Annotated in this window: 33 protein-coding genes (2 of these 33 cut by a window edge); 21 read left to right on the top strand and 12 right to left on the bottom strand. The window is 39.1% G+C overall.

Features of this window, described 5'->3' with window-relative positions:
• Window positions 1–950, bottom strand: the 5' portion of a protein-coding gene (locus tag BM289_RS17075) for a tetratricopeptide repeat protein (RefSeq protein WP_091495748.1). It extends 763 nt beyond the left edge of the window; only the first 950 of its 1713 coding nucleotides appear in the window; the start codon lies at window positions 948–950; its stop codon lies off the left edge, out of view.
• Window positions 951–2368: 1418 nt separating this feature from the next.
• On the opposite strand from BM289_RS17075, the gene BM289_RS17085 reads away from it, so the two are divergent.
• The gene (locus BM289_RS17085; protein ID WP_091495751.1) at window positions 2369–3343 is read left to right on the top strand and encodes a ribonucleotide-diphosphate reductase subunit beta; all 975 of its coding nucleotides are present in this window, start codon (window positions 2369–2371) and stop codon (window positions 3341–3343) included.
• An 18-nt stretch (window positions 3344–3361) separates the two neighbouring features.
• A complete protein-coding gene (locus BM289_RS17090; protein ID WP_091495753.1) occupies window positions 3362–5056 on the top strand; it encodes a ribonucleoside-diphosphate reductase subunit alpha in 1695 nt (564 codons plus the stop codon).
• A 177-nt stretch (window positions 5057–5233) separates the two neighbouring features.
• On the opposite strand, the gene BM289_RS17095 is transcribed toward BM289_RS17090, so the two are convergent.
• On the bottom strand, window positions 5234–5806 hold the full coding sequence (locus BM289_RS17095) for a Crp/Fnr family transcriptional regulator (RefSeq protein ID WP_208610260.1): 573 nt from the start codon (window positions 5804–5806) through the stop codon (window positions 5234–5236).
• Window position 5807: 1 nt separating this feature from the next.
• Entirely contained in the window at window positions 5808–6470 is a 663-nt protein-coding gene (ribB, locus tag BM289_RS17100) for a 3,4-dihydroxy-2-butanone-4-phosphate synthase (protein WP_091495755.1), read from the bottom strand.
• Window positions 6471–6656: 186 nt separating this feature from the next.
• On the opposite strand from ribB, the gene BM289_RS17105 reads away from it, so the two are divergent.
• Entirely contained in the window at window positions 6657–8258 is a 1602-nt protein-coding gene (locus BM289_RS17105) for a Na+/H+ antiporter (protein WP_091495757.1), read from the top strand.
• 159 nt (window positions 8259–8417) lie between these two features.
• Here BM289_RS17105 and BM289_RS17110 read toward each other — a convergent pair whose 3' ends face one another.
• Window positions 8418–8861, bottom strand: a complete 444-nt coding sequence (locus tag BM289_RS17110) for a PaaI family thioesterase (RefSeq protein WP_091495759.1) — start codon at window positions 8859–8861, stop codon at window positions 8418–8420.
• A gap of 132 nt (window positions 8862–8993) precedes the next feature.
• Between BM289_RS17110 and BM289_RS17115 the strand changes: the two genes are divergently transcribed.
• Window positions 8994–9407, top strand: coding sequence for a winged helix-turn-helix transcriptional regulator (locus tag BM289_RS17115; protein WP_091495829.1), 414 nt, complete (start codon window positions 8994–8996; stop codon window positions 9405–9407).
• A 305-nt stretch (window positions 9408–9712) separates the two neighbouring features.
• Here BM289_RS17115 and BM289_RS17120 read toward each other — a convergent pair whose 3' ends face one another.
• Window positions 9713–11485, bottom strand: a complete 1773-nt coding sequence (locus tag BM289_RS17120; RefSeq protein ID WP_091495761.1) for a MutS-related protein — start codon at window positions 11483–11485, stop codon at window positions 9713–9715.
• Window positions 11486–11547: 62 nt separating this feature from the next.
• Entirely contained in the window at window positions 11548–12381 is an 834-nt protein-coding gene (locus tag BM289_RS17125) for a universal stress protein (RefSeq protein ID WP_091495763.1), read from the bottom strand.
• 181 nt (window positions 12382–12562) lie between these two features.
• Here BM289_RS17125 and mnmE point away from each other — a divergent pair, with 181 nt between their 5' ends.
• Window positions 12563–13963 carry a tRNA uridine-5-carboxymethylaminomethyl(34) synthesis GTPase MnmE gene (gene mnmE / locus BM289_RS17130; protein ID WP_091495765.1) on the top strand — a complete coding sequence of 467 codons (1401 nt, stop codon included), beginning with the start codon at window positions 12563–12565 and terminating at the stop codon, window positions 13961–13963.
• Between the two features lie 482 nt (window positions 13964–14445).
• Here mnmE and BM289_RS17135 read toward each other — a convergent pair whose 3' ends face one another.
• Entirely contained in the window at window positions 14446–14949 is a 504-nt protein-coding gene (locus BM289_RS17135) for a transposase (RefSeq protein ID WP_091495767.1), read from the bottom strand.
• A gap of 1 nt (window position 14950) precedes the next feature.
• Window positions 14951–15418, bottom strand: a complete 468-nt coding sequence (locus BM289_RS17140; RefSeq protein WP_091495769.1) for a MarR family winged helix-turn-helix transcriptional regulator — start codon at window positions 15416–15418, stop codon at window positions 14951–14953.
• Window positions 15419–15885: 467 nt separating this feature from the next.
• On the opposite strand from BM289_RS17140, the gene BM289_RS17145 reads away from it, so the two are divergent.
• The 15 genes from BM289_RS17145 to BM289_RS17215 all read left to right on the top strand — a co-directional run bounded on the left by BM289_RS17145 (window position 15886) and on the right by BM289_RS17215 (window position 45664).
• On the top strand, window positions 15886–18978 hold the full coding sequence (locus BM289_RS17145) for a SusC/RagA family TonB-linked outer membrane protein (RefSeq protein ID WP_394332984.1): 3093 nt from the start codon (window positions 15886–15888) through the stop codon (window positions 18976–18978).
• A gap of 66 nt (window positions 18979–19044) precedes the next feature.
• The gene (locus BM289_RS17150; RefSeq protein WP_244165401.1) at window positions 19045–20580 is read left to right on the top strand and encodes a RagB/SusD family nutrient uptake outer membrane protein; all 1536 of its coding nucleotides are present in this window, start codon (window positions 19045–19047) and stop codon (window positions 20578–20580) included.
• A 56-nt stretch (window positions 20581–20636) separates the two neighbouring features.
• Window positions 20637–21833, top strand: coding sequence for a glycan-binding surface protein (locus BM289_RS17155; protein ID WP_143102096.1), 1197 nt, complete (start codon window positions 20637–20639; stop codon window positions 21831–21833).
• A gap of 80 nt (window positions 21834–21913) precedes the next feature.
• The gene (locus tag BM289_RS17160; protein ID WP_091495775.1) at window positions 21914–23377 is read left to right on the top strand and encodes a cellulase family glycosylhydrolase; all 1464 of its coding nucleotides are present in this window, start codon (window positions 21914–21916) and stop codon (window positions 23375–23377) included.
• Between the two features lie 146 nt (window positions 23378–23523).
• A complete protein-coding gene (locus tag BM289_RS17165) occupies window positions 23524–26364 on the top strand; it encodes an RICIN domain-containing protein (RefSeq protein WP_091495777.1) in 2841 nt (946 codons plus the stop codon).
• Between the two features lie 181 nt (window positions 26365–26545).
• Window positions 26546–28198 (top strand): alpha-L-fucosidase, encoded by a 1653-nt coding sequence (locus BM289_RS17170; RefSeq protein WP_091495779.1) that lies wholly within the window; start codon window positions 26546–26548, stop codon window positions 28196–28198.
• A gap of 58 nt (window positions 28199–28256) precedes the next feature.
• Window positions 28257–31394, top strand: a complete 3138-nt coding sequence (locus tag BM289_RS17175; RefSeq protein ID WP_091495781.1) for a glycoside hydrolase family 2 TIM barrel-domain containing protein — start codon at window positions 28257–28259, stop codon at window positions 31392–31394.
• 46 nt (window positions 31395–31440) lie between these two features.
• Window positions 31441–33873 (top strand): glycoside hydrolase family 2 TIM barrel-domain containing protein, encoded by a 2433-nt coding sequence (locus tag BM289_RS17180; RefSeq protein ID WP_091495783.1) that lies wholly within the window; start codon window positions 31441–31443, stop codon window positions 33871–33873.
• Between the two features lie 10 nt (window positions 33874–33883).
• On the top strand, window positions 33884–35776 hold the full coding sequence (locus BM289_RS17185) for a glycoside hydrolase family 97 protein (RefSeq protein WP_091495785.1): 1893 nt from the start codon (window positions 33884–33886) through the stop codon (window positions 35774–35776).
• Between the two features lie 20 nt (window positions 35777–35796).
• Window positions 35797–36729, top strand: a complete 933-nt coding sequence (locus tag BM289_RS17190) for an alpha/beta hydrolase (RefSeq protein ID WP_244165402.1) — start codon at window positions 35797–35799, stop codon at window positions 36727–36729.
• Between the two features lie 305 nt (window positions 36730–37034).
• On the top strand, window positions 37035–39050 hold the full coding sequence (locus BM289_RS17195) for a glycoside hydrolase family 97 protein (protein WP_244165403.1): 2016 nt from the start codon (window positions 37035–37037) through the stop codon (window positions 39048–39050).
• An 87-nt stretch (window positions 39051–39137) separates the two neighbouring features.
• Window positions 39138–41342 (top strand): glycoside hydrolase family 3 C-terminal domain-containing protein, encoded by a 2205-nt coding sequence (locus tag BM289_RS17200; protein WP_091495787.1) that lies wholly within the window; start codon window positions 39138–39140, stop codon window positions 41340–41342.
• Window positions 41343–41363: 21 nt separating this feature from the next.
• Entirely contained in the window at window positions 41364–42938 is a 1575-nt protein-coding gene (locus BM289_RS17205; protein ID WP_091495789.1) for a glycoside hydrolase family 43 protein, read from the top strand.
• 3 nt (window positions 42939–42941) lie between these two features.
• Window positions 42942–44741, top strand: a complete 1800-nt coding sequence (locus BM289_RS17210; RefSeq protein WP_244165404.1) for a glycoside hydrolase family 2 protein — start codon at window positions 42942–42944, stop codon at window positions 44739–44741.
• Window positions 44738–45664: an alpha/beta hydrolase gene (locus tag BM289_RS17215; RefSeq protein ID WP_208610261.1), complete on the top strand. Its 927-nt coding sequence runs from the start codon at window positions 44738–44740 to the stop codon at window positions 45662–45664. The genes BM289_RS17210 and BM289_RS17215 overlap by 4 nt, the downstream gene beginning before the upstream one ends.
• A 116-nt stretch (window positions 45665–45780) precedes the next feature.
• On the opposite strand, the gene BM289_RS17220 is transcribed toward BM289_RS17215, so the two are convergent.
• From BM289_RS17220 to BM289_RS17235, 4 genes are all read right to left on the bottom strand, one after another.
• On the bottom strand, window positions 45781–49806 hold the full coding sequence (locus BM289_RS17220) for a hybrid sensor histidine kinase/response regulator (RefSeq protein ID WP_394332983.1): 4026 nt from the start codon (window positions 49804–49806) through the stop codon (window positions 45781–45783).
• A 138-nt stretch (window positions 49807–49944) separates the two neighbouring features.
• The gene (locus tag BM289_RS17225; RefSeq protein ID WP_091495791.1) at window positions 49945–51894 is read right to left on the bottom strand and encodes a sialate O-acetylesterase; all 1950 of its coding nucleotides are present in this window, start codon (window positions 51892–51894) and stop codon (window positions 49945–49947) included.
• An 85-nt stretch (window positions 51895–51979) separates the two neighbouring features.
• Window positions 51980–53962: a beta-galactosidase gene (locus BM289_RS17230; protein ID WP_244165406.1), complete on the bottom strand. Its 1983-nt coding sequence runs from the start codon at window positions 53960–53962 to the stop codon at window positions 51980–51982.
• Between the two features lie 184 nt (window positions 53963–54146).
• A complete protein-coding gene (locus BM289_RS17235) occupies window positions 54147–57008 on the bottom strand; it encodes a glycoside hydrolase family 31 protein (RefSeq protein ID WP_091495795.1) in 2862 nt (953 codons plus the stop codon).
• A gap of 495 nt (window positions 57009–57503) precedes the next feature.
• Between BM289_RS17235 and BM289_RS17240 the strand changes: the two genes are divergently transcribed.
• Window positions 57504–57671: part of a glycoside hydrolase family 97 N-terminal domain-containing protein coding region (locus BM289_RS17240; protein WP_208610262.1), annotated on the top strand (this coding region is incomplete at its 3' end). The annotated region continues 676 nt past the right edge of the window; the window shows 168 of its 844 annotated nt.

Consider the following 57671-nt stretch of genomic DNA (forward strand, 5'->3'; position numbering starts at 1 on the left):
AGTTTCAATTTGATGATCTGTAGTTCCGATTTTTTAAAATACGATTTCGAAATAGCGATACTTTCAGCCTTATTTAAAAATACAAAAGCTTCTTCCAGCTGTTTGTCTTTTACCAAAACTTCGGCCAATAAAATTGAAGCATACATAGTATTCTGATCACTTTTATTCTGTTCCGAAATTTGAATATCTTCTTTTAATAATGCAATGGCTTTTTTATAATCGCCTTTTTTCTGACTGATTAAAGCTAAATCGCCAAGTGCTTTGGCGTATCTTACATCGTCGTGAATTTTTTTGGAAAGCTTTGCCGTTTCGTTCAAATAAAAAGAGGCCATTTTATGATTTCCAATATTGAAATAGTTCATTCCAATGGAGTTCATAATAGAAGCATGGTCGGAGGTGTTTTTTGCAGCTGTTTTTTCAGCAAGTCTTAAATAGTGTAATGATTTATTATAATCACCAAAAGTGTATAATATCCATCCAATTCTTTTATAAGTTTCTGCGGCAGTTATAATTTGGTTCGCAGCTACTGGCTCTATTTTCTCCATTAATTGCAACAAAAAAGGAGTAAGCTTGATATAATCTCTGTAATAGTATAAGTAATTAATGTAATTAAGTTTTGACCAGATTTCTAAAGAAACATTTTTCGATGACTTGGCTTTCTGAATAGCATTGATGTAATAAGAATCTGAAGTTTTGTTAAGCGAATTATGAGCATTACTAAATCCGTTTGCCAATAAACCTAGATAAATAACCTCGTATTTTGGATGGTGATTTAAAGGCTGTAGATAATTTCTTAAAGAAGTTGTATCTCTACCGAAATTCTTTTCTTGTTTAAGTATAGATTCAATATCGCGGAGATAATTTTTAGAGGAATTAATTTGTAGTTCTTGGGCATTTATAAGGAATGCATGAAGGAATAAAACAACAAAATATATTTTTTTGGCAGACATTAAATTTGTTTTGGCAGATGATTTTATAACAGTAAAATTAGTGAAAAAATAATGTCTTCTTGGGAGTAAGACTCTTGGCGATATTTGTAAAGTGTTGTTCTATTATGTTTTAGCCTGTAAAATGTCCCCAATTTGTCCCCCGGTTAAAGCGCATATTTTAATCGTTAAATTGTAATTTTGATTTGATTTTTTTTGCTGGCAAGTTAAATTATTCATCAGGGAATTTTTCAGGTATTAATACCCTATTTCTATTAAAGTTTTTGATAAAAGTAATCGGAAGCTTTTTTTCTCAAATAAATATAGTCTATGATTAAAAGCTACTCATTTAAAATATAAAAACGCCTTTTTTTGTTAATCTGTTCACTGCAAAACGGTCAGTAATAGGCTGTGGCAGTTGGAGGAAATTATTCCGGAGCGTCTGGATTTTTAAGTTTTAGGGTTAGAGAGGTATCCTGCATTACAGCACAAAACAACAGAGGCAGTTTGTATAGAGGCATACAGCAGTCTTTTGTTATTGATATAGATTTAGGGATTGATAGTCCAGAAATAGACTTATCATTTGTAGTTTATCCAATCCAGCCACAAATTTTCTGATCCTAAAGCTCCGGAAAATCTTAATAGAGATTTTCGTTATTCGTTATTTTGAATATCTGATACTGTTATAGCAAATAATAAAATGGTAATCATCTTTGTGATTTTCCAGATGTGTTTTATTTTCTTAAAAATTTTAAGGAAAATAAAACAGTTAAAAAAATTAGTTTCCCAAAACTAACTAACTACCCCCAATGTTAAAAGTCTGCTTTCAAAGCAGACTATTTTGGTTTTGTATTTTGCCTTTTCTACTTACAACTTCCACAGCGAATTTTTCTTTTCTCAGACGTTTTCAGACGAAAAATTACTTTTGATGTTTCTTGTAGTTAAAAAGATTCTTGTAAAGTTATTAATTATAATTCTGAGGCCTATTTAGAAAAGGTTTATTATGTAATAAGCTGTAATAAAAAATGTTATAAAAAAATCCAGCACCTTGCTATTTAGAATTATTATTAATAGGAGATGTTTTTTTATTTCAAGATAGAGGATTGATTTTCTGTTTTTATAATTGACCTGTTGATAACTGTTTTTGATTTTGCACCCCTAAAAATGACTTTTTAATGTTGATAACTTAACATTGATTTTAGGGAAACAGCTAGTTCATTGACAATTACACGAGATTGTTTTACTGTTGATAAAATTTACAAAACCACGATTTTTGGCTGTTTCAAAACTGTTGATAATTGATAGGATTTTTAACATCAAAAACTGGACAAGAGAAGAACTGTGGACTAAATTTGTAAATATAGAAAGTACGCTAATACCACCTACAAATCGAGCGGATGATTTTCTATGTTTCATTTTTGTCACTTAAAACTCTATATATTATGTCAATTTTCGATAAAAGAATCAATTATAAACCTTTTGAATATCCTGAGGTTCTGCAATTTACCGAGGCTATTAATAAAGCGTACTGGGTACACACCGAAGTAGACTTTACAGCCGATACACAAGATTTTCATGCGCATTTAAATGGAGCCGAAAAAACCGCAATCAAAAACAGTTTATTAGCAATCGCACAGATTGAGGTAGCCGTAAAAAGTTTTTGGGGTAATATATATGAGCATTTTCCAAAACCAGAATTCAACGGATTAGGAACAACTTTCGCGGAATGTGAATTTAGACATTCTGAAGCTTATTCTCGTTTGCTGGAAGTTTTAGGGTATAATGATGAATTTGAAAAGTTATTAGATGTTCCTGTAGTTCGCAGACGTGTAGATTATCTTTCGAATGTTCTAAAAGACACTAAATCTCAGGACAACAGAAAATATATGGTTTCGCTGATTTTGTTCAGTATTCTAATTGAAAATGTTTCATTGTTCAGCCAGTTTGCTATTTTATTGTCTTTTACAAGATTCAAAGGATATATGAAAAATGTAAGCAACATTATTGCATGGACTTCAATCGACGAGCAGATTCATGCTAATGGCGGAATTTACATCATTAACAAAATCCGTGAAGAGTTCCCGGAATATTTTGATGCAGAAACTTTAGAATTAATCCGTAAAACGGTGAGAGAATCAATTGATGTTGAAGCGGCTATTCTGGATTGGATTTTTGAAGATGGAGCAATCGAAACTATCAACAAAGAAGAGTTGGTAAACTTTATGAAATTTAGAGTTGACGAAAGTCTAAGACAAATCAATATAGAAACAATTTTTAATGTATCGCCGCAAGATTACGCTGCGATGGCTTGGTTTGAAGAAGAGGTTTTTGCAAACAGTTTAGATGATTTCTTTGCAAAACGTCCAGTAGAATATACGAAACACGATAAAAGCATTACAGCAAACGATCTTTTCTAATACAAGCCCATAATACTTATGAATACAATAGACACAAACCCAGTAAATAATTTTGAACCACAGAACGGTAGTAAGATGTGGTGGAAAAATTCAGAAAGCGAACAAATTTTAAATCGTGGTTATCTTCTAAAAGGTGAAACAGTCGAAGGTGCAATTGACAGAATCTGTACTGCCGCTGCTAGAAGATTATACAAACCAGAATTAAAAGAATCTTTTGTTGAAATGATCGAAAGAGGGTGGATGAGTATAAGTTCTCCAGTTTGGGCAAATATGGGAACAGAAAGAGGTCTGCCAATTTCTTGTTTTAATGTTCACGTTCCAGATAAAATTGAAGGAATCACACATAAACTGGGTGAGGTAATCATGCAGACTAAAATTGGTGGCGGAACTTCTGGTTATTTTGGTGAATTGCGTGAACGCGGAAGTGCTGTAACAGATAACGGAAAGAGTAGTGGAGCAGTAAGTTTTATGAAACTTTTTGATACGGCTATGGATACAATCTCTCAAGGAGGTGTTCGTCGTGGTGCATTTGCAGCTTATTTGGATGTAGATCATCCGGATATTGAAGAGTTTTTAAAGATTAAAAGTATTGGAAACCCAATTCAGAACTTGTTTACAGGAATTTGCGTGCCAGATTATTGGATGCAGGAAATGATTGATGGTGATGCAGAAAAAAGACAAGTTTGGGCAAAGGTTTTAGAGAGTCGTCAGCAAAAAGGATTGCCTTATATCTTTTTTAGTGACAACGTAAATAAAAATAAACCACAAGTTTATAAAGACCAGAATTTAAGAATCAACGCTAGTAATTTATGCAGTGAGATTATGCTTCCGTCAACTCATGACGAATCATTTATCTGCTGTCTTTCTTCTATGAATTTAGAGTTATACGAAGAATGGAAAGATACTGAAGCCGTAAAATTGGCTATCTTTTTCTTAGATGCTGTGCTACAGGAATTCATCGAAAAAACAGAAGGAAACTATTATCTTTCTGCAGCCAATAAATTTGCCAAAAGACATCGTGCATTAGGTTTAGGTGTTTTAGGATGGCACTCTTACTTGCAAAAAAATATGATTCCGTTTGAAGGAATGGAAGCTAAAATGAAAACGACTGAAATTTTCAAACATATCAGTGATAAAGCGGATAAAGCAAGTCAGGAATTGGCTAGAATTTACGGTGAACCAGAATTGTTAAAAGGGTATGGAAGACGTAATACAACCACAATGGCAATTGCACCAACAACTTCATCATCTGCAATTTTAGGACAAACTTCGCCAGGAATTGAACCTTTCAGCAGTAATTATTACAAAGCCGGATTGAGTAAAGGGAACTTTATGCGTAAAAATAAATACCTAAAAAAACTGCTTGAAGAAAAAGGCTTAGATAATGAAGAAGTCTGGAGAGGAATTATGCTAAATGGAGGAAGCGTACAGCATATGTCGGAGCTAACAAAAGAAGAAAAAGATGTCTTTAAAACATTTAAAGAAATCAGTCAGTTGGAAATTGTACAGCAAGCAGGGATCCGTCAGAAATTTGTTGATCAGGGGCAAAGTTTGAACCTTAATATTCCAGCAGAATTGGCTATTAAAGATGTAAACCGTTTAATGATCGAAGCTTGGCAGCAAGGTGTTAAAAGTTTGTATTACCAAAGAAGCCAAAGTGTTTCTAAAGAATTGGTTACAAGCCTTGTTTCTTGCAGCAGTTGTGAATCATGAAAAAACAGAAGCCGAATCTTATTTTAGATTCGGCTTTTTTATTGTTTTAGAGTTTCACGCAGATTTAAACAGATTTGAGCAGATTTTTTGTAATCAGACAGTTTTGTCATTTCGACGAAGGAGGTTCTAGCTATAGAGAATTGGCGAAGCACATCTTCTACATTCAAAATAAAAAAACTAAGTCTTAGACTTCAATCGACTCAAAGTTTCCTGAGAAATATTAATATAAGAAGCTACAATTTTATTAGGAAGCCGTTTCACAATTGTCGGATTAATTTTCAAAAGTTGATTGTATCTCTCCAAAGCATCCATAGTTGTAAATGACATTAATCGATTAGCATTGTTTACATAAGCTTTCTCCAGATAATTGCTGTAAAATTCACGCCATTGTGGAATGATTTTCATTAAATAATTAAAATCTTCATGTGTAATTGCCAGTAATTCTGATTTCTCAATTACCTGAATATTTTCTTGAGCGGGATTTTTGGTTATAAAACTCACCAAAGCCGTTGCAAACTGATTTTCAAAAGCGATGTATCGGGTAACATCTTTTCCTTCTTCATTAATAAAAAAGATTCTTACACAGCCTTTTCCAACAAAAAATGTCTGCTGGCTAATTTGTCCTTGAGCAAGCAACAGTTCTTTTTTGGTTTTCTTTAAAGGTTTAAAATAAGAAAGAATCGTATTTAAATCATCCTCAGAAACGTCAATGTTTTTTTTGATGTAATTACTAAGCTGTTCGTATATCATTTTAGTTGTAATCTCGCACGAATTTACGGTAATAGACAATATCTTCAATCGACAGAACTATTAAATCGTAACGCTGAGCAAAACTAATTATTTCATCCAGTTTTGCCATTGTTCCATCTTCATTCATTAATTCGCATAGAACTGCTTCCGGTTTTAAATTAGCGAGTTTCATTAAATCTACACTTCCTTCGGTATGGCCGTTTCGTTCTAAAACGCCATTATTTTGGGCTCTTAAAGGAAAAATATGTCCCGGTCTTGCTAAATCTTCAGGTTTAGCATTCGAAGCAATTGCAGTTTTAATCGTGGTAATTCGATCTGTGGCAGAAACTCCCGTTGTAACTCCGTTTTTAGCTTCAATGCTAATCGTAAAAGGAGTTTGAAAACTGCTGGTGTTTTCTTTTACCATATACGGAAGTTTCAATTGATCGGCTTTTTCATTGGTTAGACACAAACAGACAATACCACTGCATTCCCGTATCATAAGAGCCATGTCGGCAACATTCATATATTCTGCTGAAAAAATCAAATCGCCTTCATTTTCACGGTTTTCATCGTCAATTAAAAGAATTCCTTTCCCGTTTCTAAGTTGTTCCAAAGCGTTTTCAACACGTTTTTGGCATGTGATTCCAAATTGTACCAATGGATTTATTTCTGTACTTATCATTTTGTATATTATGTAATGGATTTGAAAAATAGAATTTCAAATGTACAGCTGTCCAGAATGCAAAAGTTTGATGTAAGTCAATAAATTGAAGTTTCTTTTTTTAATGATATTTTAATTTGGTTCACAAAAATCTTAATTTAGCCATCACAAATTATCATCCCAAACAAATAAATACCCGCAGTAAAAATGGAGAATATCACAGTAATTATAATGTTGCTTTTTGGTGTAGCATTTTTAAGTCTAGTTAGTAAAAGATATAATTTTCCAATACCAATTGTTTTAGTGCTTTGTGGTGTAATTATCAGCGCTGTTCCCGGACTTCCAGTTATTGCATTAAATCCCGAAATTGTTTTTATTATTTTCCTGCCGCCACTTTTATATCATGCCGCATGGCATACCAGCTGGTCGGATTTTAAACAATCAATTCGCCCAATCACTTTAGCGGCTGTTGGACTGGTATTTTTTACTACAGGATTAGTTGCTGTTGTGGCGCATTGGCTTATAGATGATATTTCTTGGCCGTTAGCCTTCTTACTTGGCGCTATTGTTTCGCCTCCAGATGCGGTTTCGGCAACAGCGATTACAAAAGGACTTGGATTAAACCCAAGGTTGATTGCCATTTTAGAAGGCGAAAGTTTGGTAAATGATGCCAGTGGTCTTGTGGCTTATAAATACGCTCTGACAGCTATTACGGCTGGAAATTTTGTTTTATGGGAAGCAGGATTAAACTTTGTTTTAATGTCGATTTTAGGTATTGCAATAGGATTGGCTATTGGTTTTATAATGTACTACATTCATAAAAGATTTGTTTGCGATGACATCATCGAAGTGACACTTACTTTGTTGACACCATTTTCTGCTTATCTGCTTGCAGAGCATTTTCATGGATCTGGAGTTTTGGCAGTTGTTACTACGGGACTTTTCCTAGCAGCAAGATCTGGAACTATTTTTTCTCATGAGAGCCGAATCATGACCAATACAATCTGGGACGTTTTAAATAATATTCTGAACGGTTTAATCTTCATTTTAATCGGATTGCAGTTAAGACAGATTATGGAAGGAATAGGCAGTTATTCTGGCAGTTCTTTGATTATATGGGGAGCGGTAATTAGTGTGGTTGTAATTGTTGTTCGCTTTTTATGGGTAGTTCCAGCTACAATTTTACCAAGAATGTTCAGCAAACGAATACGAGCCAAAGAAGAATTTGATTACCGAAACATGATTGTTTTTGGTTGGTCGGGAATGCGTGGTGTGGTTTCTATGGCCGCTGCTTTGGCGCTTCCGTTAATGTTGAATAAAACAGAAGAATTTCCGCTTCGTAATCTAATTATTTATCTGGTCTTTTGTGTGATATTGTCCACTTTAGTTATTCAGGGTCTTACACTTCCTTGGCTGATTAAAAAGCTTAAAATCGAACGTTATTCAATTCTGGCTGAAGAATATGATATTCGTAACAAAATAGTTTCAGAAACGATTGCGCATATCGAAGATAATTTTTCTTTGTTGGATGATGAATTGCTTCATAACATTAAAAGTAAATACGAAGTAAAGTTTAACCGACTGCAAAAGACGGAACTTCCTGCAAACTTTTTTGGAAACGGAAAAGTACTAGGTGGACAAATTTTCAACGAATTTACCAGAGTACAAATTGATCTTTTGAATGTGGAACGTAACAATTTGGAAAGTATGCATAAAAAAGGTTCTGTAAACGAAGAAATTTTCAGAAAAATTGAGAAAGAACTGGATTTAGAAGAAACCCGCTTGTGGATGGAAATGTACGAAGAATAAATATTTAAAATTCCAATAAATTAAATTCCAAATTCCAAGTTAAACTATATAGAAGTACGTGCAGTTTGTCATTCTGAGGAACGAAGAATCTTCGCAAGTAACTCCACAAAGTGAAAAAAGCTCATTCAAAGTTTCAAACTTTGAATGAGCTTTTTTAAATTAAACAGGAATCTTAACATCACTTAACGCTAAGTTTGCACTTGCCTGAGCCATAATTTTAGAAGTATTTTTATTGGTTACTTCTGCTTTTATATTGATAATTGTTTTTCCCAATTTCGCCAAAGTAGTTTTTAAGATAACAGTTTGTGATTCAAATGCCGGATTGAAATAATCGATGTAAAGATTGATTGTTGGGTAGAACTTTTCAAGACCTAAAACCATAAAATTAACGCCAATACAATCGTCTATAATTGCAGCTGTAACGCCACCATGGAGCATTCCGACCGGATTTGTCATTTCTTTTCTGACTTCAAATTCGAATTCAACATTTTCTTTTTCAACAGCAATCACTTTTCCGTTAAGCCAATGCGCAAAAGGAGAGGGACTTCCTGTAAAATGTTTTCCAATATAACTTTGGAGAAATTCTAGTCTTTTATTGTCCATTTTTATTGATTTTTAAGTATTAAAACTATATAATTTGGTTCTCTTGATAGTATTGAATAAATTTGCTTGCATTTTGCAAGTGCAAAGATATTGATTGCTTGCGAATTGCAAGTTGTTTTTAAAAATATTTTTATGGCGAGTTCAAAAAAGAGATCAGAATGTCCGATAAGTACTTCTTTAGAAATATGGGGAGATAAATGGTCGTTGCTGATTATTAGGGATTTGATGTTCAAAAAACAATGTACTTATGGTGATTTCTTAAAATCACAAGAAAAGATTGCTACCAATATTCTGGCCAGCAGGCTTTTGGTTTTAGAAGAAAATAATATAATCGTAAAACTGGAACATCCGGAAAGTAAAGCGAAAGTATTATATCAATTGACTGAAAAAGGAATTGAATTATTTCCTGTTTTAGTCGAAATCAGTTTATGGGCAGAGAAATACTATGATATTCCGAAAGAAAGAGAAAGTCTTATTGCTAAAGCCAAAAATAATAAGGCAGAGTTTATAGCAAAAGGTATAAAAAAAATGAAGGAAGGATTATGAGCTTGTAAGTATATGTAATTTAATCTCGCAAAGTCGCTAAGACGCAAAGTTTTATCATTCCCAAAAGTTATGCTCAATCTTGTCATTTCGACTGAAAGGAGAAATCACACTAGGAATTCCGCATAGTATTTCGCCAATCTTTGTCGAGTTACGAGTGTGATTTCTCCTTTCAGTCAAAATGACAAACTATATGGTTGCTTCATTAAAAAACTCTGTTTCTTAGCGACTTTGCTAGATTAAATCATTTTCTAAATAAACTAGAAACTTAAGCATAACTCATAACTCATAACTCATAACTTCTTCACTTAAATAACCCCCATTTTCTGCATCAAAAATGTAGCACTTTTGTTTTTGCAAATGCCATTTCTGAGTTTGTAATCAAAGTGTAATTCGTTGTTTTGAATCTCTACTTCAAAACACTGATTCGTTAAAATTTCAGGATATTCGTTTGTTGTCAAGCAGACTTCGATGTCGTGTGTTGCGATGGCTCCGATAGCTTTTTTGGAAATTATTTTCTTTACGACTTCAATTGTTCCGTTTCTTTTATCGTCAGAATTTGTTCCTCTTAAAATTTCATCTAATAAAACAAAAGCAGGTTGATTTTCAAGCTCATCCATAATCTGTTTTAAACGTTTAATTTCAGCAAAAAAGTAAGACTCACTATCCGATAAAGAATCTGATAATCTCATTGAAACTAATACTGGAAGTGGATGTATTTTAGCCTCTGAAGCACAAATAACTGAACCGATTCCGCCAAGTACCATATTGATTCCTAAGCTTCTTAAAAAGGTACTCTTGCCAGACATGTTAGAACCCGTCAGAATTACGAAAGAAAGCGGATAAAAATTAGTGTCATTTCCAATTCTTGTGGTGGGATTTAATAATGGATGACTTAAGTTTTTAAATTCAATTTTATATTCAGAATTGATTTCTGGGAAAACAAAATCAGCATTATTGTAAGCTAAATTGGCTAGACTGTTTAAAGCTTCAATTTCGCCAATAATAGAAATCCATTGATCAATTTCTGAAGAATAGTTTTCTTTCCATTTCAAAAGCGCTTTTAAAACGTGCAGATTAAATAAAAACGTTCCGTTGAATAAAAGTGCAGTAACAAAATTATTTATAGTATCCATTCTTGAAAACAACTCAGAAAGCTGTTTCAAATGCTGGCTTGCCTTTGTGTTTTTATAAACAAGCTTTTTTTGCAAACGAATTAGCTTTTTAGACCGGAAAGATTCGTTCTCAATTTTCTCAATCAATAAACCGTATTGTTTTATGATTTTATCAATATTATCTGCTTTTGCTATCTCGGATTTAATTCTTTTGGTCGCCATTCCTAAGACAATTAAATTCCCAATAAAAATATAAGTTAGATACGAAAGAATGATGACTTTTGAAGTAATAAAATAAGCCGTCAAAAATCCAAAAAATAAGGTTGGAAATATAATTGAAAGTGCGATTAGAACTTTAGGTAAAGAATTATTATTAAAAGAAGACCAATGTTTTATTGCTTCATAAGATTGTTTAGAATCTTGACTAATAATACCTAAAGCCTGAAATTCCTGGCGCCATTCTAATTTGCTTTTTAATTCATTTATGGCTTCTTGATTTTCTAAAATTTCAGTTTCAGGAAGTGTATGTAATAAAAGATTGGCAAGAGTTTTTTTTCCGATGAAGGTTGCGGTTCTATTTAGATTTTGAAATAGGGAATGTTCTCCAAAAATATCTAAATCGTACGCGTATGGATGATGAAAATCGATAAACTCTGTTGCGTTTTCAAAAGGTGTTTTTTCTCTTTTTAAGAAAGTAATTTCGTTTCGATTAATTTTTAAAAGCGTATCAGCAAGCAGTTTCTGAAAAGATAGTCGTGAATGTATTTTCATTAAAAAAATAAAACCAGCAAAAGATAAAACAGCCAGAATAACATAAAGTATTTCATCTGTTTTAATGTAATTGTATATAAAAAACAATAAGAGAAAAATACTTAACAGCCTCAAAAGGCTTATGCTGTTGTATTTTTTGTTGGTTTTATAATATAGTTCTGAATAAATTTCGATTTTGTCTTGGTATGCTTTCATTGTATTATTTTACTGAAATACAAATATAACTTTTAAGAGAGAAAATCGACGGTTATTCTATTTTAATCTTCATGCATAATCAATACAGGAATGGAAACTTCTTTGGATATTTTTTTACTGAAACTGGAATCGAAAAGACTTTCAAAGAAAGATCTTTTGTGTGTAATAGTGGTCAGGATATCAATGTCTTTGTAAAGAATAAAATCGGTAATGGTATCTTTTACATCATCACTTGGCAGAACCAAAAATTCGACGTTTTCACCTGCAAATTCTTTTTCCCACTCTTTAATAGTTGTATCAGTAACATCAGAATTGGAAGTTCTTACATATAAGCTTTTGACTTTAGCATCTGTTTTTTTAGCGATTTTGAGGATTTTTTTAAGTTCCTTTTTATCTTTTTCGCGGTAACGGGTAGTAAAGCCAATTGTTTTTACTTTTTTGTATTTAGCATCAACAGGAACGCATAGCACCGGAACTTCAACACCAGAAATTACAGAACTGGTATTAGAGCCTGTAAAGAATTTTGTCCAGTCCGAAACACCGCTTGTTCCCATGATTACAAAATCGACTTGATCTTCTTCGACTGCATTTTTAAGATTATAGATTAAATCACCGTCCATTAGGCGGTGTTTGATCACAATATCATCTAACTTTCGTTCAGAAGCGATGGCACGCAGTTTAGGTATTTCATCTTTGAACATTTCAAATTTTGCCAATTCGATGGAACTGTATATAGAAGCATAATTCTCTGGAAAGAACTGGCTGTCGTAAACAGGAATCTCAAATGTATGAAGCAAGATCAATTCGGCTTTTACAACTTTAGCAAATTCTAAAGCATGGACAAATGCATTTGTAGCAGCATCAGAGAAATCGGTAGGGAAAAGTATCTTTTTCATTTTATTGAGTATTAAGGTTTGTCTCTCAAATTTACTCAATATCGACTTAAAATAACCTGATAATTATCAGTATTTTAACACTTAATGATTTGTTAATATAGTTTGATTTAAAGGTTTTTGAGACTAATTTAAAGGAAAGTTCATTCTTAATAAATTGGGGCTTTTTTTGTAACTTTGCCACATGATAAATCAAGATTCTATAGTTGCTTTGGCTACACCTTCAGGAGCCGGAGCCATCGCCATAATTCGAATTTCTGGAACCGAAGCGATTACCATTGGAAATTCGGTTTTTAAATCTATTAAAAACAAAGATTTAACGAAACAAAAAACACATACACTTCATTTAGGACATATTATAGATGGAACAAAAACACTTGATGAAGTTTTGGTTTCAGTTTTTAAAAGTCCAAATTCATACACAGGAGAAGATACAATCGAAATTTCTTGTCACGGATCGACTTATATCCAACAGCAGATTATTCAGTTATTACTACGAAAAGGTTGTAGGATGGCAGATGCGGGTGAGTTTACACTTCGTGCTTTCTTAAACGGGAAGTTAGATTTGTCACAGGCAGAGGCTGTTGCCGATTTGATTTCGTCTGATAATGAGGCTTCGCACCAAATTGCCATGCAGCAAATGCGAGGCGGATTTAGTAATGAAATTGCAAAACTTCGTGAAGAGCTTTTAAACTTTGCTTCTTTAATCGAATTAGAATTGGATTTTGCAGAAGAAGATGTGGAATTTGCTGACCGAACTCAGTTTCATGAGTTATTAAACAGAATTGAATTTGTTCTAAAACGATTAATTGATTCGTTTGCAGTTGGAAATGTGATTAAAAATGGAATTCCAGTTGCCATTGTTGGAGAACCCAATGTTGGGAAATCAACTTTGTTAAACGCTTTATTGAATGAAGAACGAGCAATTGTTTCGGATATAGCAGGAACAACTCGTGATACAATTGAAGATGAACTGGTCATTGGCGGTATTGGTTTTAGATTTATTGATACAGCAGGAATTCGCGACACAAAAGATGTTGTAGAAAGTATCGGAATCAAAAAAACCTTTGAAAAAATCGATCAGGCACAAGTTGTGATTTATTTGTTCGACGGATTAAAATTCCAGACTTCGAGCTCTGATTTTGTCTCTGAAATAGAGCAAATCAAGAATAAATATCCGTTGAAACCATTACTTATTGTAGTGAATAAAAAAGATATTCTTTCAGCTGATGAAGTACAAAATATTACCAGCAAACTAGAGAATTTAAATGCAAAACTATTATTGATTTCTGCAAAAGAAAAAATAGGAGTGGAGGATTTAAAAAATGAATTGTTGTCATTTGTTAATACAGGAGCACTTCGTAATAATGAAACAATTGTAACGAATACAAGGCATTATGATTCGTTATTGAAAGCTTTAGATGAAATTCAGAAAGTAAAATTTGGTTTGGAATCTGGTCTTTCTAGTGATCTTATGGCATTGGATATACGTGAAGCTTTATATCAATTCGGTTTGATTACTGGCCAGGTGTCAAATGACGAATTGTTGGGGAATATTTTTGCAAATTTCTGCATCGGCAAATAGAAGGGGCAAAGAAACGCAAAACAAAAAATAACAAAGAGAGTTAAGGTGTTGGTAATTAACATTTTGTATGTTTTTTTATTCAATTGTTTTTTGGAATATTTAGGTGTTGTTTTGCTAAAATTTGTACCTCATTTGTACCTCGGGTTTCGAGGTACAAACTTTGTGACAAAAAGGGATAAATGATGGCACAAATGTACATTTTGCTGAGGTTTTCAAAAATCGGATTTTTGGAACTGAAATTTACTTTGATTTTAGTGGGTGAGGCTAAAAAAAGATGTTGCAGGTTAGAATCTGAAACCAATTTTTTTAATAATGAATGATATATTCTATTGTAGATGTGGCCTAAGGATTATAAGTTTAGAATCAATAATTTATAAAGGGAATATTTTTATACTTTTTATAAAATATCAGCGTAATGATAAAAAAGTAACCGAAATAGTCATAAAAACAAAAGGCAGTGTAAATTTACGCTGCCTTTTGTTTTATGCTTTTAAATTGAATAATTTGATGCACAAGGGAATTAATGCACAGGAAATGACAAGAAATATGGAGACCCTGATATAGTTGAGGGTCTGCCAAAGGGAAGTTCGTTTTGCAAGATCCTTTGCAAGTGAAGGATTTTCTGCTATTTTTTGAAAATCAATGATGTTTGGCGCAAAATAGGAGAGCGTCCATGCCCTAACTGCAAAATGCGCAGCAAATAAAACTAAAAGCCAGTTTCGTACGGGGTCAATTCTCCAGCAGAAAATAATGGCAAGGATAAAGGTGATTTCATGCAGAGAATGAAATATAATCCAGAAAACTTTCAGGCCAGCGCCTTTTCCATCCAGTAAAAGCTTAAAATTTTCAGGTGCCGATTCTGTCCATTTAGGCACAAAAACCAGAGTTTCGAAAATCTGTGCGCCATTCATTAAAAAGTAGATAAGCGTGGTGAGGCAGAGCCATATTTCAGCTCTAGTCAGGTAATTTGCAGTAAGACCTTCCATATTATTTTTTGTTTAAATTATCTTTTGTTTCTTCCATTATGGCTGTGGCTTTAATAAAATAACTTTCTATAGTTTTGATCTGCTCTTCTGAAAAAGCAGCAAGCAATGCCATGGTTTTCTGCTGCAGTTCATCAAAGAAGGGCTTGAGAAGCTTCATGCTGTTTTCGACATTTGGAACAATGATGACCTTTCTTCGGTCTTCTTTGGTGAAATGCCTTTCCAGGAGCTTCATTTTTTCCAATCGGTCTATTAATCCCGTTACGGCACCTGTGCTTAAACCCGTAAGTTTTGAAATTTCTCCCGCAGTTATAGATTCGTAGGGAAGAATAAGTCCTAAATATTTGTGGTCAGTACCCGATAACCCAGCTTTTTGCGCAATTGCGGCATGCATGAATGAAGATGCATCAGAATACTTTCTGCTCGCATTTTGGAATCTTGACAGTATATCTTGGTTATTAATTTTGCTCATGTACTAAGTATCTTAGTGACAAAGATAAATAATTTGTATAAAAAATCCTTTTTTATGTATGAAATGTTATTTGACTGTCTACATATTAATGGCGTAAGAATGATGGAAAACTAATGCTGTACTGTTTCCTCGGTTCGCGTAAAGAATATTAATGATGTTGACAATATCCTAAAAAATTAGGATATAAAATATTTTAATGAAATAAATAGTCGGTTTTTTTTATCATAAGTCCTGTAATAATTACAATTTGACCCTTTTTCTGATACAAATGGAACCATATTTTGGCTGGCCTTTATTGTTAATTTGTTCCCTGTCTCTAGGAATTTTTCCAAAGAGGCAAACCAGCTTATTAACTAACACCTAACCAACCAATTATGAATGAAAAAAAAATGCGATGCATTAAAAAGCGCAGCCGCAGTCTTTTTAATGCAGGCATCATAATAGCGATGCTATTGTATGCCGGATTGATGTCAGCTCAAAATTCTGACCAGAAAAAAATCAAGGGTACTGTCACATCAGAAACAGATGGGCAGCCTCTTTTTGGGGTGAATGTCCAGCTTAAGGGAACAAATCAGAAAACAGCGACAGATGCCGATGGAGGTTTTGCCATTACGGCAAGAATCGGTGAAACTGTTGTATTTAGCTATCTGGGTTTTGTCAAGGAGGAAGTAAAAATTACCGATGCCGAGCTTGCAATCAAATTGAAAGAGGATTTAAAAGCACTGAACGAAGTAGTGGTGATCGGATATGGAAAAGCCAAAAGGAAAGACCTTACGGGAGCCATATCCTCCATCAGCGGTGACGAGCTCCGCAGGACACAGCCTGTCACTTTTGATCAGGCTCTTCAAGGGAAGGTTGCCGGAGTGGTAGTACAGCAGACTTCAGGACAGCCTGGAGGAGGTGTAAACATACAGATACGTGGTATGTCTTCGTTTGGGAGCAGCTCACCTCTGTACGTGATTGACGGTGTGATAATCGGACAGAATTTTGATGCAGGCAACGGAACAAATCCATTAGCGACGATCAGTCCATCAGATATTGAATCAGTGGATGTTTTAAAGGATGCGTCAGCTACAGCAATTTATGGATCCCAGGCGACAAATGGAGTAATTGTCATAACTACCAAAAGAGGAAAAGAAGGGGCTCCAAAAATAACTTATGAGTTTTCAACGGGATATCAGGAACTTATAAAACAATATCCGACAATGGATCTAAGGGAGTATGCCACATTTATTAATCAGAGGGCAGCTGTATGGGGGTTCGATGACAGGCCTGAGTTTGCCAATCCAAATTATTTAGGGGAGGGTACCAACTGGCAGAAGGAATTGTTCCGCAAAGCTCCTGTAAGAAATCATGTGCTTACTTTAAGCGGCGGTAATGAAAAGACGCAGTATCTGCTTTCAGGCTCGTATTTTAACCAGGAAGGAATTGCCTTGGGATCTGAATTTACGAGAACATCAGTAAGACTGAATCTGGATAATAAAACAACAAAGTGGCTTAAGATAGGAACCAGTTTGCAGCTGGCCCATATAGATGAGAATGTAAATTCTACCGGATCAAATGTCATTCAGGAGGCATTAAGCCAGACACCGGATATCCCTGTGAGAAATGCTGATGGCAGTTTTGCCGGGGAGGAAAGCAGTGAGGGCTGGATTGCAAAGCGTGTAAATCCTTATGCCCTGGCATTGATCAACAAGAACAATCCCAAGAGAAACCAGCTCTTTGCCAATTTTTATGCAGATATCGCCTTTACAAAAGATCTTTCATTCCGTAATGAGCTCTCGGGTAATTTTGCTTTTAAGACTGAAGACAAATTTAGTCCGACGTATAAATTTGGACTAGCAGAAAAAGTGACTAATGAAGCTTCTTACTCCTACAGTCAGGATTATTTTACCACTTTTAGAAGTTTCCTTACCTATTCGAAGGTCATTACAAAATATAATTTTAATGTTCTTGCAGGACATGAGGCACAGCTAACACAGTTTGAAAATGTATCGGCAGGAAGAAGAAATTTTATTTCCAATAATGTAACCAATATCGGAAGTGGTGACCTGACTACTGCTACCAATGGAGGAACCAGAGGAGACAGTGCCCAGGAATCATATTTTGGGCGTTTAAATTTCATCTATGATGACAGATACCTCTTTACAGTCAATGTCCGAGCGGACGGCTCCTCAAAATTTGCCCCTGATAACCGCTGGGTAACCACATATTCTGGAGCATTTGCATGGAAATTAAACAATGAGAAATTCTTAAAAGGCTCTAAAATAGTCAATGAATTGAAATTGAGGACAGGATATGGCCTTACCAACAATCAAAATGTTAGAAACAATGCCTATCTGTCGACATTGGAATCCGTGTCCACAGGCCTTTCAGGCAATGCGCAAATGACTACCAATATCGCAAATCCCGCAGTAGAATGGGAAAAAACCAAATACGGCAATATTGGTCTTGATGCAGCGCTGTTTGGATGGAAGCTTAATCTATCTGTCGATGTTTACAACCGTATGACTGATGGACTGCTTATGCAGATTCCTCTTCCATTGTATTCGGGAACTATTGTGGGGTATTCTCCTGGGGCCATCAATGCTCCTTATGTAAATATAGGGCAGGTCCGCAACAGAGGTATAGATCTTCATTTGAGTTCAAGAAATATGGAGCGCGGGGATTTTACATGGACTACGGATTTTACTTTATCGCACAATAAAAACAAGGTAATGAAATTAAATACAGACGGAGCTTTCCTTCCAGGATACTATGGGGGAGATGTTGTGTCCAGAACTGTAGTGGGCGGTTCAATAGGAGCATTCTACGGTTACAAAGTAGATGGCGTATTTGCTACAGCAGATGATTTTAAAAACCATGCGCTTCCAACCAATACCGACGGAACAGTGCTGCCGATTACTCCCAATTCGGGCGGAGTATGGTATGGGGACCTTAAATTTAAGGATCTTAACGGAGATGGCGTGATCACTGAAAAAGATCAGACATTTTTAGGATCGCCTGTTCCACAATTTCAGTTTGGACTTGGCAATACGTTTACTTACAAAGGTTTTGATCTTAATATTTTCTTTACTGCCAACCAAGGCAGCGAGGTGGTGAATGGAATGAGAATCAATGGAGACAATCCGCTTACCAATAACGGCTATTTGAAGTCCTTAAAAGATCACGCTGTACTGGCCTTAATTGATCCTAACGGTTCAGCCTCAGATGTCAATAACGTATATGTGACCAATCCGGAGACTTCTATTGTAGGGCTGAAAAACAATGACAGCAACAGAAACAACCGTTTTTCTGACCGATATGTAGAAAACGGTTCCTTCATAAGATGCCGGAACATGACTTTGGGATATTCTTTTCCAAATGAGATGATGAAAAAAATACATATAAGCTCGCTTAGGCTGTATGTTAATGTCACCAATCCTTTTTTAATTACCAGCTATACGGGGATGGACCCGGAGGTGGGTTCGTGGAATCCTCTGCAGGCAGGAATTGACAATGGTTTCTATCCGCAATCCCGCAGCTTTACATTTGGACTTAATCTGGGATTAACTAACTAAAAAATGAAACAGAACAATATGAGGGCTATTTATAAAAATATCATTCTAAGCCTGCTGGCCACAGCAGTGCTTACCGGGTGCCAAGACGATTTTCTGGATCGTCCATCCCAATCAGAAATAAGTACAGAGAATTTTTACCAGACAAAAGAAGAACTTCGTTTGGCTACCGCAGCATTGTACGGCGGCAGAATATGGGCACAATGGAATAATACTGCTTATCTGCCTTTAGGAGATATATTGAGCGGCAATCTTATTCTGCAATATCAGGGTTCCGATCTGGTGCAGCTCAATACTTTTACCCTTTCAGGATCCAATGGCCGACTGACAACCGGGTGGGCGGCACTTTACATTATAGTGGCACATTGCAATACGACTATTAATGCCATTAATGAGCAAACACCTTCAACGGTTTCGGCCGCAGATAAAAATGCAGCGACAGCCGAAGCAAGATTCATACGTGCCATGGCTTACTATCATTTGGCAATGCTCTGGGGAGAAGTGCCTATTATAGAAGATAACACCAAACTGATAAAATCGCCTCTAATCAATAAAAACAGAATAGAGGATGTTTACAGGTTTGTAATAGAGGATTTAACTTTTGCGGCAGAAAACCTGCCTAAAACCGATCAGCCAGGCCGAGTTACATCATGGTCGGCTAAAGGAATGCTAAGCAAGGTCTGCCTGACTAGAGCGGGAGTGGGCCAGACAGGAGGAAACCGCAATCAGGAATATTTAAATCTGGCCAAGACTTATGCCAAAGATGTTATTATGAACAGTGGATTAACGCTGCTGCCTAGTTATGCAGATCTTTTTAAAACCAAGTTTAATGATAATCAGGAATCACTTTTTGCGCTGCAATGGTCTGCCACTACCGAATGGATGCAGGGCAATCATCTGCTGACCTACTCGCCGAGCAATGACATTAATCCTCAAAAAGGGGGCGCCTGGGGTTCTCCAGGGGTGAGTTATGATCTGTATTTAGCGTATACAGAGCAGGATTCCATCCGACGCAAAGCAAGCTTTATGCTGCCAGGAGATCATTATCCAGAGCTTAATGCCGCGGGAGGCGGTTATACGGCCGCTTCTCCTGGAATGAAAAAGCACATCATTGGTAATGAAGCCGACAACAATTCCCCTGCTATGTCTTACCTGGGATCTATTGAGCACAATGCCCTTTTGAGACTTGCAGATGTATATCTGGTGTATGCAGAAGCGGTGCTTGGAAACGCTGTTTCGACAAGTGATGCCGATGCGCTGCTGTATTTTAATAAAGTAAGAACACGTGCGGGAGTGGATCCTCTTACCTCGATTAATGAAGATATCATTCTGAACGAAAGGAGAGTGGAATTTGCCTGCGAGGGACAATATTGGTATGATTTGGTTAGGCTGTCATATTATAATCCCCAAAAGGCAGTCCAGCTTTTAAATGATCAGCAGAGAGTATTGTTTGATTATGACAAGGATTCAAAAACAGCAACGCCAAACGATCCTATTGGAACGATATCGCCTGCAACCTCTGCCACTTTTACCCTGCAGCTTCCGACGACAGAAGTTGTGGTGAACCCTAAGTTGAATGAACCGTCAGTTCCATACTATAAATAATGACAGTTATGAAAAAAATAATAGACAATAGTTTTACCCGCCTGCTTTTTGCAGGCATGATGCTTGTGGCGGCAATGTTTGTGTCCTGCAACAATGATGAAGATTCAGGCTCTGGACCGGTGATCACAGAGGTGCGCAATTATGCGGCGGCTCCTAATGACACATTGGTTAACAAACTGGTTCCGAGACAGTGGGTTGTCTTAAAGGGATCTCATTTAAAGGATGCCGTAAAGATTGCCTTCAATGGTATAGCGGTCGATTTTAACGGAGGCCTGTTTGCTGACAACTATGCAGTTGTGCAGGTGCCGGCAGTGATTCCATTTCCTTCTGTTGCGGAAAATGATTTAAATACCATTGAGCTTGTCACTCCAAAGGGAAAAGTGACCTTTGGTATTGATATAGTGGCTGGGCCTCCTGTGTTAGGTCACATTTCAAACGAAAATCCGCTGCCGGGGGAAGAGGTGGATGTGTACGGAACAAATTTGTTTCAGATCAGCGAACTCATTTTTGCAGGCGTGTCCGTGCAGGAATTTACAGCTTCAGATGACGGAACTTCAATTACTTTTAAGATGCCTGATTCAGCACTCAGTGGTCCTTTGAAAATCAGAACCGCGTCGGGTGAAATTCTTACTTCATTTAATGTAAATGACCTGACCACGGGAATGATTTGCAATTTCGATACTATTGGCAGCATGGCCTGGGGAACTTCAACAAGTGACAATGATCCTGATTTTCCAAACAGCAGAGGTATTTACCCTATTTTAAATCCAGGTGCTTTGAGTGCAGGAAACGGTTCTTGGTGGGAGAACGGACGATGCATTAATATTGAGCAGGCCCAGCATTGGATTCAGCCTAATGATTTGACATTAGACCTTAGCCAGTTTGCCTTAAAATTCGAAATTAATATTGCGGGAACTTGGAAAGGCAGTTCTATTTTTATCGTAAAGGATTATAACTGGACCTATTTGGCAAGATATGAACCTTGGAAAACTACTGGAGGCAAAGGTGTTACTACAGAAGGGAAATGGACTACGGTAACGATTCCTTTAACAGAGTTCCGTACCAAAAAGGACAATAAAGACGGAACGGGCGATTCAGCAGCAAGCTTAACCGAATTGGTTGGCGGTTCTGGCACAGGCGGCATCAACTTTTTTATTATTAACGACGCCTCGACTCCGGCGTCAGGAGGTTTCCGAGCGGCAGTTGATAATATCAGGGTAGTAAAGATTCTTGATAAAGCAGGTGCTAATTAGAAAAATAAAGATTCTGAAGTTCGGAAATTCTGCCGCTGGATAGTTTCCGCAGTTCAAATCATAATCTTAAAACAATTTAGATGAAACATAAATTTTTATATCAGATGCTGCTGCTTTTTATGACCAGTGCATCATTGTTCAGCTGTTCTAAAAGTTCAGATGAAGAGCCGTATTTGACAGTCTCGTCGCAATCGGTTTCCTTCATGCCTGAAGGAGGCACATCTGAACCAATTACTATAGAAGCAAACAGTAAATGGACCATAACAAATCTGGCCTCATCCTGGCTGCAATTGAGTAAATTAAGCGGGACTCAAGGTATGGACAAGACCTCATTCACTGCCTCTGCCAATAACAGCGGGGTGAGCCGTTCGGCTGTGCTGACTGTAGAGGCAGATAACGGACAGGCTAGACGAATCACGGTAACACAGACTGCCAATTTATATCCAAGCTACAATGTTTCTCCCAAAGCCCCGGATGCTACAGGAATGAGCAGCACTGCTTCAGAACTGGCCGCCAAGATGACTTTGGGAATTAATATCGGTAATACTATGGAGGCACTCGGTGGTGAAACCGCTTGGGGCAATGAAAAGATTACTGAAGAGTATATAAAATTTTTAAAAAACAGCGGTTTTACTGCGGTTAGGATTCCCTGTTCGTGGGTTAACGGCTATCTGAGTGATACCTCCAAAATGAAAATCGACCAAGCCTGGCTTAACAGGGTCAAAGAGGTAATCCAGTACTGCGTGAACAATGACATGTATGTGATGCTGAACATTCACTGGGACGGAGGATGGCTTGATGAAAACATCAGTCTGGCTAAAAAAGAAGTGACCAATGCAAAGCAGAAAGCTCTTTGGGAACAGATTGCCACCACAATGCGGGACTTTGACGAACATTTGATTTTTGCCGGTTCTAATGAACCGCCAGCAGATGATGCTCAGGAAATGGAAATCCTAAACAGTTATCATGAAACTTTTATAAAAGCAGTTCGCGAAACAGGAGGAAAGAACAGTTATAGAACATTAGTGGTTCAGGGGCCATCTACAAATGCGGGACTTTCCTATGAGTTGATGAACAAAATTCCCTATGATGCTGTTCCCAACCGTCTTATGGTTGAGGTTCACGAATACACGCCGTCGCAGTTTTGTTTTCTGGACGAAGATGTCAGCTGGGGAAAAATGGTTTTCTATTGGGGGGCTGGAAATCATTCCACTATTGAGCCAGACCGAAATCCTACTTATGGTGAAGAAGACGCCATTTTAGAATCGTTCCGAAAACTTAAAGAAAAGTTTGTCAGTAAAGGAATTCCTGTTGTATTGGGAGAATATGCGGCAATGAGACGCACGGTAAATGGGAAACACCAGCCTAAAGATATAGCGCTGCATAATAAATCGGTGGATTATTGGACAACTTTTGTAACCAGACAATGTAAGATCAATGGTGTGGTGCCTTTTTATTGGGAAGTAGGAAATGTAATAGACAGAAAAAATAATGCAATAAGAGATCAAGCTATGGTCACGGCATTGAAAGAAGGGATTAAATAATAATCAAAAAGAATTTATAGGGATACTGCCGCATTTCTGATGCGGCAGCTCTTATCAATGCCAAAATGCTGAGAATTAAAAGTATTGGCCAGATAGGAATAGATTGTAAGGATGATAATATTTTAAACTTTTAAAAACGAATCAAGATGAAAAAAGCTTACTTATTATGCGTATTGATTTTATCAGTTTTTGTTTCCCAAGCCCAGAGTGTTTGGAAAAATGTTCAGATTGGAGGCGCAGGTTTTGTTACCGGCATTATTCCAAGTAAAACAGATGCCAATTTAAAATACGCCCGTACAGATGTGGGGGGAGCCTATCGATGGGATTCATCCAGCAGCAGATGGATACCCTTGTTGGACTGGACCAGTGTAGACCAGCTGGGTTATCAGGGAGTAGAATCGCTGGCTATTGACCCTCAGAATAATAATGTGGTTTATATGCTGGTGGGAACCGATTATTTTAATGGTCAGAAAACAGCCATTTTAAAATCAACCGACAGAGGGGCCAATTTTACTGAAACTATAGTGACCTCGCAATTTAAGGCGCATGGAAACGGTATGGGAAGATCTAACGGCGAGCGATTGGCTGTAGATCCCAACAACTCCAATGTGCTTTTCTGCGGAAGCAGACGCGATGGATTGTTTAAAAGCACTAATGGCGGTTCGACTTGGTCTAAGGTATCGTCATTTCCGGTTACGGCAACAGCAAATGATAACGGAATCTGTTTTGTGATTTTTGATTCTGCATCGGTTTCTGGAGGCATCACCCAGACTATTTATGCTGGCGTTTCCAGAACCGGAGCTTCCAATCTTTATAAAAGTACGGATGCTGGAAATACTTGGAATGCCATTTCGGGAGCCACAATAAATTATATGCCACAGCGTGCAGTGCTGGATTCCAACAGGGCTTTGCTAATTACGTATGCTGATAAGGAAGGGCCTTGGAACCCTTCTTCAGGACAGATTTGGAAGCTTTCTGCTACGGGTGCTTTAACTAATATTACGCCATCAGGTTTTTCGGGGCCTTTTGGCGGAATTGATGTCGACCCTTCCAATTCGCAGCGTCTGATTGCGTCATCTATGAATACCTATATGGCGCAGTATACCAATGCACAGGGCAGTATAATTTATGCGGACCGCTTCTTTTTGAGCACAGATGGCGGCGCATCATGGAGAGATCTGGTTGGAAATTCAGGAATCAACGTATTGGACAATGGCTGCACTTGGATTTCAGGATCTTCAGCATCCATTCACTGGACTGGAGATATCAAATTTAATCCGTTTAATACCAATAAGGCAAGCGTAATATCTGGAAACGGCATTTTTACCTGTGATGATCTTAATGCATCAAAAACCTCTTGGAAGTTTGATGCTATCGGCCTTGAAGAGAGTGTTCCACTTGGTTTGATCAGCATTCCGGGCGGACCTTTAATGAGTGTCATTGGAGATTATGATGGATTTAAGCATACTGATGTTTCGGTATATGCGCCGCAATATAAGCCTGCAATGGGAACCACATCTGGTCTCGCCTATGCATCAGGGAATACCAATAAAATTGTAAGACTTGGAGAATATATGTACTATTCCAACAATCAAGGAACTGATTGGATAAAGACAACCGCAACCTTGGCAGGACCACGCGGAACGGTGGCACTTTCGTATGACGGCGCAACTATTCTACATGTTCCAGAATCTTCCAGTGCTATGTACCGTTCCACCAATAATGGAGCTAGCTGGACGACTGTAACAGGAATTAATTTCAATACAATTCCGGTATCTGATGCTGTTACGAACAATAAATTTTATGCCTACAACGGAAGTAACGGAGATTTAAAAGCAAGTACAGACGGAGGTGCCTCTTTCAATACGGTTTCTAATGTTGGAGCTTGGGGATCTAGCCTGATTAGAACAGTTCCCGGGTATGCTGGGCACTTGTGGATTGCTAAGAATTCTGGCGGACTGATAAGGTCAGTTGATGGCGGAACTAGTTTTAGCACACCTTCAACAGCTGTAAGCAATGCTTCGGCAGTCGGAATCGGTAAAGCGAAGGCTGGCGCTTCTTATCCAACTATTTATATCTGGGGTACTGTAAGCGGCGTTACGGGAGTTTTCCGTTCTGTAGACCAAGGCAGCAATTGGACTCGCGTTAATGATGATGCGCATGAGTATGGAGGTACAGGAAACGGAAACTTCGTAATGGGAGACATGAATATCTACGGACGCGTTTATATGAGTACTGTTGGAAGAGGCCTTGTTTATGGTGACGATCTTGCTGAAACTGCAGCTTATTACACCATTTCAAATAGAAGCACCGGACTGCTGATGGACGGAATGAGCAGAACCACAAATGGAAGCAACGCAGGACAATGGAACTACAGCGGAAGCAGTGCCCAGCAATGGGCTCTAGAGTATAACGGCAGCGAGGTTATGATTAAAAACAGAGCTACTGGATTGTATATAGACGGAATGAGCAGAACAGCTAATCCATCAATCGCTGGACAATGGGCCTATAGTGGAAGTGAAGCGCAGAAATGGATACAGGAGGACGCTGGTTCAGGCTATGTCAAGTTTAAAAATAAGGCGACCGGATTGTACTTGGATGGTTTAGGAAATGCAACTAACGGAGCCGATTTAAGCCAGTGGAGTCTCAGCTCAAGCAATAACCAGCAATGGTCTCTAAGTGCGGTATCTAGCGCAACTTTGAGGTTAAGTGCTAATGCAGAAAACCTACAAGATCAAAAATTTACTGTTATCTGTTCTCCAAATCCGTTTACAAACAGCTTTAAAATTGAAATAAATGATTATACGGAACCGATAAGCGTGCGGATTTTTGATATTAACGGAAAAAATGTTGAGTCTGCGCAAGTCAAAGACCAAAGCCAGCTGTCGATGGGAAATACGCTTCAGTCGGGATTCTATATCGTAAAAGTGGAAGGAACCGGAGGCAATCTTCTCCAATCATTTAAAATGATTAAAAAAACTAGGTAAATTAAATTGACAGAAGTCCTAACAGTAGAATAATCTCTGTTAGGACTTTCATATAGAGATTATGTACCTGTATCAGCAGAATCTGCTGTAAATTAGAAAGCCAATAATCTTTTGCAATAAAAGCCGAAAAGAAAAATTTAAAAATACGTTGGCTCAGGGCTAACAAAAAATAAAGATCAAAATGTATAAAAAGAATAAAAGAAACCAATTATTTACAGCTTTATGTATCCTCTGCGCCAGTTTTCTTCAGGCACAGCAAAAATACCAGTCGCCGGTTGCAGAAAACACTGAAAAGGTCGCTTCGGGAAAATTCAAACCAACTTGGGAATCTCTCCAGCAGTATAAAACTCCTGAATGGTTTCGTAATGCCAAGTTTGGAATCTGGGCGCATTGGGGACCACAATGCCAGCCGGAGCAGGGAGATTGGTATGGCCGGTTTATGTATGATGAAGGCGGAGCGCAGTACAAATGGCATGTAGAACATTACGGACACCCGTCTAAAGCAGGGTTTAAGGAGGTTATCAAGGATTGGAAGGCTGAAAACTGGAATCCCGAAAAAATTGTAGCGCTTTATAAACGTGTGGGAGCACAGTATTTTTTTGCCATGGCCAACCATCATGATAATTTGGATTTATGGAAAAGCAAATACCAAGCGTGGAATTCTGTAAATGTCGGCCCTAAAAAAGATATTATTTCAGGCTGGGCCGCGGCGGCTAAAAAACAAGGTCTGCCATTTGGATTAAGCGTTCATGCGGCTCACGCTTGGACTTGGTTTGAAACTTCGCAGCGTTCAGACAAAAAAGGGCCTTATGCTGGAATTCCTTACGATGGGAAACTTACCAAGAAAGATGGCGTTGGCACTTGGTGGGAAGGGCTGGATCCGCAGGAGCTATATGCGCAGAATCATCCGCTAAGCGCTGGAAGCGAGCAAAGCATTACCTCTTTGTGGGGACAGTGGAACTGGGATAACGGAGCCTCTATTCCTTCTGTGGAATATTGTGAGAATTTTTATAACCGCACGATGGATTTAATCAATACCTACAAACCAGACCTTCTTTATTTTGATGATACGGGACTTCCGCTTTATCCTGTAAGCGATGCAGGCCTGAAAATAGCGGCCCATTACTACAATACCAACATGGCGGCCCATGATAACAAACTCGAAGCAGTTTTATTTGGAAAAGTGCTGACTCCAGAACAGAAAAAATGTATGGTCTGGGATGTGGAAAGAGGAGTGCCTGACCAGATTCAAAACGAAGCCTGGCAGACCTGCACCTGTATTGGCGACTGGCATTACAGCAGGGCAATTTATGACAACAACGGATATAAATCAGCCAAAACGGTTATTCAGATGCTTATTGATATTGTCAGCAAAAATGGAAACTTGCTGTTGAATATTCCAGTGCGAGGTGATGGTTCTATTGATGATAAAGAAATTGCAATTCTTGAAGATATAGCCAAATGGATGGATGTAAACAAAGAAAGTATTTTTGACACCCGCCCTTGGAAAATTTTTGGAGAAGGACCGATTGCTGAGACAAGCAATCCAATAAAAGATGCAGGCTTTAATGAAGGTAAGGCCAGCTTGACTGAGAAAGACATTCGTTTCAACCAGAAAGGCAATCTGCTTTATGTTTCGGTTATGGGAGCGCCTTCAGAAGATATAATCGTAAAATCTCTTGGCAAAGCAAAAGAAAGCAGAAAAATAAAAAGCATTAAAGTACTGGGAAGCAATGAAAAAATATTATGGAAACAGAATAATGATTCACTGGCAATTGCCAAACCAAAAGTTATACCGAATGCCATAGCGGTAGTTTTTAAGATACAGTATTAAGGCGCTGCCAAAAGTTATTAATAATTAGGAACATACAAAATTGTTCAAACTCATAGATATGATAAAAAAAATCTTTCTCATTACCGTATTTCTTGCGGTTAATCTTGCAGATGCTCAGAAGATAAATGACTGGGAGAATCCAGCGGTTAATGGCATCAATAAGGAAAAACCCCACGCTTACGGTTTTCTTGCCGATGAGAAAAAAAACAATCCAATGCTTAAGTCCCTAAATGGGATGTGGAGATTCAACTGGTCTGCTGACCCTCAGTCTAGACCGGTTGGATTTTATGCCGAAGATTTTTCTACAGATAAATGGAATGCTATTCTGGTGCCAGGGAGTTGGGAATTGCAGGGATTTGGAACGCCAATTTATACCAATGTCTCCTATCCCTTCAAAAGAGATATTCCACGAGTAAGCGCTGAGCCCGATAAGGATTATACAACCTATAAAGAAAGGAATCCGGTAGGGAGTTATACAACAAGTTTTGTTGTTCCCGATAATTGGTTTGATAAACAGGTGTTTATTAATTTTGGTGGAGTCCAGTCGGCAATGTACCTGTGGGTAAACGGACATAAGGTTGGTTATAGCGAAAACTCTATGTCGCCTGCCGAGTTCGATATTACTCCCTATATAGAGAAAGGCGAAAATAAACTTGCCGTAGAGGTTTACAAATACTGCGACGGCAGTTATATGGAAGATCAGGATATCTGGCGATTGGCAGGGATATTTCGAGATGTGGATCTGATTGCAAGACCTAAAATTTTTATTGGAGATTATTTTGTAAAAGCAGTTCCGGATAAAAGCTTTTCAAAGACAGAAGTTGCCATCGATGTCCGTTTGGATAATAGGCATAAGAAGCATGTTTCAGGTTTGAAAGTTGAAGCAGCCATAATTGGGTATTCAAAATCAGGAGATTATATAGAAAAACAGTTTCAGGCAAAAGCGCCTGTTTCATCATCAGATGAAAGCACCTTTGCGATTAGCGCCATACTGGAGAATCCGAAACTATGGTCGGCAGAAACTCCCGATTTGTACAAGCTTGTGCTGGAGCTTAAGAATAAGAAGAATGAGATTGTAGACAGAGCCGAATGCTATTTTGGCGTTCGCAGCATTGAAGTGCGCGGGGACGTATTTTACATCAATGGAAAGGCAGTGAAATTGAAAGGCATTAATAGGCATGAAATGCATCCGCGTACCGGAAAGTATATCAGCCGCCAGCTCATGATACGCGATATGGAGCTAATGAAACAGGCTAATATCAATATGATACGCACCAGCCATTATCCCGATGATCCGTTGTTTTATGAGCTTTGCGACAAATATGGTTTTTATGTAATGGACGAAGCAAATCAGGAATCTCATGCTTACGGTCTTGGCAATAAAGAGTTGGGCGAAGATCCTCTCTGGAAAAATACTCATATAGAACGTGCCACTTCGCTTGTTGGAAGAGACAAAAATCATGCGTGTGTGATCATTTGGTCTCTTGGCAATGAAGGCGGAAAAGGAGAAAATATGAAGGCAATGGCAGATACCATTCGCAAACTTGATAAGACGCGTCTGGTTTTCTCGGATACCCACAGAGAAATATCAGATCTTTATGATGACAGCTATCTGCATCCTGAGGATTTTAAGAAATTGGGCGAGAGGATCAAAGACAAACCCGTAATTATGCGCGAGTATGCGCATGTTATGGGAAATTCTGGAGGCAATCTGCAGGAATACTGGGATGTAATTTATGCAGATCCAAGCCTATGCGGAGCTGCAATCTGGGAATGGGACGAGCACGGACTGCCAAAAGCTAAAGATGGTTCTCCGTTTAAGCTTACCCAGCATCCTGACGATTATACTTTAAGAGATAGCGAATTTTGGGCGTATGGCGGAGATTTTGGCGACAAGCCCAATGATGGCAATTTTGTCATGAGAGGACTGGTTTCTTCTGATCGAAAACCATATCCCCATTATTATGAGGTGCAGAAAGTCTATCAGCCTGTCGTTTTTCAAATGCAGGATGAAAAGAAAACAAGCATTAAAGTCACGAATCGTTTTGATTTTCTGCCGCTTCAAAATTTCGATATTGAATATGAATATGTTTGCGAAGGAAAATCTTTGCAGAAAGGCCTTCTGAACTTTGGTTCTGTTTTGCCAGGCGCTTCTTCTGTTATTGATCTTCCACATCTTCAGAACGAACAGAAAAACTGTTCTGAAATCTGCCTCAATATTTATGTAAGGCTTAAAGATGCTGCGATTTGGGCAGAAACAGGCTATTGCATCGCCCGCGAGCAGTTTGTCATTAAACCTTACCAGTGGAAAAACAATATTTCTGGAGCAAAGACTGTTAAAGTAAAGGAAACACCTGCTGCTATTGAGCTTAAAACGGATGCTATGAATTTTGTTTTCGATAAAACCAATGGTGATTTGACAAGCTGGAAGATTAAAGATCAGGAGCTGTTAGTGGGGCCTTTGGAACCTTATTTCTGGAAAACGCCAAACGATAACCAGAAGCAGAGCGGTTATGCAAAAGAGTTCTCAAAATGGAAAAACGCGACAGCAGATAGAGTTGTTAAAAAGGTTTCTGTAACCAGGCAAGATACCTTAGCGACAGTAAAGTTTGATATCAATTTTCCCCGTATTGGAGCCAATTATACGCTGGAATATCAGCTCAACGGAGAAGGGAAATTAGTCACAAAAGCTTTTTATAGGCCATTAAACGATACTATCGGACAAATTCCTAAATTTGGAATGAGAGTGCGCATTCCCAAAAATTATAATGCTGTAGATTGGTATGGCCGAGGCCCTTATGAGAATTATCCAGACCGAAAAACAGCTTCTCTGTTAGGAGCATATCACAAAGAGCTGGAACATTTTATTGTTCCGTATCCAGCTCCGCAAGATAATGCAAACCGCAGTGATGTGCGCTGGTTTTCTCTTGAATCTCCAAACGGAAACAGTATTAAAGTAACGGGATTTCAGCCGCTGAATTTCCGCGCTTGGCCTTATGCGGAAGAAGATTTGGAAAATGCCGGACATGACTATCAGCTGGCCAGACGCGATTTTATAAACCTAAATATTGATCTAAATATACATGGTGTTGGAGGCGATGATTCCTGGGGGGCAAAAACTATGGAAAAATATACAAATTCCGGCAGCAAACCGTATGAGTTTGGATTTACTTTAGAATATCTCCAAAAGCAGTAGCGTCTTAGCTGCATTATTTCAGAAAAGCATAAATCAAATAACGAAAATGAATAATCTAATTCTGCATCACATACATTATCTAAAGAAGAGCATGCTGCTTTTATGCATGCTGCTTCTAAATTTTTTATCTCTGCATGCACAAGAAAACTTAAAGAGAAAACAGCTTTTTGACGATGATTGGAGATTTTTTTTAGGAGAGGAAACTAAAGCGTCATCCGAAAATTTCAATGATAAAGACTGGCGAGAGCTTGATCTGCCCCATGACTGGAGCATTGAAGGCAAAGTTCATCCAAAGAACGCTACTGGCGCAGGAGGAGGATATTTTCCGGCGGGAGTCGCCTGGTACAGAAAGACTTTTACGGTGCCTGATAACTGGAAGACCAAAAAAACAGCGGTTTATTTTGAAGGCGTTTATATGAATTCCGAAGTGTTTATTAACGGCAAATCGCTTGGGGTTTATCCGTACGGATATTCCTCTTTCAGTTATGATCTTTCTCCGCATCTCAAATATGGGGAACAGAATGTGATTGCGGTGCGTGTAGATAATTCGCAGCAGATGAACAGCCGCTGGTACAGCGGATCTGGAATCTATAGACACGTCTGGCTGATTCATACCGATCCTGTCCATATAGCACAATGGGGAACAGGAATCAGCACTGACAAGATTTCTCCCAAGAAAGCCATAGTCCGTGTGGAAACCAAAGTGATCAATGAAACCGAATCATTACAGGAAATTACCGTTACAGCATTAATCCAGAATCCAACATCTAAGACTTCAGGGCGCCAGGAAACAAAAGTGGCGCTTTCCCCAAAGAGTGAGAAAGTCGTAACACAGCTTATTCAAGTAAGCCATCCGGCACTTTGGAGCCCGCAGCAGCCTTTTTTGTATAAAGCCTTGATGCAGGTTTCAAAACAGAAGAAAATTATTGATGAGAGTATTGTCGATTTTGGAATCCGCTCTCTTAAATTTACAGCTGAGAATGGATTTCAGCTCAACGGGAAAACAATCAAGCTTAATGGAGGATGCGTACATCACGATAACGGCTCTTTGGGCGCTGCTGCTTTTGACCGAGCAGAACAGCGTAAAGTGGAGCTTTTAAAAGCCAGCGGATTCAACGCTGTAAGAACATCGCATAATCCTCCCTCAGAAGCCTTTCTGGATGCCTGCGACCAATTAGGCCTACTGGTTATGGATGAATCTTTTGACTGCTGGAAAGTTGGTAAGAATAAATATGACTATTCAAATTATTTCAATGCCTGGTGGAAACGCGATTTGCAGGCCATGGTGCTGCGTGACCGCAATCATCCCAGTATTTTTATGTGGAGCATTGGAAATGAAATACCTGAAAGAGAGGATCCTGATGCAGTGAATACAGCCGGAATGCTTTCTGAAGAAATAAAGAAAATCGATACAAGCCGTCCTATAACATCGGCTATTGTTAATGGCGGTAAAAATTGGGACATATTCGATCCTTTGATGGCTCAGCATGATGTTGCGGGATACAACTACAACTTAGACAAAGCGCCGCAAGACCATACAAGAGTGCCTTCTCGAATTATAGTCCAAACGGAATCGTATCCTAAAGATGCTTTTAAAAATTGGCAATTAGTGCAGAAAAACAATTACGTCATTGGAGATTTTGTATGGACAGCCATGGATTATCTGGGAGAATCGGGAATAGGACGCAACTATTATTCAGGAGAAGTGCCTGGGGAACATTGGGAAAATGATTTTTTTCCATGGCACGGCGCTTATTGCGGAGATATAGATTTGATTGGATGGAGAAAACCTATAGCACACTACAGAAGTATGCTCTATAACGAAAAGGAAAAACTCTATATGGCAGTTCGAGAGCCGGCACCTGAACCTCTTGAAATCAAACAGACCTGGTGGTCGGTATATCCGACTTGGGAAAGCTGGACATGGCCGGAATATACCGGTAAAAATGTTGAGGTCGAAGTGTATTCAAAATACCCAAAGGTTAGGCTGTATCTTAATGGCCAGTTTTTAGGAGAGAAGGAAACAGGAGAGAAGCAGGAATTTAAAACTGTTTTTGTCGTACCTTATGCATCGGGAATCTTGAAAGCGGTTGGTTTAGCAAATGAAGAAGAACAGGAATCCGTTACGCTGAAGACTGCAGGTGAGGCGGTGCAGATTAAATTGGCAGCCGACCGAAAGGAGATCAAAGCCGACGGACAAGATCTGATTTATATTGCAGTTGAACTAAGGGATCGGGAAGGGGTTTTGAATCCTAATGCAGAGGGACGCCTTAATTTTAAAATTGAAGGACCCGGAATTATTCAAGGAGTCGATAACGCCAATCTAAAAGATTTTGAAACCTATCAATCTCCTACTCGAAAAGCTTGGCACGGAAGGGCTCTGGCAATTGTTAGAAGTACACACGAGAAAGGAGAGGTCAAAGTAACGGTTTCCGGAGATGGATTACAACCGCAGACTCTTACTATTACATCAAATTAATTTAAAGAATATGACATTAACAGCAAGGCAAAGCCTTTTTTTAATACTCTTTTTATGTTCATTCTGTATAGACGCCCAGAAGGTCAGTTCTCCTGACGGACGTATGCAGGTTATTTTAAACCTGCCGGATAAAAACAAGCCGGATGGTGTTTCTTATAAAGTTTTATACCAAAGCGGCAAGACACTTTCAGAAGTGGTGCGCGAATCAAAATTAGGTATAACACGAGAGGATCAGCAGTTTGTGGGGAATCTTTTGTTTGTTGGACAATCCGAGCCTGTTTTGGTGAAGGACGCGTACGATATGATTTGTGGCAAACGCAGGCATTGCGAAAATACAGCGGTCGAAAAAAAATTTCATTTTAAAAACACGAACAGCCAGACTTTAGATATCATTTTCAGGGTTTATAACAATGGAGTAGCCTTTCGTTATGTATTTCCTGATGCTTCCGATTCTAAACTTAGCATTACTGGAGAAGCTACGACCTATGTCCTGCCGAAAAAAGCAGACCGATGGATGCAGCCATACGATCCTTCTTACGAAAGATTTTTCCCTTATAGCACAGGCGAATCAGCAACAGATAAGACACAGCAATATGGATTTCCAGTATTGTATAAACTTCAAGACCAACCGGTTTGGGCACTGATTTCTGAAGCTGATATCAGCGAGGGGAACTGCGCTGCCAGATTAACGAGCACTTCAAATGCTGATGAATATCAAATCACATATCCTTCTGCTGCGCAATCAGAACAGCCGTGGCATTCCCAATGGCATACCGTAGTAATTGGCAAACTTTCTGATATCGTGGCCTCTACTCTTATTACGGATGTAAGTGCGCCTAGCCGCGTGAAAGATACCCAATGGATCAAGCCTGGTGCCGTTTCGTGGATTTACTGGGCCAACAACCGAGGGTCTAAGGATTATCAGATTGTGAAGGATTATATCGATTTGGCTGTTGAGATGAACTGGCCTTATGTGCTCATTGACTGGGAATGGGATGTAATGGTAAATGGAGGTGATATTATCGATGCGGTAAATTATGCCAAAAGCAAATCTATAAAACCTATGATATGGTACAATTCTGGCACAAGCTGGATGGAGCCTACACCAAACGATCGTTTGCAAACAGCTGAAAAAAGGGCTAAGGAATTTTCTTGGCTAAATAAGATTGGAGTGTATGGCATTAAAGTCGACTTTTTTGCAGGCGATCAGCAGGAAATGATGCAGTATTACATCGCTATTTTAGAAGATGCGGCTAAATACCATCTGATGGTAAATTTTCATGGAGCCACTGTTCCTCGAGGTTGGGCAAGAACCTATCCGAATCTGATGTCCACCGAGGCTGTTTATGGAGCAGAATGGTACAACAATACGGCTGAACTTACAGATAAAGCGGCTGTACACAATACCACCCTCCCTTTTACTCGAAATGTAGTAGGCTCGATGGATTACACTCCTGTTACTTTTTCCGATTCTCAGCATCCGCATATTACTTCTTATGGTCATGAACTGGCTTTGGCAGTCGTTTTTGAGTCTGGCCTACAGCATTTTGCCGATAGGCCATCGGCTTACAGATCGTTGCCTGAACCAGCCAAAGAGTTTCTGAAAAAAGTGCCGGTAAGTTGGGACGATACGCAATTAATTGACGGCTATCCCGGAGAAAAAGTTATTATCGCCCGTAAAAAGGCAGATAAATGGTACATTGGAGGTTTGAACGGTAAAGATCAGGCTCAGACTTTAACTGTAATATTTGATTTCCTTGGCAAAGGAACTTATAGTTTTGAACTTATAAAAGACGGTAAAGACGATAAATCTTTTTCTTCTGAAATAATAAAGGTAAAAAAAGGCACCGTATTAAAAATTGAGTGCCTGCCAAGAGGAGGATTTACAGGCGCAATAAGATAGTTAGAATATTGACAATTAAAATGAAAGGCATTTTGAAAACAAAAGGAATTAGAACCGCATTGCTTATTTTTCTGGTGGTTGCAGGAAAGACATGTGGACAAAGCAAAACCATTAACATTTGGGATAAGAAAGTGCCAGGCGCTATAGCCAATGCCGATTATAAAGAGACCAATTCAGATGACAGCTGGATGCGGCGTGTCACAAATCCGAGATTGGATGTGTATCCTGCTCCTGCAGAAAAAGCAACAGGTGCAGCGGTCATTATCTGTCCTGGAGGAGGTTACTCTGGAATGGCTATCGGGCATGAGGGGAAACAGGTTGCGCAATGGCTCAATAGCCTTGGCATTACGGCTTTTGTATTAAAATACAGATTGCCCGACAATACGATCATGGCTGATAAATCTATTGGTCCTATGCAAGACGGACAGCGTGCCATCCGTTTGGTTAGAAGCAGGGCCAAGGAGTGGGGGATCGATCCTAAAAAGATCGGCATTATGGGGTTTTCTGCCGGTGGGCATTTGGCATCTACTCTTTCTACGCATTTTAATGCAAAAGTATATGATGATGCAGATGCGACTAGTGCGCGTCCAGATTTTTCACTGCTGATATATCCTGTAATATCAATGCGTGAAGATATCACACATATGGGATCGAGAATTAATCTTTTGGGAGAAAAGCCGTCTTCAGAACAGGTTAGCTATTTTTCAGGTGAGCTGCAGGTCAATAGCGAAACCCCGACAGCATTTTTAGTGCATTCGATGGATGATGGTGCTGTACCCGTAGAAAACAGTATAGAATATGCTTTAGCGCTAAAGAAAAATAAAATTCCTTGCGAACTCCATATCTACGAAAAAGGAGGTCACGGCTACGGACTAGGCAAATCTGGCGGCACAGAGTCTGATTGGAGTCTGGCATGCGGCAGATGGCTTAAAGCAAAAGGCCTGATCAATTAAAAGAAGAAATTTTTAATTTCTCAGCCACTAACTGTTTTTTGGAAGCAGATCTTTTTCGAAAACCATATCAATTCATCTTTATATGGTCTGAAATATTGATGATTACAACAATTACTGCCCTTTTTTAATACAAAGCGTACCGTAATCAGCTATTTTTTCTTGTCAAATTTGCCCGTTGAAAAAACTTCAAAGCTATAATTCAAAGCACCAATATGAATTGGTGCAGCGAGATGTCAAAACAGTTTTCCAAAAGAGATAATGCTTACGCAAACTTTTTCAAGTTTTTTCAAAGCGCATTAAAAGACATGTATTTACTAACTAGAATAACCACACATCAAATGAACAGGACTTTATTACAGGCAATTATTTTTATATTTTTATCAGCAAGCGGATCGGCGCAAGTGCTTCACCTCAAGTCTCCCGACGGAAAGATTGAGATGGAATTAGAAAACGGAACCAAAATCCGATGGTCTGTAAAACATAAAGATACAGAAGTCGTTGCTCCTTCTGCTATTTCACTAACCTTGGGCAGCGGAGAGATATTGGGAGACAATGCTAAAATTGCAAGCACTAAAAAATCGGCTTCCAACACCACTTTCGAAACGCCTGTTTATAAGAAGAAAACGGTTGTGGACCAATACAATCAGCTGATTGTGGATTTTAAAGGGAATTTTGGTTTGATATTAAGAGCTTATAATGATGGTGTAGCGTATCGTTTTTTTACAAATAAGAATAAAAAAATTGCCATTGCATCTGAAGAAGCCAGTTTTAACTTCAGCCAAGACCATAAAGCTTTTGTGCCCTATGTCCGCGATTTAAGAGAAAAAGACATGTACACTTCTGCTTTTGAAGCGCTTTATGATGAAATTCCGCTTTCTAAATTTGTGAAAGACACACTGGCTATTTCTCCGCTTCTTGTCGATTTGGGAAATGGAAGAAAAGCGGCTATTATCGAGGCTGAACTAAAGGATTATCCGGGCATGTTTTTAACCCGTAATAATGAAATGCAGTATGGACTGAAGGGAATATTTGCCCATTACCCAAAAAAGGAGCGATTAGGAGGCTATAATAAAATGAACTACATGGTTTCTGAGAGGGAAAACTACATTGCAGAAACAGACGGCAGCAGAAGTTTTCCCTGGAGGGCAGTCATAATAAGTGAGAACGACAGCGAGCTTTTGAATAATGATATGGTTCAAAAACTTTCTTCGCCTTCACAAATTTCCGATATGAGCTGGATAAAGCCCGGTAAAGTTGCTTGGGACTGGTGGAATGATTGGAATATTTCGAAAGTCGATTTTAAGGCAGGAATCAATACGCAGACTTATAAATATTATATTGATTTTGCTTCTAAAAACAATATTGAATATGTGGTGATAGACGAGGGATGGAGCGAAGAAACCGATATCTTGAAGATCTCGCCTGCTATGGACATTAGGGAACTTATCGAATACGGTAAGCAAAAAAATGTCGGAATCATCCTTTGGGCTTCATGGTATGCCATAAATCAGGTTTTGGATGATGCTTTTATCAAGTATTCTAAAATGGGAGTGAAAGGCTTTAAAATAGATTTCATAGACCGCGACGATCAAAAAATGGTTAACTCGCTTTATAATATTGCCAATAAAGCGGCTTCTTACAAACTTCTTATTGACTATCATGGAATGTATAAGCCAACGGGCATTCAAAGAACCTATCCTAATATCGTGAACTTTGAAGGCGTTAAAGGATTGGAAAATGCCAAATGGACGCCAAATGATGATATGCCGCATTATGAAGCGAGCATTCCTTTCATAAGAATGCTGGCCGGCCCTATGGATTATACACCGGGAGCTATGCGTAATGCAACAAAAGCAGATTTTCGTCCAAGCAATTCCATGCCTATGAGCCAAGGCACAAGATGCCATCAGTTGGGAATGTATGTCCTTTATGAAGCGCCACTGCAGATGATGGCAGATAGTCCAACAGCTTATATGAAAGAGCAGGAAAGCACTACATTTATATCTCAGATTCCGACCACTTTTGATGAAACTGTTGCGCTGGATGGAAAAGTGAGCCAATATGCTGTCATTGCTAGAAAAAAAGGCAATACATGGTTTATAGGCGGTTTAACCAATTGGTCGGCTATAGAAATAGAACTCGATTTATCTTTTCTTGAAAAAGGAAGCTTTACAGCAGAAGTTTTTAAAGACGGTTTGAATGCCGAAAAAGATCCTACAGATTATAAGCAGGAAATAATTAAAGTGACCAATGCCACTAAGCTAAAAATCCAGATGGCTCCTGGAGGCGGTCTTGCGATTATCATTAACCCAGAAAAGTAATTGAAATATCATGGAATGATGCTCTGCTTATTTCAATTAAGGTAAGGATTGTTCGTGGTTTCATAAATAATTAGAAAGTATACTATAATGAAAAAAAGACATATCACCGTTTTACTCTTACTATATTTTTTCCTCTCATCATTTTTTGGATGGGCGCAATCTGCTCTTTATTTAGATGAAAGCCAGCCAGTAGAAGTTCGTGTAAAGGATGCCTTATCGCGAATGACGATAGAAGAAAAAGTGGCGCTCTGCCATGCGCAGTCAAAATTCAGCTCGAAAGGAGTTCCTCGTCTGGGCATACCAGATGTATGGTCATCAGACGGATCGCACGGAGTGAGCGATGAAAAACTATGGGATGAATGGAACTCGGCACAATGGACCAATGATTCCTGCACTGCTTTTCCGGCTTTAACCTGCCTGGCGGCAACATTCAACCCAAAGATTGCGAGGCTTTACGGCACATCCATAGGAGAAGAGGCCCGCTACCGAAACAAAACCATGCTATTGGGGCCTGGCGTCAATATTTACCGTACGCCGCTTAATGGACGAAATTTCGAATACATGGGCGAAGATCCTTTTTTGGCTTCGCGAATGGTGGTTCCATACGTGCAGGGCGTGCAGTCTAATGGAGTGGCGGCGTGTGTAAAACATTTCGCCCTGAACAATCAGGAAATTGCCCGTGGCGAAATTAATGTCAATGTAAGCGATCGCGCCTTGCATGAGATTTATCTTCCAGCCTTCAAAGCGGCAGTTCAGGAAGGGAATGTATGGTCTATCATGGGAGCATACAACAAAATATGGGGATTGCACTGCTGCCATAACGACATCTTGCTCAACCAAATCCTAAAAAATGACTGGAAATTTGATGGAGTAGTAGTAAGTGATTGGGGAGGTGTCCACAATACGGATGAAGCGGTCAATGGCGGACTTGATATTGAAATGGGCACTTATACAAACGGATTGACCACGCAAGGCCATTTTCCTTTTTCGAGCTATTATTTAGCCGATCCTTTTTTAAAGGGAATTAAATCAGGCAGATACGAAATGTCAAAACTTGACGATAAAGCAGGCCGAATTCTCCGAATGATTTTCCGCACCACTATGGGCGCCAATCGTCCTTATGGCCGTTTTGTTTCGCCTGAGCATAGCGATGCAGCCCGAAAAACAGCACAGGAAGGAATCGTACTGCTTAAAAATGAGAAACAATTTTTGCCTATTCCCGAAGGCAGATATAAAAAAATTGCTGTGATAGGTGAAAATGCCGTGAAAAGCCTGATCGTCGGCGGAGGTTCTACGTCATTGAAAGCGGCTTACGAAATTTCTCCTTTACAGGGATTAAAGAATAAATACGGCGAAAGCAATATTCTCTACAGTATGGGATATGCTTCGGGACGACCGCTTTACGGCGCCGAAGAACCCTCTAGATTAAATCTTGATTCTCTGCAAAACGCAGCGATTGAAACTGCCCGCCAGGCTGATATAGTGCTCTTTGTTGGAGGGTTGAATAAAAATTATTTTCAGGACTGCGAAAGCGGAGACCGTAGATCATTGAGCCTTCCGTTCGGTCAAGATAAGCTTATTGAAGAAATTCAGAAAGTGAATCATAACGTTGCGGTTGTTTTATTAAGCGGAAATGCAGTTTTGATGCCTTGGCTTAACAAAACAAAAGCCGTTGTGCAAGGATGGTATCTTGGCTCGGAAGCGGGAAATGCTTTGGCCGATATTATTTCGGGCGAAGCAAATCCGTCAGGAAAACTTCCTATTTCATTTCCTAGAAAACTGGAAGACGCAGGAGCACATGCTTTTGACCAGCTTTGTTATCCGGGTGATGGAAACAATGTCTATTATAAAGAAGATATTTTGGTAGGGTACCGTTGGTACGATACTAAAAAAATCCCTGTGCTTTTCCCATTCGGATATGGATTGAGCTATACCACATTCCAGTACGGGAAGCCGGCCGTTTCATCAAAAACGATTACAGCTGCCGACTCTTTAGAGGTGACAGTTTCCATAAAAAACACAGGGAAAGTGGCTGGAAAAGAAGTTGTGCAGCTTTATGTTAGTGACGAAACATCTAGCCTGCCTCGTCCTGTCAAGGAATTAAAAGGATTTGAAAAAATTTCCCTTGAACCGGGAGAAGAAAAAACGGTGCGTTTTACTTTAACAAAAGAAGATCTTTCTTATTACGACGACATTAAAAAAGAATGGATTGCAGAACCGGGGAAATTCAAAATCATGATTGGAGCTTCTGCTTCTGATATTAGAGGAACAGTAGATTTTAATTTAAAATAAAGCATCGCGATAACTTGAAATATGAAAAAAATAATTATACTTTTAATCAGTATGTTTGGATTCTGCCATTTTTTGAATGCGCAGGGATACAAAAATCCAGTCATTTCTGGATTTCATCCCGATCCTAGCGTATGCAGGGTAGGAGACGATTACTATTTGGTCACTTCCAGTTTTGAATACTTTCCGGGAGTTCCTGTTTTTCACAGTAAAGATTTAATCAATTGGACCAAAATCGGGCATTGCCTTACACGTGCTTCTCAGCTCAAATTAGACAAATGCGCTCCTTCAGCCGGTATCTATGCCCCTACAATCCGCTATCATGAAGGCCGTTTTTATATGGTCACAACCAACGTATCTGGCGGAGGAAATTTTTATGTGCATACCGATAATCCTGCAGGAGAATGGTCAGAACCCGTTTTTGTAGATCAGGGCGGTATAGACCCTTCGTTATATTTCGAAGGGGACAAATCTTATTTTGTATCGAATCAGAATGGCATTACTATTTGCGAAATTGATATTAAAACAGGAAAAAAACTCACCAAAGGACAAACGGTATGGAATGGGACAGGAGGACGTTATCCTGAAGCGCCGCACATCTATAAAAAAGACGGCTGGTATTATCTGCTTATTTCTGAGGGAGGCACAGAATACGGACATAAAATAACCATATCACGAAGCAGGAACATTTACGGACCCTATGAATCCAATCCTGCCAACCCGATTTTGACCCATATCAATGAAATTGCTCAAAGCAATCCGATTCAAGGTACAGGGCATGGCGATTTTATTCAGGCGCATGATGGTTCCTGGTGGATTGTTTTTTTAGGATTTCGTCCGCAAAGTCTTTTGCATCATGTGTTAGGCCGAGAAACCTTTTTGGCCCCTGTAAGATGGGATGCGGATGCTTGGCCGGTAATAAATGGCAATGGCACGGTTAATATAGATATGAATACGCCTACTTTACCATTACAGACTGTAAAACCTCATGATTTTTCTACGGGTTTTGATGAAACGAAGCTCGGTGTCGATTGGAATTATCTCAGAAATCCTTTCATGCGGCAATACTCGCTTGCCGAAAAGAAAGGTTCATTGCGATTGAAAGCCACTTCGGTATCTTTAGACGATAATGATTCGCCAACTTTTGTAGGACGCAGACAGGAACACATTGATTTTTCCGCTGCTGCTGTGATGTCATTGAATAATGCAAAAGCAGAAGATGAAGCTGGAATGACAATATTCTATTCGAGTCAGGCGCATTACGACCTTTCTTTGAAAAAAACAGAAAAAGGCAAAAACAGACTAGTATTGCGTTATAAAATAGGGGTACTGAACCATATCGCATCTGAATTGGAAATTCCTGCCGATAAAATTTATTTGAAAGTGGAAGGCAATAAGGATTTTTACAGCTTCTATTATTCTTTGGATGGAAAGGAATTTAAGTTTTTGGATAAAATCAATGTTTGGTATCTAAGCTCTGAGACCAATGGAGGTTTTACAGGCGTGTATGTTGGACTGTATGCGTCATCCCAAAATAAGGATACCAAAGCCTTTGCGGATTTTGACAGTTTCACATATAAACCGGGTAAAATGGAATAGAAAATGGATCGACTGCAAAAAATCTGCAAAGCACAGATAATAGCCGTTTTATTGGCAGTTTTTTTAGCCGGCAGGACAAATGCCCAAACAGCAATGGCCAATGACGCATCTAGAAACTCAACAAGTTTGAATGGGAAATGGAAAGTGCTGTCTGATCCGGGAGCTGCTGGCGACTGGAAGAAAGTTTGGATAGAGCCAAAACCGCAGAAGAAAACAGATTTTTTTGAATATTCATTTGACGGTGCGCCAGAATTGAATGTTCCGGGCGATTTCAATTCGCAATTGTGCGAGCTTGCTTTTTATGAAGGTGCTGTCTGGTACAAAAAAACGGTTACTCTTAAAAAGAAAAATTCAAGACAGTTTCTGTACTTTGGAGCAGTAAATTATAGCGCTGACGTGTATTTTAATGAAGAAAAACTGGGAAGCCACGAGGGAGGTTTCACTCCGTTCCAATTTGAAATTACAGACAAAATAAAGGATGGAGATAATACCATTATTGTAAAAGCAGACAATAGGCGTTTAGAGAACGGAATTCCCGGTTTAGGATATGACTGGCTGAATTATGGAGGAATTACTCGAGAGGTCAAAATTATTGAAACCCCAAAAACATACATTGAGGATTATTCCATCCAGCTAGAAAAAGGCAGTCTGGGCAATGTGCTGGGATGGATTCGATTAAACGGAGAGAATTTGACCCAGGAAATTATAGTTAAAATACCTGAATTAAATATCATTTACCGAACAAAGACCAATAGCAACGGTTATGCAAAGCTTGAATTTTCGTCCAAGTTCAAGCTATGGTCGCCTCAAAATCCTAAACGATACCATGTAATTGTGGAATGCGACACCGATTCCATTTCAGATGAAATTGGCTTTAGGAGCATTGAAAGTCAAGGAAGTGAAATTCTGCTTAATAAAAAAACTATTTTCATTAAGGCCATAAACATTCATGAAGAAAATCCGATGAAAAAATCTAGAGCATTTTCATTGGATGATGACAGGCTGTTGCTGAATTCTGCCAAAGAGCTAGGATGTAATTTAGTGAGATTGGCACACTATCCGCACAATGAAGACATGGTTGAAGAAGCTGAAAAAATGGGTCTGATGGTGTGGAGCGAACTTCCGATCTATCAGAATATTAAGTTTTCCGACAGTTTGGTTCCCCACAAGATGCGGCATATGCTGCAGGAAATGATTGCTAGAGACAAAAACCGATGTGCAGTTGTGGTCTGGAGCCTTTCGAACGAAACATATCCCGGCACTCCAAATAGAGATAAAGCGCTTATTGATTTAACAAAAGAATGTAAAGCGATCGATTCTACACGATTGGTTACCCATGTTATCAATACGCAAGGTTATGCCAATAATGCATTTCATGTTTGGGATCCGCTTTACAACTATTCTGATTTAGTTGCTCTTAATGAGTATATAGGCTGGTATATTCCTTGGCAAGGAAAACCTTCAGAAGTGAAGTGGAAAATAGATTTTTCTAATAAACCCGTGTTTATTTCTGAATTTGGAGCAGAGGCATTATATGGAGCCAGAAATGTTCCTGCAGATCAAGCCGCCTACTGGTCTGAAGGATATCAGGAGCAGGTTTATAAAAATCAGATTGAAATGTTTAACACTGTTCCAAATTTAAGAGGCGTCTGCCCATGGCTGTTGTATGATTACAGATCATTGGGAAGGATGCACCCCGTGTATCAGAAGGGATATAATAGGAAAGGATTGATCTCTGAAAATGGAGAAAAGAAAAAAGCTTGGCACATTATAAACAACTACTACAAAGAAGATAAAAAATGAAAAACAAACCATTTTTAATTGCTATGCTGGCCCTGGCCTGTTGGTCTATAGGACACTCCCAAACAGAGAATGCCGCAGATAAGGAATTAAACCTGCAGCCCATAGTATTCAATGCCGACGACAAACCGGCATTTCCGAATCCGCCTGCAGGGTTCAGGGACAGGCATGCGGAACTGGCTTCGGGAAAACTTACTGTGGTCCAGTACAATTCCAAAACATTGGGCACGCGCCGCGAAATGGCAGTCTACACCCCTGCAGGTTATGCAGCTGATAAAAAATACCCGGTGCTTTATCTGCTCCACGGCCTTAATTCAGATAAAGGGCAATGGACGGATTGGATTCGTGCCCAGGATGTTATAGATAATTTAATCCGTGACGGAAAAATCAAGCCAATGCTGGTGATTTTTCCCAACTGCAACTCAAGCATCACTGTTGAAAATCCAGCCCCTGACCAAGGGAAGGAGAAAGAAATTGGTTATAAGAGTTATGGAGTATCTTTTGAGAAAGATCTGCTGGAGGATATCATTCCGTATATTGAATCAAATTATGCCGTATACCGCAATCGAGAGCAGCGAGCTTTAGCAGGTTTGTCTATGGGAGGCGGGCAATCTTTGAATATTGGCCTTTCCCATATCGATACTTTTGCTTTTATTGGAGGCTTTTCTTCAGCTCCCAATACAAATGAAGTAGGAGGGCTTTCGACTCTTAAGCTTGTGCCTGACTTAAAAGGGGCAAGAAAAGATCTTAAAGTGTTATGGGTTTCTTGTGGAAGTAAAGACTGGCTTTTCAATGTGAGCCAGCGCATTCATGGCTGCCTAAAAGCAAATCAAGTGCCTCATGTGTGGCATGTAGATGGCAATGCGCACGATGATATAGAATGGGCGAACAATCTGTATCTTTTCTCGCAGCATATTTTTAAATAAATATTCTTTTAAGCAGTTTGCAGCCGTTTTTGAAACGCTTTTAGATAAAACGTATATAGAAAATAAAAAAAGGCAGCCTTAATAGGATTAAAGGCTGCTTTTTTATTGGGTTGTTTTTATAGTTTCTTATGAAGTTTTAGATACTCGGAAGGAGACAAGCCAAATTCTTCGCGGAAGTATTTTGAGAATCTTTTCGGGGAATTAAATCCGACTTCATAGGCTATCTGCGAAACCTGCAGCTGGCTTTTATCCAGAAGCTGTCGTCCTCTTTTCAATCGGATTGTACGGATGAATTCGGCAGGGCCTTTGCCTGTTATGAACATCAGTTTTTTGTACAGATGCCCTCGGCTCAAGCCTAAAATGTCTCCTAGATTCTCTACAGAGAATTCCGTGCTGCTGATATGCTGCTCTACCGCTTTTATGGCTTTTTCGATAAAAATCTCATCTAGAGAGGTAATGGTAATCTCCTGCGGATTAACGTCTATTTTTTGTTTGAATGCGGCATGGCTCTTTTTGGTCCATTCGATAAATTTATTAATTCGAAGTTTGAGAATATGAATATTAAAAGGTTTGGTGATATAATCATCTGCTCCATATTTCAGTCCGTCTATCTGATATTCCTCAGCAGTGCGCGCAGTTAGCAGAATTACAGGAATATGTGACCAGTAGATATTGGTTTTTACCAATTTGCAAAACTCAATGCCATCCATAACAGGCATCATTACATCACTTACAATAACCGTAATATTGTGTTTCTGCAGCAGTTCAATGGCCTCTTGACCATTATGGGCCGTCAGCACCGTAAAGTCATCTTTAAGGTTGTCTTCTATAAATTCGCACAGGTCTTTATTGTCATCCACAAAAAGAACGAGCTGCTGGGCAGGACTTTCTGTTTTTTCCTCTTCAATGCTTGGAATATCGATCGCAGCAGGACCAAGCATCAAATTCTTTTCAGAGCTTTCTCTAATTGGGATCTTAAAGGTAAATGCACAACCATGCGGAATATTATCTTCAATGGTTATGATGCCTCCATGAAGACGTATGTATTCATTTGCAATATGGAGTCCAAGACCGCTGCCGGTTTCATTCTGGCTCTGTTCGCCTTGATAAAATCTCTCAAATACAAGGGGTTTATCCTTATCGTTGATCCCCGGGCCAGTGTCTCGAACTTTGACGCAGACTTGAGTATCGTCCCGGCTAATTTCTACCTGAATTTTTCCTCCATCGGGAGTATATTTAAAAGCATTAGAAAGCAGATTGGCAAGTGTTTTTTGTATCTTATCCTTGTCAAATTCCATAAGCAGGCTGTCTATTTCGCTTTCTAAAGATAATTGGATATTGCGTTCAGCGGCATACACATTAAACGAACTGCAGATATCCTCGGCGAAACTTACAAATTCGGATGCCTTTAAGTTTAGACTGACGATTCCTGCATCTAATTTGCGGAAATCCAGCAGCGAATTGATCAAGGAAAGAAGCTGCTGCGCATTTTTATGTATGACATTTATTTTCTTTCTCATAATCTCATCCATAGCATCATTCAAGAGCACCTGCAGAGGTGTTATGATAAGGGTTAGGGGAGTTCTCAGATCATGGCTTATGTTGGTGAAAAAGTTCAGTTTCATTTCGTTAATCTGCCATTCCTTCTCGCGGTTCATTCTTTCTCGCTGTTCTTCTAATTTTAAATGATGGCGGATTTTTGATCTGCGCACGGTATACCATATTAGGGCCGCGATCGTTAGTCCATAAAAAAGATAAGCCCATATAGTTAGGTAAAAAGGAGGCAGTACGTTCAACGCTAGGACTTTGATATTATCGTTCCAACCCGAAGCATTATCATACGCTTTTACCAAAAGCTTGTAATTGCCGGCTGGCAGGGCAGAAATTGCAATTTTATTGTCCTGGATAGGAATCCATTCCGAATTAAACCCTTCAATCCTGTAAAAATACTTGACCTTATCGGCATTTAATAAATCCGTGCTCGTAAACTTAAGGGTAATGAGCCTGTCATCGTGCATTAAGGTAAGCTTGGAAAGCAGTTCCGTAGAATGCTGCAGCAACTTATGTCCATTATAGATAGAATCGACCTCTATAATCTGATTCCCAAGAGTTAGCCCTGTAAAAATAATTTTTGAAACCGGCCTGTTTTCTTTTAGCAGCTTGTTTGGATTGATTATGGTATATCCGTCCAGATTGCCAAGCAAAATATCACCGTTTCTTAATTGCAGTATAGAATGTTTGTTAAAATAATTATCCATCAGTCCATCCTTAACCGAATAGTTTTTACTGCTTATGGATAAATTATCGTTCACATCATAACTGACAGTTAAAATGGAAAGTCCATTAGGGGTTGTAACCCAGATGTTATTTCGGTTATCTTCCAATATGCCGCTGACAGAATTGTCGCAAAGGCCATTTGATTTGTTGAAGTAATAAATGGTATCTTTTTTCGGATCCCAGATATTGAGTCCATCATTATGGGCAATCCACAAAATATTGTGTTTGTCTTTGTAGACCGTAGAAATCTGAAAGTGTTTGAATTTTTGCGTTCCTTTTTTATTGCCATACGATACGACGTTCTTATTGTTGGTGATATCAATATTGAAAAGCCCGTAACCTGTGCCCAGCAGAAGCTCATCGCCTGAATCGTAAAACATATCGAGTGCAAAGACTTGATCTTCAAATACAGAAACCACAGAATCAAAACTAGTGGCATCGGACAGAAGCTGCTGTATTTTTCCTCCCATAGACCCTATCCAGATATTTCCGTAACGGTCCTGTTTTAAGTTCCAGACATTGTTGTTGCTTAGTTTGCTGTTTTTTGTGGTATATTGGCTTATTACGCCATTTTGCCAGCAAAACAGCCCATTTTGATAAGTGCCGATCCAAATGCGGTTTTTGCGATCCTCCAATAAACAGGTGATCGCTGCTTTGGGAAATGGAATTCGAGAAGTATTTCCTGATTTTTTATCTTTTTTAAAAAGTCCTTTTCCGTCTGTTGCAATCCAGAGATCTTCGTTGTGATCCTCCATTATGGTGCTGATGTCAGAGCATTCGGGGTGTTTGAAATTGATGAAGTTTTTAAAGCTTTCATTAAAAAAAGAAAGCCCTTTTTTGCTGTGTCCAATCCAGATGGTCCTATCGTTGTCGTGATACATGCAGGTTATATTGTTGGATGGCAGAGAATTGTCTTTGTTTGGGTTTTGAACACAGTTTGTTATGCTGTTTTTTGACTTGTCAAAAATAAAAAGCCCTTTATGGTCTGTTCCAATCCATATTTCGCCCGGTTTATTTTCGATAATGCTGCTAACGAAATTAATGTCGCTGTCTACACTGGATTTTAATGTTATAGAGCTCCATTTTTTCGTCTGATAATCGCGATAGAAAACTTCATTGGGACTATTGTTGAGATAGGTCCATAATGCGTTGCTGCTGTCCAGGAAAGCGATATGCCATTCATCAGTTCCATTTCTTCTGCTGGAAACCGGGAGTTCAATAGTTTTAATATGACCTGTAGTACTGTTTAACTGCCAGCATTTTTGAGAATTTTCAACGCAATATACAGACTCGCCATTATCTGTTAAGCTAATGAAAAAAGGGGCTTCGATTCTTACGCCGGTAAAGATGGAAGTATGCCTTTTTTTTATGTCGTAGAAAGAAATATTTTTTTTATTGAAAACCCATAAATTCTTTTTTTTGTCCACATAAATTTTACAGTTGCTGTCTGCGCGAATGTGCAGCTGGTTTAGCACAGAAGCGATGTCCGTGATAAAGCAGTCCTTGTCTCTGTTGTATATTGCATTATCATGTCCAAAATTGACCCATATATTGCCCATGCCGTCTTCTTGAAGGCCTAAAATATCGTTTGAAATTAGGCTGTTGGGCTTTTTAGAGTTGGTAGTGTAAACCTTGAATTCGTAGCCATCATATCTATTAAGCCCGGTTTCAGTGCCAATCCATAAAAAACCATAGCTGTCCCTTAGAAATGTCTTGACATTGGTGCTCGAAAATCCTTCGCTGGTTTTTAATTGGTGAAAAATATAATTGGACTGCGCTAGAATGCTCTGGAACGAAATTATTCCAAAAACAGCAAGAAATAATAAGAGGGCTTTATGCTTTTTCATTCGGTCTAAATTAATCATTTATCTGCAGCTGCAGTATCAAAAGGGCTGTTTTTATGTAAAATCACAATCATTATTTCAATCACTATCGATTTTGCTTTCTTTTAGAATCGATAGTGAAATTTGAAATGTGCAATACGCTTGGCTTATTAATGATATTTATTTTTCAAAGCTGTATTTAATGCCTCTTGAGATGGTATTCCAGTCATCTGTTCGGAAAGGAACAGCAGGAAAATTTTCTGCATTGTACAAATTACAGTCGCTAGCATCGTCAGCCCAGCCGTAGCGTACAGCTTGCGGATTTTGTACCTGATCGCTCCAGACCAAAAGCTGACTGCCTTTTATTTGGGCTTTGGCATAATGAAAAATGTGATCGGATCCTGCAATTTCGAATCCTTTTACATACTGGTATTTATCATGAACCGTTAATCCGCTTTCGGCATTGTCAAATGTTAAGAGTGCCTGATCGGCTTTTGTTTCCATAGATTTGTATGCTGGTCCGCTGAAAACATTTCCTTTGCCATACACTTTATTCAAAGCAATGGCGGCCAGTCTATATCCAACGTCCTGTTTGTTTTTTGGATGAATATCTTTTGGATCTCCAATATCTGCAGTAACGCACATGCCGGTATTGGCAACATTGTTAAGGGTGAAAACCTGGGCTTCTCTTAATTCTGCCCAATAACTGCCAACACCGCTGTTTCCTCCAAACTCATTAAAAGAAGACAGCTGGACAAAAAAGAAAGGAAAATCACCTTGATTCCATTTGGTCCTCCAGTCATTGATCAATAACGGAAAAGCTTTTTTATATTGTTCGGCACGTGTAGCATTGGCCTCGCCTTGATACCAAAGTACACCCTGAAAAGAATAGGGAACCAAAGGATTGATCATGGCGTTGTAAAGAAGGGAGGGATAGCTGTTTGGAGAAAGGTCTGTTTTGATCTCTGTAACCTGAAATTTCCATTTTCCTGCAAGCGGCACGATTGTACTGCCTACAGTTAGTTTTAAATCAGCCTCATCGCCAAAAATGCCACCCCCTCCGCTGTAATCCGTCACTCGCACTGCAACCGTGTTAATGCCTTCTTCAAGCGTTCCAGCAGGTATTTTGTATATTCTTTTTTTGTCCCATTGGGTATTTTTCCCCACTTCAATTCCATTTACATAGGAAAGATCTTCATCGTCTATTTTGCCTAGCTCCAGTAAAGCTTCTTTACTGGCATCTTCTTTTGAAATCATAAAAGACTTGCGCATCCAGACCGTGCCGTCTAAACTGCCTAATTGCTGGTTCCACAATTGCGGGGCATGTATTTCTGGCCACGCGCTGTCATCAAAGCTTGCTGTTTTGTACTGGCTTTCCGAGTTTGAAGTTATTTTAGATTTTTGAAGAGCTTCAATTTTTGCTGTAAGTGCATCCAGTTTATTTTTTAGAAATGAATCCATTGTGCCTTTTGGAAGATCGGCAGTCATGCTGCTGAACTCAGGGCTTTTTTCAAAAGCTTCCCTGCTGGTCCAGGTTTCTGAGCACGTGCCTCCCCAAGAAGCATTTATTATTCCGACCGGGATTTTTGATTCATTGTACACTTTTTTTGCAAAAAAATAGCCAACTGCTGTAAAGGCGCCCGTATTTTTTTTGCTGCTTTCTTTCCAGCTTCCAGCTTTGAGCTCCTCTTTAGGGGTCGAATTTAAATCTTTGTCCACTAAAAATTGTCGTATCAACGGATTATCAGCCTGACTGATTTCATAATCAGCATTCTGAGCTTGGCCAACGGTCCATTCCATATTAGACTGTCCGCTGCAGATCCAGACTTCTCCGACCAGAACATTCTCAATGGTAATGCTGTTCTTTCCTTTAATCGTCATTTTGAAAGGCCCGCCTGCCTTTTCAGGCTTTAGGTATAAAAGCCATTTTCCGTTTTTGCCTGCTTTGGTTCTTTGGATCTGTTTATTAAAAGCGACCTCAATTTTTTCTCCTGAATCGGCCCAGCCCCAAACAGAAATGGGTTTATTGCGCTGTAAGACCATTCCGTCGCTAAAAAGCAGCGGCATTTTTACATTAGCATTTGCGCATAAACTCAGCGCAAAAAGCAAAGTGATTAATTTTTTTTTCATTTTGGTTGGTTTAAATTTATAGTTAGCATTAAATCTGCAGCAAGAGTTGCAGGGATGCTCAAAGGCTGTAATTGTTTAAAAAAAATTATTGCTGCCAAACTGTTACACCGCCTGGAGGCAAAGTTTTGCCGCCAATCATTATATTTGCCGTACCGGATATTTTTTCTATCTGATAATCTTCTGAAGAATAATTTACCGCGATCCAAAAACCGTCACGCCAATTGATGTAGACACCTTTAGGATATTGTTCAACAGCAATTCCAGCCTGCTTGTATACATGCTGCAGAACGTCCTTTTCAAGTTGGGCATCGTCTGTGTCAGTGCCAATATAAGTAACGGTTCCTTTTCCTATTTTGTTGGTTACGACAGATGCTGTACCTGCGTAAAATTGATTGGTATATTTGGCAAGCACATTTTCAGGTTTATTGGCTTTTACTAGATCTGCCCAGTTATTCCAGTAATAGTCCTTTCCGAAACCTTGGATTGTGCCTTTTGCATAGGGCAGAAGATGGTCGAAATCTTCAATTTTGGCATCTATTAGGCCGTATATCGGATTTCCCCACTCCTTAAACAAATGTCCGTTTTGGTCCTTAACGGCGGTGCGCACCGTTAAGATTAGATGCCCGCCTTGTTTTACATACTCTGTCCATTTAATGATAAGTTTCTCGTCTGCCAGCTCATAAGCAGGGGCAATCACCAGCTTATAAGAATCTAATGGCTCGTTTTCGTAGATTATTTCTGCCGGCGCGCCGCATGATTTCACGATTTCCAAATATTTCTGGAAAAAAGCCAGGGTATTCCATTGGCTTGTCTGCCCTTGGCGTCCCATGCTCCACAAATTGTCATAATTCCATAATAAGGCAGTTTTTCGAGCCTGTATTTCTTTAGGCATTACCGCCTTGGGATTATAAGCCTTTCTCAATGATTTCATTTCCTGCATGGTCTGCTGGTAATCTTTTCCTCCCTGCGATAGGGTGGTTCCATCAAGTTTGGTAATCCCGCTGTGGTATTGTTCAGCGCCGTAATTTATCTGACGGTAACGATAGGAGCACGCAAAGGACATTCCTTCAGCCATACAATGATAAAGCCACATGCGCACCGCTCCAGGCTGAAGCAAAGGATTAACATTTCCCCAGTTGACAAAACCAGGCTGGAGTTCCATTATGCCAGAAATGTTGTCTTTAGTTTTGAAAAAACTCAGTGCAAAGGAAAGTTCCCCGGGATCGCCAAGACGAAAACCCTTTTCTCCTATATTAGGAACCCCCTTATTCGGATAACTGGTAAAAGCATTAAAATCGAGTTTTTTTGTTCTTCTTGGATCTGCTGATGGAGTAGTAGCGGTATAATTTGTTGTTACAAATTGATTTTTAGCAATTAAAGGCCTGATAATGTCGGCCTGAAAATCTAAAAAGTCGGCCTGCGTATCGGCAGTATATCGTTTAAAGTCCAGCAAGGCATGCGGATTGATTCCCCACCATCCAACAAGATTTGCATTTGGAATTTTAATCTGGCCAAAACTGCTGTAGATCTGGCTCCAAAAGGCAGTTCCCCATGCATTATTCAAAGCGCTTATGGTGCGGTATTTACTTTCCAACCAATTGCGGAAAGCATCTTGTGAGGAAGGGCTGTAATCTTCTTTGGCTTCCGGTTCGTTGTCGAGCTGCCATCCCATTACATTTGGATTATGGCCGTAGCGTGCCGCCAATTTGGCGATTAAGTTTTTAGAAAAATTTCTCCATACGGGATTGCTCAAGGACTGCTGTGCTCTTGTTCCGTGCTCAGCCCTTTGGTAATGGCTGTCCATCAGATAGATTTCAGGATATTTAATGCCCATCCAGACAGGCGAGATTGCTGTAGGAGTGCCTAGAATAACCTTTAACTTGTATTTTCCGGCAAGATTTATCACTTCATCAAGCCATTCAAATTGGTAGTTTCCTTCTTCGGGTTCCATCTCTATCCAAGCGAATTCCGCTATATGGATAAACTCAAAACCAATCTTGGAAATGTTGCTGATATCTCTTTCCCAGTCTTTTTTATTCCAATGTTCCGGATAGTAATAGATCCCCATTGCCATCAGGTTTTCTTTAGGAAAGAAGACTGGGGACTTTTGTGCCATTATGCCTGTTGAGAACAGCAGCAATAAATAAATGATATATTTTTTTAATTTCATGGATCTATATTTTTCTCACTTGCATCGAGATCTTCATTAAGTTGTCTTAATGCGGATGCTCGATGTGGTTGTTTTAGGATAATTAAATTTTAATGGCTTGAAGCGTTCCGTTATAATTGATTTCTTTTCCAGAAGCATCTGAAAGGAATGTTTTCGGATTAGATGGATCGACAGCGATGATTTTAAATTTTCGGTCTTTTAGCATGCCTTTAAAATCTCCTTTGCGCTCGCCAATGGTTAAAGTTTCATTTTTTTGATCATAATTGAAGCTTATCGTGGCATAATTGCCTTTTTCGTAATTGTAGTTAACGCCTTCATCTTCATACAAGGTAAAGCTTCCGTCGCGGCCTTTATAAACATACAACACCACATTATCAGCAGGTTTCTGATCGGTGTATTGGATTTCAGGGCCAACGGGAACTATGGCGCCTTCAGGAATAAAGAGGGGAATGCGTCCATAAGGAGCGTCAGCCTGTAGAGTCTGTCCTCCTGACTGATGCTTGCCCGTATAAAAATCATACCAGTTTGTGCCGGAAGGAAGATACACTTCTCTTTTTCTGGCTCCATATTGGTAAACGGGGCACACCATAAAAGAAGAACCAAACATGAATTGGCTGCTGATGTTGACGACATTTTTATCGTTTTGAAAATCCATCACCAAAGGGCGCATAATGGTATAATCGTTAAAATGCGTCATACCGGCCATAGTATAGATGTATGGCATTAGTCTGTAGCGCAGACGGTCATAAAATACAATTGATTCGTAGGCAGGATGGCCTTCTGGAGCGATGTTCCAAGGTTCGCGATACGGAAATTGCCCATGGGAACGGTATAAAGGAGCAAATGCCCCAAACTGATGCCAGCGCGTGTTTAATTCGCGCCATTCTTTACTGTCGGAATTTTCATTTCCATTTTTGTCATATTGCTGCTGTGCGCTCAAATAGCGGTCTTCAACGCAAAATCCTCCTATATCCATCGTCCAGTACGGAATACCGCTTGCGGCAAAATTAAGGCCTGCCGAAATCTGCGCTTTCAAATCTTCCCATCTCGTTGCAATATCTCCGCTCCAGGTTGCTGTTGAGTAACGCTGCAGTCCAGCGAAACCTGATCTAGTTAAAAGAAATACACGTTTATTAGGATCTACAGCCCTTTGTCCGTCATATATTGCTTCGGCGTTCATTAGGGCGTAAGTGTTGAAATACTCTGTTGCAGACCCTAAAGCGGTTGGTCCCTGCAATTTTTTACGGTACTCCATATCTGTGCAGTCCAATACGTTAGGTTCACTTGCATCCATCCACCATGCATCAACTCCTATAGGATATAAATTTTCATAAATCTGCTTCCAAAACAGTTTGCGTGCACCGCTTGCATAAGCGTCATAAAAAGAGCCTACATAACCCGGGCCAACCCAGTCGCGTACATTGTCTTTAATGGCCTGCTGATACATCCATCCTTTTTGGTCGAATTCTTTAAAGTGGTCTGTGGTTTTATAAAATTTAGGCCAGACGGAGATCATCATTTTGGCATTCATCGAATGGATGGAGTCTGTCATGGCTTTTGGATCAGGAAAACGCTTAGGATCAAACTTGTGGCTTCCCCATGCATCATCTTCCCAATAATTCCAGTCTAAAACTATATTATCAATTGGAATCTGGCGCGTTCTGAATTCTTTTAAATTGCTTAAGATTTCATCCTGGGTTTTGTATCGCTCGCGGCTCTGCCAATAACCCATTGCCCATTTAGGCATGATTTGGGATTTTCCCGTCAAGGTTCTATAGCCCTTGATTATGCTGTCCATGGAATTGCCATGAATAAAGTAGTAATCGATTTTTTTGTTCATTTCGCTCCACCAGACCTGGCTGTTTTTTTCCTCAGCCAATTGAGGTGTTCTTACCCTTAATCCGCAATACGATGTTGAACCGTCTGGTTTCCATTCTATTCTTAAAGCAGTGCGCTTGTCTGCTTTCAGATTCATAGAGAATTTGTAGCTGTTAGGATTCCAAGCTGTTCTCCATCGCTCAGGAACCACCAATTGATTGTCTAGATAGACTTTTACATATCCGGAATAATATAAAGTAAATTTATATTCTCCGTCTTGCGGCGCTTCGATTTCTCCTTCATAAGCAACACTGGCATTCTTTAAAGGCAGATCTGTTGGCAGATTTTTAATGCTTTTAACGTCTTCAAAAAAAATAGACTGCTCTTGACGGATGAGCGGTTCATTTTTCTTCTCTTGTGTACTGTAGGTTCCCGTTAAGAAGCCCGGTTCTCCATTTTTCCCATATAATTTGAAAACCTTGTTTAACTGCTCATAAGGACGGCTGTCTCCAAATCGGCTTAGGGAATAGCTGTCCCATAAAAGCCCATAGTTTTTATTTGATACAATAAAAGGGACCGATACCTTGGTATTGTATTGGAAAAGCTCTTCGCTTTTGTCTTTGTAATTGAATTCATCCGACTGATGCTGTCCCAATCCATAGAATGCTTCATCTTTAGGCGATTCAAATATCTGTCGCACCGTATAGCCTTTTGTCTGGTCAGCCTCTATAGGAAGAAAAGTCCTGCCGCCGCCTGCTTTTTCAGCCAACAGCATTTTGCCGTTTTTATCTTTAAACTTGATTCCTCCATCTTTTGCAGAAACCATTACATTTAAGGTCTTCGTTGCGAGTTTAATGGAGTCTTTTAATTGACTGATCTGGAAGGGAACAGTTTGCTGGCCGGGAACAATAATCAGACTGGAATCTTTCACAGATTCTTTGGCTGAAGCAGCAACATGTATCAGATCATTGCCTAAAACCTGCAGATGCAGCCTGCTTAATTGGTTTTCTGCGTTTGGTTTCAAGTCTATAAACACACTGTCATTTGTTTTGGTGTAATTTTTGACAGCGCACGATGCCAAGAGCAATCCGGCGGAAAGACCTAAAGCGATTGTGTTTTTTTTCATGTTTTTTGGTTAAGGATAGTTTATATGATAATTAGCAGTTTTTGTGATTTATGTTTTTCCCGATCTGGAATTTAGTATATCCAGCGTCGAGCTAAATTTCAAATGGGTTTCAAAAGATTGCAAGCTGTAAAAGTCAAGTGGCAATCTGCATTTTTTAGTGACTGCATGAGGCTTATTCAGGTTGTATTGCCAGCTGATTATGCTGGGATGTAAAAGTATCTTTTAATGTAAAAGGACAAGGGGCGTAAATGTGTTGTTTGAGAGGCTCTTATGTATCATCGTGTTTTTGGTTGCTGTAAAGGGGGGGCGGAATGTATTTTATGGCTGGTGGAAATGTATTATTGTTTTTGAGCATTCAAAGTAAAGAGTACATTAGCATCTGTGAAGTTTCAAAGCTGGAGTACTGAACAGCCCTAATCAAGGATTACGAGAAGAGGCAGCTGTTCAGAATCATCTTGAAATCAAAAGTAAACTGACTAACCAACCTCTATAATTATGAATATAAAATTTAGCATATGTTTATTGCTTGTAAGTTTCTTTAAACTAAATGCGCAATCTGTGGTAAAAAGTCCGGACGGAAAGCTTGCGGTGTGGGTTTCTGCAAACAACGGAATGCCCCAGTATAGTGTAGCATACAATGAAAAAAACTTTATAGAAAAATCG

Source organism: Flavobacterium phragmitis (assembly GCF_900112575.1).
Taxonomy (GTDB): domain Bacteria; phylum Bacteroidota; class Bacteroidia; order Flavobacteriales; family Flavobacteriaceae; genus Flavobacterium; species Flavobacterium phragmitis.

Excerpts from the sequence above, each read along its gene's own strand:
- BM289_RS17085 (WP_091495751.1), top strand. The coding sequence starts at position 2,369 with ATGTCAATTTTCGATAAAAGAATCAATTATAAACCTTTTGAATATCCT.
- BM289_RS17090 (WP_091495753.1), top strand. The coding sequence starts at position 3,362 with ATGAATACAATAGACACAAACCCAGTAAATAATTTTGAACCACAGAAC.
- BM289_RS17095 (WP_208610260.1), bottom strand. The coding sequence starts at position 5,806 with ATGATATACGAACAGCTTAGTAATTACATCAAAAAAAACATTGACGTT.
- ribB (WP_091495755.1), bottom strand. The coding sequence starts at position 6,470 with ATGATAAGTACAGAAATAAATCCATTGGTACAATTTGGAATCACATGC.
- BM289_RS17105 (WP_091495757.1), top strand. The coding sequence starts at position 6,657 with ATGGAGAATATCACAGTAATTATAATGTTGCTTTTTGGTGTAGCATTT.
- BM289_RS17110 (WP_091495759.1), bottom strand. The coding sequence starts at position 8,861 with ATGGACAATAAAAGACTAGAATTTCTCCAAAGTTATATTGGAAAACAT.
- BM289_RS17115 (WP_091495829.1), top strand. The coding sequence starts at position 8,994 with ATGGCGAGTTCAAAAAAGAGATCAGAATGTCCGATAAGTACTTCTTTA.
- BM289_RS17120 (WP_091495761.1), bottom strand. The coding sequence starts at position 11,485 with ATGAAAGCATACCAAGACAAAATCGAAATTTATTCAGAACTATATTAT.
- BM289_RS17125 (WP_091495763.1), bottom strand. The coding sequence starts at position 12,381 with ATGAAAAAGATACTTTTCCCTACCGATTTCTCTGATGCTGCTACAAAT.
- mnmE (WP_091495765.1), top strand. The coding sequence starts at position 12,563 with ATGATAAATCAAGATTCTATAGTTGCTTTGGCTACACCTTCAGGAGCC.
- BM289_RS17135 (WP_091495767.1), bottom strand. The coding sequence starts at position 14,949 with ATGGAAGGTCTTACTGCAAATTACCTGACTAGAGCTGAAATATGGCTC.
- BM289_RS17140 (WP_091495769.1), bottom strand. The coding sequence starts at position 15,418 with ATGAGCAAAATTAATAACCAAGATATACTGTCAAGATTCCAAAATGCG.
- BM289_RS17145 (WP_394332984.1), top strand. The coding sequence starts at position 15,886 with ATGTCAGCTCAAAATTCTGACCAGAAAAAAATCAAGGGTACTGTCACA.
- BM289_RS17155 (WP_143102096.1), top strand. The coding sequence starts at position 20,637 with ATGATGCTTGTGGCGGCAATGTTTGTGTCCTGCAACAATGATGAAGAT.
- BM289_RS17160 (WP_091495775.1), top strand. The coding sequence starts at position 21,914 with ATGAAACATAAATTTTTATATCAGATGCTGCTGCTTTTTATGACCAGT.
- BM289_RS17165 (WP_091495777.1), top strand. The coding sequence starts at position 23,524 with ATGAAAAAAGCTTACTTATTATGCGTATTGATTTTATCAGTTTTTGTT.
- BM289_RS17170 (WP_091495779.1), top strand. The coding sequence starts at position 26,546 with ATGTATAAAAAGAATAAAAGAAACCAATTATTTACAGCTTTATGTATC.
- BM289_RS17175 (WP_091495781.1), top strand. The coding sequence starts at position 28,257 with ATGATAAAAAAAATCTTTCTCATTACCGTATTTCTTGCGGTTAATCTT.
- BM289_RS17180 (WP_091495783.1), top strand. The coding sequence starts at position 31,441 with ATGAATAATCTAATTCTGCATCACATACATTATCTAAAGAAGAGCATG.
- BM289_RS17185 (WP_091495785.1), top strand. The coding sequence starts at position 33,884 with ATGACATTAACAGCAAGGCAAAGCCTTTTTTTAATACTCTTTTTATGT.
- BM289_RS17190 (WP_244165402.1), top strand. The coding sequence starts at position 35,797 with ATGAAAGGCATTTTGAAAACAAAAGGAATTAGAACCGCATTGCTTATT.
- BM289_RS17195 (WP_244165403.1), top strand. The coding sequence starts at position 37,035 with ATGTATTTACTAACTAGAATAACCACACATCAAATGAACAGGACTTTA.
- BM289_RS17200 (WP_091495787.1), top strand. The coding sequence starts at position 39,138 with ATGAAAAAAAGACATATCACCGTTTTACTCTTACTATATTTTTTCCTC.
- BM289_RS17205 (WP_091495789.1), top strand. The coding sequence starts at position 41,364 with ATGAAAAAAATAATTATACTTTTAATCAGTATGTTTGGATTCTGCCAT.
- BM289_RS17210 (WP_244165404.1), top strand. The coding sequence starts at position 42,942 with ATGGATCGACTGCAAAAAATCTGCAAAGCACAGATAATAGCCGTTTTA.
- BM289_RS17215 (WP_208610261.1), top strand. The coding sequence starts at position 44,738 with ATGAAAAACAAACCATTTTTAATTGCTATGCTGGCCCTGGCCTGTTGG.
- BM289_RS17220 (WP_394332983.1), bottom strand. The coding sequence starts at position 49,806 with ATGATTAATTTAGACCGAATGAAAAAGCATAAAGCCCTCTTATTATTT.
- BM289_RS17225 (WP_091495791.1), bottom strand. The coding sequence starts at position 51,894 with ATGAAAAAAAAATTAATCACTTTGCTTTTTGCGCTGAGTTTATGCGCA.
- BM289_RS17230 (WP_244165406.1), bottom strand. The coding sequence starts at position 53,962 with ATGGGGATCTATTACTATCCGGAACATTGGAATAAAAAAGACTGGGAA.
- BM289_RS17235 (WP_091495795.1), bottom strand. The coding sequence starts at position 57,008 with ATGAAAAAAAACACAATCGCTTTAGGTCTTTCCGCCGGATTGCTCTTG.